The sequence below is a fragment of the Streptomyces sp. NPDC033845 genome (assembly GCF_055576225.1).
Window position 1 is genome coordinate 1 of record NZ_JBVIRI010000007.1, and the last position, 55514, is coordinate 55514.

Sequence of the window (55514 nt, forward strand, 5' to 3'; positions counted from 1 at the left end):
ACGACCTGTTCTCGGTGCTGATGGGCGAGGACGTCGAGGCCCGGCGCTCCTTCATCCAGCGCAACGCCAAGGACGTCCGCTTCCTCGACATCTGAGTCGGTCCGTCGCTGACCGCCTGAAAGGATCTGAAGACCAGCAATGGCCGACGAAAACACTCCCACCACCGAAGTCACCGGGGAAGAGCCGCAGCACCGCATCGAGCCGGTCGGGCTCGAAACGGAGATGCAGCGCTCCTACCTGGACTACGCGATGTCCGTCATCGTGTCCCGCGCGCTGCCCGATGTCCGCGACGGCCTCAAGCCGGTGCACCGCCGTGTGCTGTACGCGATGTACGACGGCGGGTACCGGCCCGAGAAGGGCTTCTACAAGTGCGCCCGCGTCGTCGGCGACGTCATGGGCACCTACCACCCGCACGGCGACTCCTCGATCTACGACGCGCTGGTGCGACTGGCCCAGCACTGGTCGATGCGGCTGCCGCTGGTGGACTCCAACGGCAACTTCGGCTCCCCCGGCAACGACCCGGCGGCCGCCATGCGGTACACCGAGTGCAAGCTGATGCCGCTGGCCATGGAGATGGTCCGGGACATCGACGAGGAGACCGTCGACTTCCAGGACAACTACGACGGCCGCAACCAGGAGCCGACGGTCCTGCCGGCCCGGTTCCCGAACCTGCTGGTCAACGGCAGCGCCGGCATCGCCGTCGGCATGGCCACCAACATCCCGCCGCACAACCTCCGCGAGGTCGCCGAGGGCGCGCAGTGGTACCTGGCCAACCCGGAGGCCTCGCACGAGGAGCTGCTGGACGCGCTCATCGAGCGGATCAAGGGCCCGGACTTCCCGACCGGCGCGCTGGTGGTGGGCCGCAAGGGCATCGAGGAGGCGTACCGGACCGGCCGCGGCTCGATCACCATGCGGGCCGTGGTGGCGGTCGAGGAGATCCAGAACCGCCAGTGCCTGGTGGTCACGGAGCTTCCGTACCAGACCAACCCGGACAACCTCGCGCAGAAGATCGCCGACCTGGTGAAGGACGGCAAGATCGGCGGGATCGCCGACGTCCGCGACGAGACCTCCTCGCGGACCGGCCAGCGCCTGGTGATCGTGCTCAAGCGCGACGCGGTCGCCAAGGTCGTGCTGAACAACCTGTACAAGCACACCGACCTCCAGACCAACTTCGGCGCCAACATGCTGGCGCTGGTGGACGGGGTGCCGCGGACCCTGTCGATCGACGCGTTCATCCGGCACTGGGTGCAGCACCAGATCGAGGTCATCGTCCGGCGGACGAAGTTCCGGCTGCGCAAGGCCGAGGAGCGGGCGCACATCCTGCGCGGTCTGCTCAAGGCCCTGGACGCCATCGACGAGGTCATCGCGCTGATCCGGCGCAGCAACACCGTGGAGATCGCGCGCGAGGGCCTGATGGGCCTGCTGGAGATCGACGAGATCCAGGCGAACGCGATCCTGGAGATGCAGCTGCGCCGGCTGGCGGCGCTGGAGCGGCAGAAGATCGTCGCCGAGCACGACGAGCTCCAGGCGAAGATCGACGAGTACAACGCGATCCTGGCCTCGCCGGAGAAGCAGCGCTCCATCGTCAGCGAGGAACTGGCTGCGATCGTCGACAAGTTCGGCGACGACCGGCGTTCCAAGCTGGTGCCCTTCGACGGGGACATGTCCATCGAGGACCTGATCGCCGAAGAGGACATCGTCGTCACCATCACCCACGGCGGGTACGTCAAGCGGACCAAGACCGAGGACTACCGGTCGCAGAAGCGCGGCGGCAAGGGCGTCCGGGGCACCAAGCTGAAGCAGGACGACCTGGTCGACCACTTCTTCGTGTCCACCACCCACCACTGGCTGCTGTTCTTCACGAACAAGGGCCGGGTCTACCGGTCCAAGGCGTACGAGCTGCCGGACGCCGGCCGGGACGCCCGCGGCCAGCACGTGGCGAACCTGCTGGCCTTCCAGCCGGACGAGAAGATCGCCCAGATCCTGGCGATCCGCGACTACGACGCCGCGCCCTACCTGATCCTGGCCACCAAGGGCGGCCTGGTGAAGAAGACGGCGCTGAAGGACTACGACTCGCCCCGCTCGGGCGGGGTCATCGCCATCAACCTCCGGGAGACCGAGGACGGCGGCGACGACGAGCTGATCGGCGCCGAGCTGGTGTCCGCCGAGGACGACCTGCTGCTGATCAGCAAGAAGGCGCAGTCGATCCGCTTCACCGCCACCGACGACGCGCTGCGCCCGATGGGCCGTGCGACCTCGGGCGTGAAGGGCATGAGTTTCCGCGAGGGCGACGAACTGCTCTCCATGAGCGTGGTCCGGCCGGGTACCTTCGTCTTCACGGCGACCGACGGCGGTTACGCCAAGCGGACCCCGGTGGACGAGTACCGGGTCCAGGGTCGTGGTGGTCTGGGCATCAAGGCCGCCAAGATCGTGGAGGACCGCGGGTCGCTCGTGGGAGCACTCGTGGTGGACGAATCAGACGAAATCCTGGCAATTACCCTCGGCGGCGGTGTGATTCGCACGCGCGTCAATGAAGTCAGGGAGACCGGCCGTGACACCATGGGCGTCCAGCTGATCAACCTGGGCAAGCGGGACGCCGTCGTCGGCATCGCGCGCAACGCCGAGGCCGGTCAGGAGGTCGACGAGGGCGACGAGTCCGAGCCGGCCGAGGGTCAGGCCACCGAGGCCGCCGGGGACGAGCAGTCCCCGGCCGGGGAGCAGTAGGAGTAAGCGTGAGTGGAGCCACGGGCACCGGACCGGCCACTACTGGAGCGAACGGTGGCCGTGGCCCTGCCGCGGACTCCCAGGGGGGAACCGTGACGGACACCCGAGGGCCGCAGGCCCAGCCCCAGCAGCAGCCGTACCAGCCGCAGCAGCAGCCGTACGGGGGGCCGGGAGCGCAGCGCGGCGAGCAGCCCGGCCAGGGCGGCCCGGCGGGGCTGCGCAAGCCCCGCACGGGGGCCCGTACGACGCCCCGCACCCGCAAGGCGCGGCTGCGGGTCGCCAAGGCGGACCCCTGGTCCGTGATGAAGGTCAGCTTCCTGCTGTCGATCGCGCTGGGCATCTGCACCATCGTGGCCGCGGTGGTGCTGTGGATGGTCATGGACGCCATGGGCGTCTTCTCGACCGTCGGCGGCACCATCAGCGAGGCGACCGGGTCCAACGAGAGCAACGGCTTCGACCTGCAGTCGTTCCTGTCGCTGCCCCGGGTGCTGGTGTTCACCTCGGTGATCGCGGTGATCGACGTGGTCCTGATGACCGCGCTGGCCACCCTGGGCGCCTTCATCTACAACCTGTCCGCGGGCTTCGTGGGCGGTGTGGAGCTCACCCTCGCCGAGGACGAGTAGGGCCCTGACCAGCGATTTGGGAACTCCCGGGTCTGTGCGCTAACCTTCAGAAGTCAGCGCGCAGCGCGGAGGGGCTATAGCTCAGTTGGTTAGAGCGCATCCCTGATAAGGATGAGGCCACAGGTTCAAATCCTGTTAGCCCCACAGTGTGGAAGACCCCGACCGGGAACGGTCGGGGTCTTCCGCGTTCAGGGGGTTCGCGGGGCGGATCCAGGTCACCGATCGGTATCGGTCGGTGTGTATTGTTGGGCGCCAGAAGTCCCCTACGTCAACGAAAGACGAGGTCGCGCGGTGAAGAAGCTGCTCCTGGTCGCACTGGCCGCCATCGGCGGGCTCCTCGTGTACCGCCAGATCCAGGCGGACCGCGCCGAGCAGGACCTGTGGACGGAGGCGACCGACTCCGTGCCGTCCGGTTCCGGTGTGTGAGACCCACGGTTGTGACGCGAAGCCCCGGACGCCGCTGCGCCCGGGGCTTCGTGCTGTTCCGGGGCGCCGGGACCGGGTAGTTCCGCTTCGCTAACAATCGCATTGCGTCGGCAAATTCGGCAGGGGTGGGGTGTGGTGGCTCGGTTTCGTACGGGGCTGGCGGCGGCCGGGGCGGCGGTCCTCTGCGTGATGTGCGCGACCGGCCCGGCCGGGGCCTCGCCCGCGGCCGCCGGGCCACCGGCGGCGGACGCCCCCTACCGCACCGGGGCCGGCAGCGAGCCCGTCGAGGGCGGCGCCAGCCAGGTGCTGGGCCCCGAGCTGGAGTTCGGCCGCTTCTACCAGGACACCCTCCCGGCCGGCCGCGACCTCTTCTACCAGGTGCGGCTCGACGCCTCCTCCAGCGTGTACGTCACCGCCGTCGCCCGGCCCGACCCGCAGGGCGCGGCCGACTACGGGGACGGCATCGAGATCTCCCTGTTCGACCGGGCCGGGAAGGCCTGCACCAGCCCGGAACCCGCCCGCTTCGGCTCCGGACAGGCCCGGCCGCTCGCCGACGCCGCGGTGCGCCGGATGGAGGAGGACGGCGACTGCCAGGAGGCCGGCCCCTACTACGTCAAGCTCACCCGCACCAGCGACAAGGACTCCGACCGGGCGGACTGGCCGGTGGAGCTGCTGGTGCTGCGGGAACCGGAACTGGCCGGCAGCGACGCCCCGCAGGAAGCCCCCAGCGCCTGGCCCTCGGCCCCGGTGGTGCCGCCCTCCGGCACCCGGGCGGAGCGGGCCGGCGGCACCGGCTTCAACGACGCCCGGGCGCTGGACGGCGGAGTGTGGGGCGACAGCGTGCGGCCCGGGCAGACGCGGTTCTACCGGGTGCCGGTGGACTGGGGGCAGCAGCTCAGCATCAGCACCGAACTGACCGGCGGCCGGCTCACCCAGGACTCCGGGTACGCGGGCGACGGACTGGTCACCCAGCTGTACAACCCGGCGCGGATGGCGGTGGCCGAGGAACGGGCCTCCTACGACGGGAAGCAGACCAAGGCGGACCTCGGGCCGACGGTCCCGGTGGGGTACGCCAACCGGTTCGCCCCGTCCTCCGAGGTGCGGCCGGTACGGCTGGCCGGCTGGTACTACCTGGCGGTGACCGTGGACCGGAAGGTGGGCGATTTCACCGCCGAGGACGTGCCGCTGGACCTGACCATGCGGGTCAGGATCACCGGGACGGCCACCGCCGGACCCGGCTACGCGAAGGACCCGGCGGCCCCCTGGTACGGGGTGGGCGAAGCGGACCGGGCCGCCGCCCGGGACGGACTGACGGCGCCGGAGGCCGCCGGGGCGGCGGACAGCCGCTCGCGGATGGCGGCGGTGGCCGCGGCCGGGTTCGGCACCGGCACCCTGCTGCTGCTCGTCCTGGGCGGCTGGACCCTGCTGGGCCGCCGGGGCGGCGCGGGCGCGGGTTCCTAGCGCCGGACGAGGGCCCAGACGCCCACCGCGTAGCAGGCCAGCGCGGAGCCGAGCAGCAGCAGCCGGGCCCGCCCAGAGGGCCCCCGGCGGCCGGGGCGCGGGGCCGTCGGGGCGGCCAGCGGCGGGGCCAGCCGGAAGCTTCCGGTCTCCGAGGACGCGTACGGCGCCGGGGACGCGTACGGCGCCGGGGCCGCGGGCGCGGCAGGGGACGTGTACGGCGCCGGGGCCGCTCCGAACCCCGGACCCGGGCCCGGCGGGGGCGGGCCGGCCGAGGTCCGGGTGGGCTCGGCGGCCAGCGAACCGGCCGTGCCGGCCGACCCCCTGGATTGCCCGGGACCCTGCGGCGGCACCGGGGGCGCGGCCGGGTACGCGGCCGTCGGCGGGGCGGTCGTATGCCGCGGGGCCGCGGGGCGGGGACGGGTGGGGCCCTGCGGGGTGAATCCGTCGGGCAGCGGGCCGAGCTGGTCGAGGACCACCACCGGCTCGGTGTCCTCGGCACCGCCCGGCGGCCGCTCGGGCAGCAGCTCCACGGCCTCCGCGAGGGCCTTGCGGGCCCCGGTGGCGGTCCGGAACCGTGCCTCCGGGTCGGGTTGCAGCAGGGTGGCCACCACCTGCCACAGCGGCCCCGGGAGCCCCTGGGGTGCGTCGGGGGTGCCCCGGGCGGTGAACTCGGCCACCAGGGACCGGGAATCGGGTTTGCGGCCCTGTAGGAGGTACAGGGCGACCAGGCCGACCGCGAACAGATCGGCCGGGAAGTCGGGCTCGGCGCCGATGAGTTGCTCGGGGGCGAAGTAACCCGGTGTGCCCACCACGTAGTCGGTCTCGGTCAGCCGGGGCTCGCCCTTGCGCATCGAGATGCCGAAGTCGGACAGCCGCAGCCGCGGCCGCCCCGAACCGGTGCTGTCCAGAAGGATGTTGGCGGGTTTGATGTCGCGGTGGACCACGCCCTCCGCGTGCACCGCCGCCAGCCCCGACAGGAGCTGGTCGAGCAGTACGCAGACGAACCGGGGCGGCAGCGGGCCGTAGTCGCCGATCAGGTGGGCCAGCGAGCCGCCGCCCACCAGATCCATGGTGAACAGGACCTTGTCGTCGTCCGCCGCCCAGCTGGCCGGTGCCAGCACGTGCGGATGGTCGATGCGCAGGGCCTGTTCCCGTACGAAGCGCAGCAGGGTGTGGGCGTCGCTCTGGCGGAGCACCTTCGCCGCCACGTATCGGGCGCGCCGGTGGTCCCAGGCGCGCCAGACGGATCCGGCCCCGCCCTGTCCGATCGGATCGATCAGTTCGTACCGACCGGCGAAGATCTCACCCATCCGCTGCGCCCGTCCCCCGTGTCCCGGCGTCGTCAGTTCTGGTGGGCCTCGTAGTGGGCGACCGCGTCGGCGGTCCGACCCGCTCCGTACACCCGGAGGAACTCTGCCAGTTCCGGATGGCTGGGGGCGAGGGTGTCCGCCGCGTCGATGATGTCGCCGGCCGCGGAGACCGAGCGCAGCAGCGACTGGATCTCCCGGACCACCCGCTTGACGGTGGGCGCGCCCGAACCGGCCGGAGTCTGACCGCTGTTGCTCAGGACCGAACCCCCCTGGGTCTTCTTGATCTCGTCCATCCGGTCGGTGGCCTCCGCGGCGCTGACGCTGCCCGCGGCGACCTGGCCGGCCAGGTCCTGGAGCGCCTGCACCCGCTGGACCACGGCCGGGTTGCCGATCTTGGCGCGCTGGCCGCTCATCAGCTGGGAGAGCATGGGCGCGGACAGGCCCAGGACGGCGGCGAGGCGTGCCTGGTTCAGGCCGAGATCATCTATGAGCCGGCGGAAGAGCGCCCCGAGGGGCTCCCCGTACCAACTGCGCTGAAGCTCTCTGGCTCTGGCAGTGGCCTCTTGCTGTACTGCGTCCACTCTTACTACTCCCCTTCGCTGGTGCGAACCTCGCGAGCATCTTACGGAGCGTGGTCGCGGGACGGGAGTCCCTATCATTTTGCGGGATCAGGGGGTAAACCCGGTACTCTGGTCAGCGGACGGGGCGGCACCCTTGTGAGTGCCGGTACCATCCGTTTTGTACGGGGCCTTAGCTCAGTTGGTAGAGCGCTGTCTTTGCATGGCAGATGTCAGGGGTTCGACTCCCCTAGGCTCCACTTCCGACCAGCCCCTCCGACCCGCGTCCGCGCAGGTCGGAGGGGCTTTTCGCATTCCCCGGGACGGTTCGGGCGGGCCGGTGGCGGCGGGTGCCGGTGATGACCGGGGACGCATCGCCCGGCCCCAGGTGTGTGGCGGGCGCACCTGGGCAACACCTCGGGCCGGGGCGCACCGTGGGGGTCCTGCCGGAAGCGGCGGGTCGCTGTCGGATGGGGGAGAGAGATGGGGATGCGTCTCGTTCAGGAGGACCGGATCGGTTGCCCGGTGCCGGAGGCCGCGGTGGCGGTGCTCTGCGAGGAGCTGTTCGCCGGGCTGCCGCGCAGCGACCAGCGCCGCAAGGGCGAGCTGTACGTCCGGGGGCTGCTGTCGGCCGGCGGCCGCAAGTCGATCCGCAACATCGCCGCCTGTGTCGGGGACCGGGCGGCCGAGCAGAGCCTGCACCACTTCATCTCCTCCTCCACCTGGGACTGGAACCTGGTCCGCGGGGCGCTCGCGCGGCGGCTGGACCGGTCGCTGCGGCCCCGGGCCTGGGTGGCCCATCCGGTGGTGATCCCCAAGGCGGGCCAGCACACGGTGGGGGTCCGGCGGCGGTTCGTGCCGAGCCTGGGGCAGGTGGTCAACAGCCAGCAGGTGTTCGGGATCTGGGCGGCGGCCGACGGGTTGAGCGCGCCGGTGAACTGGCGGCTGATGCTCTCCGGAGAGGAGCGGGAGGAGGCCTCGGCGGCCGGTGCCGCGGCCACCCCGCCGGAGTGCGTGGTGGGGGCCGCCCTGGAGGCGCAGGGCTGGGTCGGCGGAGCGCCGCGGCCGGTGGTGCTGGACCTGCCGGAGGACGATCCGGCGGTGCTGGTGGGCCGGTTCCAGGCGGCCGGACTGCCGTTCCTGGCCTCGGTGCGGGGCTCCGCGCGGGTGCTGCCGGCGGCTTCGGCGCTGCTCGGGCCGGGCCGCTCGGCCCCCGGCGGGGCGGTGCTGCCCGGCCATGACAGCCGGGAGGTCACCGCGGACCAGCTGCTGCGCATGCTGAGCACCCTGCGCCGGCCGGTGACCTGGACGGATCCGGTGGGCATGGGGGTGCGGACCAGTCTGGTGGCGGCGGTGCCGGTACGGCTGCCCGGGGTGCGCCGGCAGCAGCTGCTGCTGGGCGAGTGGAGCGGGCCCGGAGTGCGGCCGGACCGCTGCTGGATCACCGACATGGCCACCGTGCCGTGGGGGGCGCTGCTGCGTCTGACCAAGCTGACCCAGCGGGTGGCCCTGGACTTCGCCGAGGTCTCCACCCGGGTGGGGATGGTCGACTTCGAGGGCCGGTCCTACGAGGGCTGGCACCGGCACACCACGCTGGCCTCGGTGGCTCACACGGTGTACGCGCTGGCCGGGGACGCGGTGGCGGGGCCGGTTCAGCCGGAGGCGCGTCCGGCCTGATCGCGTCGGCCGCGGACCAGTGCGCGCCGGGTGCGCTGCATCTGGAGGGCCAGCTGGACCTCCAGGGACTGGGCGGGCTCCAGCCATTCGGGGCCGAGGAGTTCGGTGATGCGCTCCAGCCGCCGGGAGACCGTGTTGGGGTGCACATGGAGGCTTTCGGCGGCCCGGGTGGGGCTGCAGGCCGAGGCGAAGTACGCCTCCAGGGTGCGGGCCAGGTCGGTGCGCTGCTGGGTGTCGTAGTCCAGGACCGGGCCGATGGTGTTGGCGATGAACTCGCCGGTGTTCGGGGTGTCCGACAGCAGCAGTCCCAGGAAGCCCAGTTCGCGGGGGGAGGCGGTGCCGCCGCGGCCGCCGAGGGCGGTCAGTGCGTCCAGGCAGCAGCGGGCCTCCTGGTAGGTGCGGCTGATCGCGGACAGTTCGGTGACCGGGCCCGCGGTGCCCACGGTGACGGGGTGGTTCAGGGCCGTCGAGAGCTCCTGGGCCACGGCCTTGCCGGCGGCGGAGGGGTCGGTCCCGGGCATCATCAGGATGATGGAGCCGCCGTCCACGCTCTTGAGCCCGGAGTGCTGGTGGGCGTATGAGGAGGCCCATATGACGGCCCGGCCCAGGGAGCCGCCCTCGGGGCGGGCCACCACGACCACGTGCGGGCGGTCGAGGTTGACGCCCAGGCGGCGGGCGCGTTCGGCGAGCTTGGCCGCCGGCAGCTGGTCCTCCTTGAGGAGGTCGTTGAAGAGCTCGTCGCGGACCTGGCCCTCGGCGGCGGCGGCGCTGCGCTGCATCAGCAGCACCAGGGCGGCGGACTGGGCGACCAGGCCGAACAGCTGGAGCTGCTGGTCCTGTTCGCCCTCGGAGGGCTCCTCGGCCGGTGCCGCGGCCGGCGGGCGGGCCAGCAGCAGGGTTCCGAGGATTTCCTGCCCGGCCAGCGCGGGGGCCACCCAGAGGCCGCCGGAGGCCTGGACCGGGCGGCGTTCGGTGTGGGCGTCCAGGACGGCGGCGCGGATCGCGTCCTCGTCCAGGGCGGGCAGGTCGCCGGTGGTGTCCAGGGTGCGGCCGGCGTGGTCGCGGATGATCAGGGTGCCGTCGAGCAGCGGGGCGGCCTCGGCGGCCAGGGTGTGCAGTCCGCCGCCCTCCAGGACCAGTTCGATCAGCCGGCTGTGGGTGGTGCGGAGCCGGTGGGCGGCGGCCGAGGAGTTCCTGGCCCGGGAGGTGTCGAGTTCCAGACCGGCGACCTCGTCGCGGACCCGGTCCAGCAGCCGGGCCTTCTCGATGGCCACGGCGGCGAGGTCGGCCAGCGAGCTCATCAGGGAGAGCTCGTCGGGGTCGAAGTGCCGGATCCGGCGGCCGGCCACGTACAGGTTGCCGAGGTCGGTCTGCTCGGCCCGCAGCGGCACCGCCATGATGGAGTGCAGGCCCTCGGCCCGGACCACGTTGTCGATGACGTCGGAGTGGACGAAGCTGTCGTCGCGCAGGTAGTCCGCCGACCAGAACGGCGCGGACCGCTGGCGGGCCTGCCGGCCGACGCCGCCGGTCATGGGGACGGCGAAGCCCACGGTGATGGCGGAGGTGTGGCCGTCGGCGGCCCGCACGATGGACTGGTGGGCCGGGAAGTCGTGGAAGGTCACCCAGGACATGTCCAGACCGAGCAGCAGCCGGGCCCGACGGGTGATCACCTTCAGCAGGGTGTCGAGGTTGTACGGGTGGGTCAGGTCCCGTGCGGTGTCGACGAGTGCGCTGAGTCCGGCCTCGCGCTGCTGGCGGCGGGCGAACAGGCCGCGGATGCCGAGGGAGAGGTCCTTGGCCCGGGTCAGGCGGGCCAGGTCCGCCTCGTCCGCCCCGGCGGCGCGGGCGGTGTACACCAGATGCTCGAAGTCCTCGGCCGGTGCCTCGCGTGCCAGCAGCTCCAGCATCGCCGACACGTCTGTATGTGACCTTTGGCTCTCCGACATCACAATCGTCCCCCCTAGACGCCCCGCTGTGCTGCCTGCCCCGGTGGAACGTAGTGCGGTCAACAGGGCCCGGTCAACAATTACTTGAGTCCAGAGTGCCAGGTCAGAGCGACGCAGTGTGGCTGGGGCACCACTTGCAGGAGTCGATCCGGTTGTCTGGCCACCTTCATGTGGCACCCCGCGGCGATCACTCTGGGCGTGGCACCGGCACCGGTCGCCGCATCACATTCAGCCACGGGGGTCGGATGACGCAGGTCCGCAGTTTCGAAAGCTCGCTGCGCCGCAGCCGGATGTCCCGCGAAAGAGCGGACCGGCCGGCCGTATTCTCCCTGTGTGGGCTGGAATGGGACCTGCTGGACGACGTGTTCGCGCCGGTGTTCTCACCTTCAACGGTGATGGCGGCCGAATTCCTCGGACTGGGCCCGACCGCCGGGCCGGGGCCGGGAAGGGTGGCGCCGGGCGGCTCCTTCCTCGAAGTGGGCTGTGGGACCGGGGTGATCGCGGTCCTCGCGGCATTGGCTGGATCTGGTCAGGTGGTGGCCTCCGATATCAGTCCTCGGGCGGTGGAGAACGCCGCGGTGAACGCCGAACGGCACGGAGTACAGGACCGGATGCGGACGGTGCACAGCGATCTGTTCTCCGGTCTGACCGAGGGGGACCGCTTCGACACCGTCTTCTGGAGCTCCAACTACGTCCGGGCGCCCGACGACTACACCTACCAGTCGGTGCACGAGCGGGCCTACGTGGACTCCGGCTACCGCTGCCACCGGCGCTATCTGGACCAGGCGCCGCGCTGGCTGGCCCCGGGCGGCTCGGCGCTGCTGCACTTCAGCGACCGGGGGGACGTGCCGGCCCTGAACGCGCTGGCCGCCGACTGCGGGCGGGAACTGCGGGTGGTGCACAGCCGGCGGGTCCGGGAGCGGGACTACGGGGAGGAGGAGGTCGAGCACCTGCTCGTGGAGATCCTCCCGGCGGGGCCGGCGGGCTCCGGTGGGCCGGTGGGCCCCGGCGGCGGGGTCTCGCTCAGGGGCTGAGGAACCAGGAGTGCTGGAGGCGGTGGAGTTCCGCCGTCTCCAGCGAGTCGGCGACCTCGGAGATCCGGACGCCCAGCCCTTCGAGGTGCTCCAGGGCCAGCCGGCCCTCCGGGTGGGCGTTGAGCAGGGTGTCCCCGGACAGGTCCCCGCGGTCCGCGGCGCTCTCCAGTACCTCCAGCGAGGCGGCCTGACCGGTGTTGGTGCCGACCAGGGCGCTCACATGGCGGGGGGACAGGGCGGTCCACAGCAGACCCGGGGGCAGCGCACCGGCCGCCCGGAGCACCCGCCACCACTCCCCGCCCAGGCGTTCCTCGCGGAGCCGGTAGATCTGCCGGGCCACGGCCACGGCGGCGGTGTTCCGGGCCAGCGCGGCGGGTCCTTCGGCGGGCAGGGCCGCGAGCCGGTCGTTGACCGCGGTGTCCAGGGTCCCGACCGGTACCGAGGCGGTGCCGGTGATGGTCGCCAGATTGCGGCCCGCGGTCATGGCCCGCTCCAGACCGGTGAGGTAGGAGCTGAGCACCCGTTCGTAGCGGGCGGGGGAGAAGACCAGGTCGGCGTCGACCCCGATGCCCAGGGCCACGCAGTCCTCCAGGGCCGCCAGCCCGGCCCGGGTGGCCGGAATCCGCACCAGCAGATTGGGGCGGCCCACCGCGCTGTGGACGGCGCGGGCCGCGTCCACCAGGGCCTGGGTGTCATGGGCGACCCGCGGGTCCACCGGTACGGAGATCCGGCCGTGCCGACCCTCGCTGGAGACATAGGTCTCCCAGAGGGCGTCGCAGACGCGCCGGGCGGTGCCCGGATCGCCGTCGGAGGCCACCGCGCCGTGCAGCAGCGCGGTGTGGGCGGGTTGCTGCGGGGTGCGGGGCAGGAGGTCCGCCTCGCCCGCTGCCAGCCAGGGCGAAACTCCCTCTGCCGCCAGCTGCTTCAGCAGCGCCATGGCGGGTCGGCTCATCATGGGGCGAGCGTAGGGCTGTTCGCCCGGATGGCGCGCTTTTCTCCGGCCCTCCTTGTCAGGTTGGCGGTGATCGCTTCTGCAATGTGAAGGGTGGGGCGGAAGGGGTTGGGGCCCTGCTGGAGCGGGGTATTTGGGATTGCATTCCGAAAAAAGAACCCGGCAGGTGGGGGCCAGGAGTGGCTGGATTCCTCGGTTCAAACGGAATGGCGGCGACCGCCGGGGCTTCACGTTCGCTCTCGCGTTTCACGTGAAACATCGGCGGTCGCTCCGGCCGACCGGGGCCACCGGTCCGGTGACTCAGCCCCGCCGCGGGGCCCGCAGGGTGACGGCTGCCACCGCCATGGCCACCAGCAGCAGGGCCGCGCCCACCCCGAAGGCCAGGTGGTAGCCCTCGGTCAGTGCCCGGGCCGAGGAGCGGCCGGCCTCGGCCAGTGACTCCGAGCGGGCGGCCGCCAGGGTGGAGAGCACCGCCACTCCCAGGGCCATACCGATCTGCTGGGTGGTGTTGAACAGACCCGAGGCCAGTCCCGCGTCCTCGGCGCCGGCCCCGGACATGCCCAGGGAGGTCAGGGCCGGCAGGGCCAGTCCGAAGCCGGAGGCCAGCAGCATCACCGGCAGCAGGTCCCGCAGGTACTGGGCCTCCACGGGCAGCCGGGTCAGCCATCCCAGCCCCAGTACCAGCAGGCCCAGCCCCGTCAGCAGCACCGCGCGCTCGCCGAACCGGGCGGCCAGCCGGGTCGAGGCGCCCAGCGAGACCGCGCCGATCACCAGGGCCGCGGGCAGCATCGCCAGACCGGTGGCGGCCGCGCTGTAGCCGAGCACCTTCTGGAGGTAGAGGGCCACCAGCACCTGGAAGGCGAAGAGGGCGGCCACCATCAGCATCTGGACCAGGTTGGCACCGGCCACCGCGGCCGAACGGAAGATCCGCAGCGGCATCAGCGGAGTGGCCGCCCGGGCCTGGCGGACCGTGAACCCGGTCAGCAGGGCCACCGAGAGGATGCCCAGGCCCAGGGTGTGGGCGGAGGACCAGCCGTACTGCTCCACCTTCACCACGGTGTAGATGCCCACCATCAGCCCGGCCGTGACCAGCACGGCGCCGAGCACATCGGCACCGGCGCGCAGTCCCAGCCCGCGGTCCCCGGGCAGTGCGGGCACGGCCAGGGCCAGCGCGGCCAGCCCGATGGGCAGATTGATGAAGAAGATCCAGTGCCAGTCCAGCACATCGGTCAGCACCCCGCCCAGCACCTGGCCCAGCGAGGCGCCGGCCGCCCCGGTGAAGGAGAACACCGCGATGGCCCGGGACCGCTCACGGCCCTCGCCGAACAGGGTGACCAGGATCCCCAGGCTCACCGCCGCGGCCATCGCCGAACCCAGGCCCTGGAGGAACCGGGCGGCGATCAGCAGGCCCGGGGAGGCGGCGAATCCGGCCAGCAGCGAGGCACCCGTGAACACCGCGGTCCCGGCCAGGAACATCCGCTTGCGGCCGATCAGGTCCCCGAGCCGTCCGGCGAGCAGCAGCAGGCTGCCCACCGCGAGGCCCTGCTGCGCGGGCTGAACCTGCTGGTGCGGGGCGATCTGGAGACCCCCTCGGAGAGCCCCCGGGGCGCCCGCCGGGCCCGCCAGTAGGCCCTGCCCGCCGCACCGCCCCCACCTGCCCGCCGCACCGCCCGCGCCCTTCCGCCGCACCGCCCGCGCCCGTCCGCCGTACCGCCCGCGCCCCCGCGTCCGTCCCCCGGACGGTCCAGTCACCCGGCCGTCCGGCGGACCGTGGCGGACAGTGGGAAGAGGCACAAGGCCGGGGGGACGAGCACGCCGGAGGCGTACCAGCATGGGAATCTTCGACTTCCTCAAGCACGACAAGGACAAGGCACGGGAGCCCGCCGCCGAACCGGGCACCCCCGCCAAACCGGCCGGACAGGCCGAACAGCAGGCCCAGGACGCGGCCTCGGCGACCAGGATGGCCGCCGAGCGGATGGCCGCCCGGGCCCGAGCCGCCGCCCCGGCACCCGCACCGCCCAGGCCCGCGCCGGTCCAGCCCGCCACCCACACGCCCCCGGAGGCGGCGAAGCGCTCCGCCCCGCCCCGGCACACCCCGGTGCCCGACGCCGCCCGGCCGCCGGCCGCGGCGCCGCACACGGCCCCCGGCGCCGCCAAGCGGTCCGCGCCCAAGCCGGCCCCCGCCGCGAAGAAGCGCACCTACACCGTCCGCTCCGGGGACTCGCTCTCCGCCATCGCCCGGCGCGAGCTCGGCAACGAGGGGCGCTGGCGCGAGCTCTACGCCATGAACCGCGGGGTCATCGGCTCCAACCCGGACCTGATCCGCCCCGGACAGGTGCTCACCCTCCCGCACTGACCGCACCGAACGCACCCGTCCGCACGGACGCGGCGAGGGCCCGGAACCCGATCGGGTTCCGGGCCCTCGCGGGTCCGCCTGCCTCTTCAGTACCGGTTCGTACCGGTCAGCGCTTGTCGTCCGCGTCGGCGTCCGCCGCCCCGGCGGCCTCCTCGGCCTCCTTGGCCAGCAGTTCGTCCTCCAGGTTGGCCGGCTCGCCGTCCCGCGCCGAGAGCTCGGTCGCGGCCGGCGGCTCCACCAGCCAGTCCGGGTCGGACTGCTGGTCCCACCAGCGCCAGGCCGCGTAACCGACCCCGGCCACCAGCCCGACCAGCGCCACCGCGCGCAGCGCCCGGCCGCACTTCTCGCGCCGCTCCTGGCGGCGCAGCAGCCGGTGCACGTCCTGTGCGGTGACCTTGCCGCTCAGCGCCGCGTACGCCGCCGTGGAACGGGACGCGGCCTCCTCGGCCACCGGCTGCGCCGCGGCGATCGCCGACTCGATCTTCGGGGTCGTGTAGTCGGCCGCGTGCCGGGCCGCGAGACGGGTCTGGCGCACCGCCTTCACGGCCGCCCGGTCGACGTTCGGCGGCACATGGGTGCGGGCCTGGCGCAGCCTCGGGTGCAGATGGCAGTCGTAGGCGCTGCGGGCCTGCCGCGCCGCCTCGTGGGCCGCGCCCGAGACCGCGGGCGCCAGCCGCACGTTCGCCTCGTGCGCGTAGTGAGCGGCCGCTTCCTTCGCGTTCTCGGCGTACGGCGCCACCACGTCGGCTGCGTGACGCACGGTGTCCTTCGCACTCTCGGCCGCTGCGCGCACGCTGTCCTTGCGGGTCACAGGATCCTCCTCCTCGGTGGCGGACACAGGTCACCTTTCCACCCTTTGTCGGATCATGCCTGTCAAACCTCCGTCCGGCATGCGCGACAGGGCATACGAGTGGCCGAATCGGGCGATTTCTTGACCCTGCGGCACGCCGTGCGAGGATCGGGAACCGACAGTGATGACGAGGGAAGGCAGACCCGTGGCCGCGAAGCTCCACGCCACCTTGAAGACCAACCACGGCGACATCGAGATCGAGCTGCTGCCGAACCACGCCCCCAAGACGGTCCGCAACTTCACCGAGCTGGCCACCGGCAAGCGGGAGTGGACCCGCCCCAGCGACGGCCAGAAGACCACCGACCCGCTCTACGACGGCACCGTCTTCCACCGGGTCATCAGCGGGTTCATGATCCAGGGCGGCGACCCGCTGGGCAACGGGATGGGCGGTCCGGGCTACCAGTTCGCCGACGAGTTCCACCCCGACCTCGCCTTCACCGAGCCCTACCTGCTGGCCATGGCGAACGCCGGGCCGGGCACCAACGGCTCCCAGTTCTTCATCACCGTCGCCCCGACCGCCTGGCTGACCCGCAAGCACACGATCTTCGGCAGGGTCGCCGACAAGGCCGGGCAGGCCGTGGTCGACGCGATCGCCAAGCTGCCCACCAACCCGCGGACCGAGCGCCCGGTGGAGGACGTGGTCCTGGAGAGCGTGATCATCCGAGAGGTCTGAGCACTCCCGGCCCCGCGCCGCCGACCGAGGGAACCGATGGACACCTGCTACCGGCACCAAGAACGCGAGACCGGGATCCGCTGCACCCGCTGCGAGCGGCCGATCTGCCCCGACTGCATGATCAGCGCCTCGGTGGGCTACCAGTGCCCGGAGTGCGTGCGCGGGGCGCCGGCCGCGGTGCCGCGCACGGTCGCGGGAGCCCCGCTGACCGCCGGGGACCCCCATCTGGTCACCAAGGTCCTGATGGGGATCAACGCGGCGGTGTTCCTGCTGGTGCTGGCCAACCCGGCGCTGCTGCTGGACCTGGAGCTGCTGGGCCGGTTCCGCGCCTACGAGGGCGGCCCGGTCGAGGGGGTGTCCACCGGCGAGTACTACCGGCTGCTGACCTCGGTGTTCCTGCACCAGGAGTGGTGGCACATCGGCAGCAACATGCTGGGCCTGTGGGTGGTGGGCGGTCCGCTGGAGGCCGCCCTGGGCCGGGCCCGGTACCTGACCGTCTACCTGCTGTCCGGGCTGGCCGGCAGCGCCCTGGTGTACTGGCTGAGCGCACCGAACGTGGCCACCCTGGGCGCCTCGGGCGCGGTGTTCGGACTGTTCGGCGCCACCGCGGTGCTGATGCGGCGGATGCGGTACGACATGCGGCCGGTGGCCGGGATGCTCGCCCTGATGCTGGCGATGACCTTCATCCCGGCCGGGGTGTCCTGGCAGGCCCACATCGGCGGCCTGGTCGCGGGAGCGGTGGTCGGCGCCGGGATGGTGTGGCCCACCTCCGGGCACCGGAGCCGGGTGCTGGTGCAGTGGGCGGCGGGGGTGCTGGTGTTCCTGGCCTCGGCCGCGGTGATCGTCCTCAGGACGGCCGAGCTGACCCCCTGAGCGGCTCCCGGAGCAGGCGCCCGGGCCGCCCCGCCGGGCGGCCCCCGGGGTACCGCCGGCCCACGGTCCCGCCGAAGATCAGACCGGCGTCAACCGTGGGCCACCGATTACTTATCCACAGACCTTCGTATCTTTTCCTCAGGTGTGGATAGCGCTGTGGATAACTAAGGGGAGAACTTGCGCAGCGGTCCGCGCGGAGCTACTTCCACTGCGTGGAGACGCCGAACCCCGCCGCGATGAACCCGAAGCCGACCACGATGTTCCAGTTGCCCAGGGCCTCGACCGGCAGCTGGGTGTCGGTCACATAGAAGACGACGATCCAGGCCAGACCGATCAGGAACAGGGCCAGCATCACCGGGGCCACCCAGCTGCGGTTCGTCAGCTTGATCGCCTGCGCCTGCCTGGCGGGCGGCGGGGTGTAGTCGTCCTTCTTGCGGATACGTGACTTCGGCACGAGGGGCTCTCCTGTCGATGCGCTGGGGATCTGCCTCCCCCGGGCGTCAGTTAGCGTAGTGGGTCTTCGGCGTGTTGAAGGAGAAGGGTACGTTGAGCAATTCCGACGACTCCTCCGCGGGTCCCCGTCGCCGGGCCAGGCCGGTCCGGCTGCTGACCGCCGCCGTGTTCGCCCTGGCCGGGCTGATCTTCGTGACCAGCTTCAACACCTCCAAGGGTACGAACATCCGCACGGACGATTCGCTGCTGAAGCTCTCCGACCTGATCCACCAGCGGTCCCAGGACAACAAGGCCCTGGAGGAGGGCACCGCGGCCGTCCGCCGGGAGGTCGACGCCCTCGCCGACCGCGACGACGGCAGCACCCGCGCCGAGGACGCCCGGCTCGCCGCCCTGCGCACCGAGGCCGGCACCGAGGAGCTCTCCGGCAAGGGCCTCACCGTGACCCTCAACGATGCCCCGCCTGGCGCCACCGCCCGCATCCCCAACGTGCCCGAACCCCAGCCCAACGACCTGGTCATCCACCAGCAGGACCTGCAGGCCGTGGTCAACGCCCTCTGGCAGGGCGGCGCCGAGGGCATCCAGGTGATGGACCAGCGGCTGATCTCCACCAGCGCGGTCCGCTGCGTCGGGAACACCCTGATCCTCCAGGGCCGCGTCTACTCCCCGCCGTACAAGGTGACCGCGGTCGGCGACCCGGGCGCGCTGGAGAAGGCCCTGGCCGCCTCCCCGGCCCTGCAGAACTACCAGCTCTACGTGAACGCGTACGGCCTGGGCTGGAAAGTCGACCGGCACAGGGCGGTGACTCTGCCCGGCTACTCGGGCACAGTGGACCTCCACTATGCGAAGCCGGTGGGCACGGCCGATCCGACGGGATCCGGCACCACGGACACGGGGGACGCGGGGGACGCCGGAGGGACCCGGAGCCCGTCGTGAGGCCGCCGTCCGCCTGGTGGTGCGGACCCTCAGCGAGCTGTGCCTGACGGCCGGCACGCTGATCGTGCTGTTCGTGGCGTACGTCCTGTTGTGGACCGGGGTCAAGGCCGACCGGGCGATGGACGGGGAGATGGAGCGGCTGCGCGAGCGCTGGGCGGCCGCCGCCGCACCGGCCCCCGCACCGACCGGGCCCGCTGCGTCCGGCCGGCCCGACCCCGGCCGGCCCGACCCCGGCCGGCCCGACCCCGGCCGGCCCGACCCCGGCCGGCCCGCCGCGGGCCCCCCGCGCGGACTGGCCTTCGCCGAGATGTCCATCCCCCGCTTCGGCCCGGACTGGGTCAAGCCGGTGCTGGAGGGCACCGGAACCGACCTCCTGAAGAAGGGCCTCGGACACTACGAGGGCAGCGCCCTGCCCGGCCGCACCGGCAACTTCGCGGTGGCCGGCCACCGGCGCACCTACGGCGACCCCTTCAAGGACTTCCCCGCCCTGCGGCCCGGGGACGCCGTGGTCGTGAAGGACGGCACCGCCCGCTACACGTACACCGTCCGCAACCGGCCGCTGCGCACCCTGCCCACCGACACCGGGGTGGTGGCACCGGTCCCGCGCCGCTCGCCGTTCACCGCCCCCGGCCGCTACCTGACACTCACCACCTGCGATCCGGAGTGGGGACACAGCCACCGCCTTATCGTGTGGGCGGAACTGACCGAGACAAGGCCGGTGCGCGGCACCAGCCTCTAGTCTGTTCCGGTAACGCACGGGGGGTACGGGAAGGACGACGGGCGTCATGTACGGCTGGATCTGGCGGCATCTGCCGGGGAACGCGTGGATTCGCGCGCTGATCTCCCTGGCCCTCGTGCTGGCCGTGGTGTTTGTGCTGTTCCAGTACGTCTTCCCGTGGGCCGAGCCGCTTCTCCCGTTCAACGATGTGACAGTCGACGAGGGATCGGGAGCCAATCCGTGAGCGCGCGCATTCTGGTTGTGGACAACTACGACAGCTTCGTCTTCAACCTGGTCCAGTACCTCTACCAGCTCGGTGCCGAGTGCGAGGTGCTGCGCAACGACGAGGTGGAGCTGGCCCACGCCCAGGACGGCTTCGACGGCGTGCTGCTGTCCCCCGGCCCGGGCACCCCGGAGGAGGCCGGCGTCTGTGTGGACATGGTCCGGCACTGCGCGGGCACCGGGGTCCCGGTCTTCGGCGTCTGCCTGGGCATGCAGTCCATGGCGGTCGCCTACGGGGGCGTGGTGGGCCGCGCGCCCGAGCTCCTGCACGGGAAGACCTCCCCGGTCTCCCACGAGGGCCTGGGGGTCTTCCAGGGCCTTCCGTCGCCCTTCACGGCCACCCGCTACCACTCGCTGGCGGCGGAGCCCCTGACGGTCCCCGAGGAGCTCCAGGTGACCGCCTGGACCGAGGACGGCATCATCATGGGCCTGCGCCACCGGGAGCACGACGTGGAGGGCGTGCAGTTCCACCCCGAGTCGGTGCTCACCGAGTGGGGCCACCGGATGCTCGCGAACTGGCTGGTCCGCTGCGGTGACGCCGGAGCCGTGGAGCGCTCGGTGGGGCTGGCCCCGGTGGTGGGCAAGGCCCTCGCGTGACCGCGTACGCGCCGCCCGTGCCCTCCGGGGGCCGGGCCGCGCGGCGCAGGGCTGCCCAGGAGGCGGCCAGACGGGCCCGCCGGCGGCGCCGGGGCGGCCCGCTGGTGATCGCCGGCCGGGCGGTCGGGGAGCTCTTCATCACCCTCGGCCTGCTGATGCTCCTCTTCGTCACCTACCAGCTCTGGTACACCAACGTGCTCGCGCACCGGCAGGCCGACGGGGCCGCGGGCTCGCTCCGGCAGGACTGGGACCGGGCGGCGGCCGCCCCGGCCCCGGCGCCCACCGCGTTCTCCCCCGGCGAGGGCTTCGCCATCCTGTACCTGCCCACCCTGGACGTGAAGGTCCCGGTGGCGGAGGGCACCAGCAAGCCCGAGGTGCTCGACCGGGGCATGGTCGGGCACTACGCGGAGGGCGCCCTGAAGACGGCGATGCCCTCCGACCGGCAGGGGAACTTCGCGCTCGCCGGGCACCGCAACACCCACGGCGAACCCTTCCGGTACATCAACCGGCTGCGGCCCGGGGACCCCGTCGTGGTGGAGACCCGGGACGCCTACTACACCTACGAGACGGCCGCCACGCTGCCGCAGACCTCCCCCGCCAACGTGGCGGTGATCGCCCCGGTGCCGGCCGGCTCCGGGTTCACCGGCCCCGGCCGGTACATCACCCTGACCACCTGCACCCCGGAGTTCACCAGCACCTACCGGATGGTCGTATGGGGCAGGATGGTCGACGAACGCCCCCGGAGCCAGGGCCCCCCGCCCGCGCTCACCAGCCCGTAGAGGACCGCCCCCGTGCCACGTGCCGACGCAGCCACCGCAGCCGACCAGGAGCGCGGACGTGCCGGACGGCGCCGGCACCGGCTCGCGGCGGTGCTGGGCCTGCTGGGCGAGCTGCTGATCACCGCGGGGCTGGTGCTCGGCCTGTTCGTGGCCTACTCGCTGTGGTGGACCAATGTCCTGGCCGACCGGACCGCGGCGGCGCGCGGCGACGCCGTCCGCGAGCAGTGGCTGGCCGGCGACACCGCTCCGCCGCCCGCCGCGGGCCCGGCCGCCCCGGGGGAGCTGGACACGGCCGACGGGATCGGCTTCCTGCACGTGCCCGCGATGGACGACGACGAGGTGCTGGTGAAACCGGGCACCTCCCCCGGTGTGCTGAACGACGGGGTGGCCGGCTATTACACGGAACCGGTGAAATCCGCATTGCCGTGGGACGCCTCCGGCAATTTCTCCCTGGCCGCCCACCGGGACGGGCACGGGGCGAAATTCCACAACATCCACAAACTGCGGACCGGCGATCCGATCGTCTTCGAGACGAAGGACACCTGGTACGTCTACAAGGTGTTCGCGGAATTGCGGCAGACCTCGAAGTACAACGTGGACGTGCTGTCCCCGGTGCCGAGGGAATCCGGCCGGACCAAGGCCGGCCGCTACATCACCCTGACCACCTGCACCCCGGTCTACACCTCGAAGTACCGGTACATCGTGTGGGGCGAACTGACCCGCACCGAGCGGGTGGACGCGGCCCGCACCCCGCCCGCCGAACTCCGCTGACCCGCCGCCGCCCCCGCCCGGTCCGCTAGCGCAGCACCTGCAGCGGGGCCCCGCCGGACCAGGCCGCCAGCAGCTCGCGGTGCACGGCGGTGACCCCGCCCTCGGCGGCCATGGCCAGCGCCTCCTGGGTGAAGGAACAGGGCGCCGCGTAGAGGGCCACCTCGGCCCGGTGCAGCACCTTGGCGGCCCCCAGGAACCGCTCCATCTCGGCGCTCAGCACATGCCTCAGCGGGGCGTACGCGGCGCACTGGACGGCCACCCGGCGGCCGTCCGCGGTACGGGCCCCGATGGCGACCCCGCGGTCGCCCTGACCGCCGTACACGAGCACCTCGGTGCAGCCGTCCCGGCGCAGCAGCCCGGCCACGTGGTGGGTGAACCGCTGCGCGTCCATCGCCTCGACGGCGGCCAGCGCCCCGGAGGGCGCGGGGACGCCCCGGGCGCGCTCGTGGCGGTCGATGTGCTCCTGGATCAGGTCCACGTCCCCGCGGAGCGAGAGCAGCTCCCTGCGGTGCTCCCCGGAGGTCTCGACGAGGGCGTTCAGCATCGGGGTCACCGCGGTCCGGAACACCCGCCCGGTCCGCCCGTCGAGCTGCGCCTCGATCCGCTCGCCGATCTCCTCCCAGGGGGAGCGGGCGGGGCTGTGGACAGAGCTCGCGGAGTTATCCACAGGCTGTGCGTGTGTGGAGAACTCGGCGTCGAGGAGGTAGGTACGCACCTGACGTGCGGTTTCGCTGTCGCGGAGGAGCATTCCCACGTTGAGGACGGCCCGTCGGGGGAACAGCGCGAGCGAGCGGGCGCGGGTCTGAACCCCACTGAGCGCCTTGAAGGCGCTCAGTGGGGCGCCGGTCAGCGTGTGGTACCCGCTGGCCTCCAGTTCCTCGCGGTGGTCGATCACCAGGGAACGGACTGCCTTCACCGGAACCTCGTAGTACGCCGCCACCATCTCCGTGGTCACGTGCAGGTCGTCCGGCAGCATCGTCAGGGCCTTCACCCGGTCCAGCACCTCCGTGCGCTCCGCGATGCCGCTGCGCAGGGTCCTGGACTCCAGGAGTACCGATTCGTCGATCATGGTCGTTTCCCACCCTTCCGGGGCGGAACCTGATATCCCACCCCATTTGGCCCAACGAGCCGGTGGCATATGCGGTAACGCCGGAAGCCCGGCCCCCGAAAAGTGGGGACCGGGCTTCCGGTAAAGGTGAGGAAGGGTCAGGATCAGCCGAAGTCGAACCAGCCGGAGTTGTCCCCGTTGTTTCCGTTGTCCCCGCCGTTGCCGCCGTTTCCATTGCCGCCGTTGTTCGGGTCGCCGCCGAAGGTGGCCACGTTCACGGTGGAATTCGGCGGGACCTTCTGGCCGACGTTGGGCGAGGTGCCGGTGATCCGGGCGTTGTCGTCCGAGGGGCCGCCGTTGATGACCTGGCCGAGCGACAGGCCCTTCTCCTGAAGCAGCACCCGGGCCTCGGCGAGGGTCCGGCCGAGCAGCTGCGGGACCTCGACCTCGGCCGCGGCCTTGGCGATCTCCACGTTGACCACGGTGTCCGGGGAGACCTCGGAGCCGGCCGGCTCGCTCTGGCCGATGACGGACTTCTCCTTCTCCGTGGACTCGACCTCGGTGGTGCTGCCCAGTTTGAGGTCGTTCTCCTGGAGCTTCTTGCGCGCCTCGGCGACCGACAGGCCCTTCAGGTCCGGGACGATCACCTTGGAGGGCTTCCGGGAGACCGTCAGGACGACCGTGGACCCCTTGGCGACCTGGCTGCCGGCCTGCGGGCTCTGCTTGAGGACGATGCCCGGGGTGCGGCTGGACTCCTCGGTCTTGCGCTCGACGACGAAGCCGAGCTCCTTCAGCCGGGCCTCCGCCGTGTCCGCGTCGGAGTCGACCATGTCGATCAGCTGGACCTTGGGCGCACCGGTGGAGACCTTGACCTTGATCTCCTCGCCCTTGTCCAGGCGGGTGCCCGGTTCCGGGTTCTGCGAGCAGATCAGGTTCTTGTCCTGGTCCGGGCAGGGCTCCTCGGCCTCCTTGACCACCTTGAGCCCGATGTTGCCCGCGTTCCGGGAGGCGTCCTCGAAGCTGAGGCCGGCCAGCTTGGGCACGGTGGGCCGGTTGTCCGCGCCGTTGCCGGACAGCGAGCGGCCGATCAGGATGGCGCCGACCAGGACCAGGATGCCCGCCGCGACGAGCAGCACCGTGGAGGCCCTGCTCTTCTTCTGGCGGCGGCGCGGGCCGCCCTGGTCGTAGCCCTGGTCGGGGTAGTAGCCGCCGTCGCCGGGGGGCATCGGGGGCATCATCGAGGTCTGGCCGGGCTCGGCGGTGCGCAGGGCGGTGGTGGGCTGGTCGTAGCCCTGGTGCCCGTGGCCGTGGCCGTGCCCGTAGGTGCCGTTGGGGTCGGGGTAGCCGTAGCCGGCGGCGCCCATCGCGGCGGTGGCGGCGACCGGCTGGCCGTCGAGGCAGGCCTCGATGTCGGCGCGCATCTCGTCGGCCGACTGGTACCGGTAGTCGGGGTCCTTGACCAGTGCCTTCAGGACGATGGCGTCCATCTCGGGCGTGATCTCGGCATCGAAGTTCGAGGGGGGCTGGGGCTCTTCCCGGACGTGCTGGTAGGCCACCGCCACCGGGGAGTCGCCGACGAACGGGGGCCGGACCGTCAGCAGCTCGTAGAGCAGGCAGCCGCTGGAGTAGAGGTCGGACCGGGCGTCGACCTGCTCGCCCTTGGCCTGCTCCGGGGAGAGGTACTGGGCGGTGCCGATGACCGCGGCGGTCTGCGTCATGGTCATGCCGGAGTCGCCCATGGCGCGGGCGATGCCGAAGTCCATCACCTTGACCTGGCCGGTGCGGGTCAGCATCACGTTGGCCGGCTTGATGTCGCGGTGGACGATGCCGGCCCGGTGGGAGTATTCGAGGGCCTGGAGGATGCCGATGGTCATTTCCAGGGTGCGCTCGGGCAGCAGTTTGCGGCCCGAGTGCAGGAGCTCGCGCAGGGTCGACCCGTCGACGTACTCCATCACGATGTACGGGATGGAGATGTTGTCGACGTAGTCCTCGCCGGTGTCGTAGACCGCGACGATCGCCGGGTGGTTCAGCGAGGCGGCCGACTGGGCCTCGCGGCGGAACCGGGCCTGGAAGGACGGGTCGCGTGCGAGGTCGGCGCGCAGGGTCTTGACTGCGACGGTACGGCCGAGCCGGGTGTCGTGGGCGAGGTAGACCTCGGCCATGCCACCGCGGCCGAGCACGTGGCTCAGCTCGTACCGGCCGCCGAGGCGACGCGGCTCTTCCATAACTTCCAGCCCTCTCCGTCAGTCCCGACCGCACCCGTGTGTGGTCCGGCGGTGTGCTGTTCGCGCAAAGGCTACCGGCCGATCGGGGGAGATCGGTTCGCGACCACAGGCCGATACCGGACCGGTACAGTCTGCGCTCGCCGGTCCGGTCCCGGCCGTGGCCGGTATCCGCCTCAGCCGCGGTTCTTGAGCACCGCTTCCATCACGGCCTTGGCCACCGGTGCGGCCAGTCCGCCACCGCTGATGTCGTCGCGCTCGGCGGCGCTGTCCTCGATGACCACGGCGACGGCCACCGGGGACTCCTCGCCGGTGTCGGCGTAGGAGATGAACCAGGCGTACGGGCGCTTCTTGTTGTTCTCGCCGTGCTGGGCGGTACCGGTCTTTCCGCCGACCTTGACGCCCTTGATCTTCGCGTTGCCGCCGGTGCCCTTCTCGACGACGTTGATCATCATCTCCTGGACCTTCTGGGCGGTCTCGGCGCTCATCGGGCGGCTCATCTCGTCCGGCTCGTGCCGGTCGATGACGTCCAGGTTGGGGGCGGTGCGCTCCTGCACCATGTACGGCTTCATCAGCTTGCCGTCGTTGGCGACGGCCGCGGCGACCATGGCCATCTGGAGCGGGGTGGCGGCGGTGTTGAACTGGCCGATGGAGCTCTGGGCGTTGCCGTCGCGGCTCATGTTCTTGTCGTAGACGCTGGCGAAGGCGCGGACCGGGGTGTCGATCTTCTCGTTGTTGAAGCCGAACTTCTCCGCCGTCTCGACCATGTTGTCCCGCTTCACCTTGTCGCCGAGGTTGGCGAACACGGAGTTGCAGGACACTTCGAGGGCGAAGTTCAGGCTCGCCTTCTCGCAGCCCTTGGCGTGGTTGACCATCGGGGTGCGGGTGCCGGGCAGGATGTACGGCTCGGGGGTGTCGGTGGGGGCGTTGATGTCGGTGACCACCCCGTGTTCCAGGGCCGCGGCCGCGGTGACCACCTTGAAGGTGGAGCCGGGCGGGTAGGTCTCCCGCAGGGCCCGGTTGACCAGGTTCTTGTCCTTGCTGTCCTTCAGCTCCGACCAGGCCTTGCCGTCCTTGTTGGAGTTTCCGGCGAAGGACGAGGGGTCGTAGGAGGGGGTGGAGACCAGGGCGAGGATGGCGCCGGTCCGCGGGTCGATCGCGGCGACGGCCCCCTTGCGGTTGCCCAGCTTGTCGAAGGCGGCCTTCTGGGCGGCGGCGTTCAGGGTGGTGACGACGTTGCCGCCCTGCTTCTTGTCCCCGGTGAACATCCCGATGGTGCGGTCGAAGAACAGCCGGTCGTCGTTGCCGGTGAGGATGCCGTCCTCCAGGGACTCCAGCTGGGTGGAGCCGAAGGCCTGCGAGGCGTAGCCGGTGACGGGGGCCCACATGGGGCCGTCGAGGTAGGTCCGCTTGTACTTGTAGTCGCTGCCGTCGGTGACCGCGGACCCGGTGATCGCCTTGCCCTGGACGATGATGTTGCCGCGTTCCTGGGCGTACTGGGCGATCTGGACCCGGCGGTTCTCCTTGCGGGTGGAGAGGTCCTCGGCCTGGACGTACTGGAGCCAGTTGGTGCGGATCAGCAGCGCGAGGATGAGCAGCCCGCAGAAGATCGAGATGCGGCGCAGGGGCTTGTTCATGACGGGCGGACCACCTGGGTCATCTCGGAGTCGGGGGACGGTGCGGGGGCCGGGGCGGGGCGGCGTGCGGTGTCGCTGATCCGGATGAGGATGCCGATGAGGGCCCAGTTCGCTAGGACGGAGGAGCCGCCGGAGGCGAGGAAGGGCATGGTCATGCCGGTGAGCGGGATGAGGCCCATCACACCGCCGGCGACCACGAAGATCTGCAGGGCGAAGGCGCCGGAGAGGCCGATCGCGAAGAGCTTGCCGAAGGGGTCGCGGGCGGCCAGGGCGGTGCGTACGCCGCGCTCGATGATCAGGCCGTAGAGCAGGAGGAAGGCCATCACACCGGCCAGGCCGAGCTCTTCGCCGACGGTGGAGAAGATGAAGTCGGAGTTGGCGGCGAAGCCGATCAGGTCGGACTTGCCCTGGCCCCAGCCGGAGCCGAGGACCCCGCCCGAGCCGTAGCTCATGATCGACTGTGCGACCTGCTCGCAGGCGCCGGCGTCGAGGCCGCCGCGGCCCCAGCAGCCGAAGGGGTCGAGCCAGGCGTTCACCCGGGCCTCGACGTGTCCGGAGAAGGAGGCGACGACCACGGCGCCGCCCACGGACATCAGCAGGCCGATGACGATCCAGCTGGTCCGCTCGGTGGCCACGTACAGCATGATCACGAACATGCCGAAGAACAGCAGGGAGGTGCCGAGGTCGTTCTCGAAGATCAGGATGAGCAGGCTCATCGCCCAGATCATCAGGATCGGGCCGAGGTCGCGGCCGCGCGGCAGGTAGAGGCCCATGAAGCGGCGGGAGGCCAGGGCCAGGGCGTCGCGCTTGACCATCAGGTAGCCGGCGAAGAACACCGCCAGGACGATCTTCGCGAACTCGCCGGGCTGGATGGAGAACCCGCCGACCCTGATCCAGATCTTGGCGCCGAACACGTCGGCGCCCAGCCCCGGGATGATCGGCAGGATCAGCAGCACCAGGGCGGCGGCCATCGAGATGTAGGTGAACCGCTGGAGCACCCGGTGGTCCTTCAGGACCAGCAGCACGCCCGCGAACAGGGCGATGCCCAGGGCCGTGTAGATCATCTGGTTGGGCGCGGACGGGGTGAACGCCCCGTAGGACCGCTTGGCGAGGTTCTGCAGCCGCTCGGACTGGTCCAGCCGCCAGATCAGCACCAGGCCGAGGCCGTTGAGGAGCACGCCGAGCGGCAGCAGCAGCGGGTCGGCGTACTTGGCGTAGCGGCGGACCACGAGGTGGGCGACGCCGGCCACGGCGGCGAGCGCCAGCCCGTAGACGAACATGCCGGGCGGCAGTTTGCCGTCGATGGCCAGGCCCACATTGGCGTAGGCGAAGATCGTGATGACCACCGCGAACCCGAGCAGCATCAGCTCGGTGTTGCGCCGGCTCGGCAGCTCGATGGCGCCGATGGTGGTCGTGTTGGTGACTACGCTCATGATGTGACGGGCCCCCTGTGCCCGCGTGTGACGTCCTCTGCCGCCTCTGCCGCTGCTGCTGTTACTTCCCGCACACGCCGACGCGCTGCTGTTCCTCCGGAGTCAGCGCGCTGTCCGCGGGCGGCGGCTGCTTGTTCGTTTCGGCGGTCCGCCGGATCTCGTCCTTCTTGCAGGCGGAGGCCTGGACGGCGAGTTCGTCGATCTTCTGGCGGGCGCCTTCCAGCGTGCTCTCGCTGATGGTGGCCTCGACCAGCTTCTTCTTGAACGGCGGCAGGTGCTTCAGCTCGATGTCCGGCCGGTCGGTCTCGACCTTGGACAGGTTCAGCGGACCGAGGTCCTGGCTGATGCCCCGGAAGAGGGCCACGTGCCCGTCCTTGACCCCGACGAAGTACTGGGTCTGGGTCCAGCGCCAGCCCGCGTACAGACCGCCGCCGACGACCCCGAGGGCCAGCAGCGTGATCAGTGAGCGGCCCACCCAGCGGGAGCCCTTGCCGCGCCGCCGCCTCGGGTGGTCGTAGGTGTCGTCGTAGTCGGGGTCGGCGGCGTAGGCCTCCGGTTCCCCGAAGGTGCCGTAGCCGCCGCCGGCGCCCGCGTCCCCGTAGCCCTCGGGGCCGGTGTCGCCGTAGCCGTTGTGGCCCTCGCCGCTGCCGGGCGGCCCGAAGGCGCCCTGGGCGGGCGGCCGGCCCTGCCGGCCGAGGCCGGAGGCGCGGCCCGCGGGGGTCTGCATGGCGTTGCCGCCGTCGAACAGCTGGTGCTGGTTCTCGGCCACCGCCCCGACCACCACGGGGGTGTCGTTGAGCTGGGCGGCGAGGGTGTCCCCGCTGTCGGTGTCGAGGACGTCGGCGACGATGCAGGTGATGTTGTCGGGGCCGCCGCCGCGCAGGGCCAGCTGGATCAGCGACTGCACGGTCTCGTGCGGGCCGTGGTAGTCGGCGAGGGTCTCCTCCAGGGTCTGGTGGGAGACCACCCCGGAGAGCCCGTCGGAGCAGATCAGATAGCGGTCGCCGGCCCGGACCTCGCGGATGGAGAGGTCCGGTTCCACGTGCTCGCCGCTGCCCAGGGCGCGCATCAGCAGCGAGCGCTGCGGATGGGTGGTGGCCTCTTCCTCGGTGATCCGGCCCTCGTCGACCAGCCGCTGCACCCAGGTGTGGTCCTGGGTGATCTGGGTGAGGACGCCGTCGCGCAGCAGATAGGCGCGGGAGTCCCCGACGTGCACCAGGCCCAGCCGCTGCCCGGTCCACAGCAGGGCGGTCAGGGTGGTGCCCATCCCCTCCAGCTGCGGGTCCTCCTCGACCATGACGCGCAGCACGTCGTTGGCGCGCTGCACGGCCACGCCGAGGGCGGTGATGATGTCGGATCCGGGCACGTCGTCGTCGAGCTGCACCAGGGTGGAGATCACCTCGGAGGAGGCGACCTCGCCCGCGGCCTGGCCGCCCATGCCGTCGGCGATGGCGAGGAGGCGGGGCCCGGCGTAGCCGGAGTCCTCGTTCCCCTCGCGGATCATGCCCTTGTGCGAACCGGCCGCGAATCGCAGGGACAGACTCATGCGCACCTGCCCACTCGACGCCGACTCCGGGTACAACCGGTCTCGACGAGCCACACTGCCCACCCTCCGGTCGGGAGCGCGCCGGCTGCTGCGGCTCGCTCGCTCCGCTCGCTCATTCTCGTACTACTTCCGCAGCTCGATGACGGTCTTGCCGATGCGGATCGGGGCGCCCGGTGGGATGGGCGTCGGGGTGGTCAGCCGGGTCCGGTCGAGATACGTGCCGTTGGTGGACCCGAGATCCTCGACGATCCACTGGCCGTCACGGTCGGGGTAGATCCTGGCATGGCGGCTGGAGGCGTAGTCGTCGTCCAGCACGATCGTCGAGTCGTGGGCCCGGCCGAGGGTGATGGTCTGCCCCTGCAGGGTGACCGTGGTGCCCGTGAGGGTGCCTTCGGAGACGACGAGCTTGGTGGGTGCGCCGCGCCGCTGGCGCTGCTGCGGGGGCGCGCCCGCGGCGGGCCGCCCGGCCGGCTGGTTCTGGGCGCGGGTGTCCGCGCCGCCGCCGCGCCGGGATCCGCGCTGGGTCACGCGGGTCCCGAAGAGGTCGCTGCGGATGACCTGGACGGCCACGATGACGAACAGCCACAGAACGGCCAGGAAACCCAACCGCATGACCGTCAGGGTCAGCTCTGACATTGCCCCCGCTTCACCCTTCGGCTTGCCGGTAAATGATGGTGGTGGAACCCACGACGATCCGCGAGCCGTCGCGGAGCGTAGCGCGGGTGGTGTGCTGCCCGTCCACCACGATGCCGTTGGTGGACCCGAGATCCTGGATCGTCGAGGGCGTTCCGGTCCGGATCTCACAGTGCCGGCGGGAGACGCCGGGGTCGTCGATCCGCACGTCGGCTTCGGTGCTTCGGCCGAGTACGAGCGTCGGGCGCGAGATCTGGTGGCGGGTGCCGTTGATCTCGATCCAGCGGCGCGTGCCCGCGCCACCGGAGGGTACGGGGGCGGGGCCGCCGGTGCGGTGCTGGGCGCCGCCGGGCGGCGGCGCGCTGGGCATCGGCGGGGCCGCGGCCGGCGGGTAGCCGTAGCCTCCCGGCCGTCCCTGGCCCTGTCCCTGCGGCGGCTGGCCCTGGCCCTGCGGGTGCTGGGGGGCCTGCGGCTGGGAGGTGGAGGACGCCAGGGTGCGGCTGCGGACCCGGTAGAGGCCGGTGTCGAGGTCCTCGGCCTTCTCCAGGTGCACCTTGATGGTGCCCATGAAGGTGTACCGCTGCTGCTTGGCGTAGTCGCGGACGAGGCCCGCGAGCTCGTCGCCGAGCTGCCCCGAGTACGGGCTGAGCCGCTCGTAGTCGCCGGCCGAGAGCTCCACGATGAAGTCGTTGGGGACGACGGTCCGCTCGCGGTTCCAGATCGTGGCGTTGTTGTCGCACTCGCGCTGGAGCGCGCCGGCGATCTCCACGGGCTGGACCTCGGACTTGAACACCTTGGCGAAGGTGCCGTTCACCAGACCTTCGAGTCGCTGCTCGAACCGCTTCAGGACTCCCATGGGGCACCTCCTCCGTTGCTGTTCCGTCGCTGTCGCCCTGTACTGCTTACTGATCGTATCCACGCGTGGGGGATTCGGCTGGTTCCCCTCCTGCCCCGCGGCGAGGAGTGTTGCTCCTCACTAGGGATCGTAGGGGTGGCCCCCGGACAGTGTCCCGCACCGGACGGCAGGTGCGGGAGGGGCCGTCCCCGACGGCTGCCGGTGCCCCCGGGAAAGCGATTTCAATCCTCCCTCGTCATCGTGTTAGTGTTCCGATGTCGCCAGGGGAACGGCCCGCAAGGGAAGAACCACTGGGACGCTGCTCGGGCGAGTGGCGGAACGGCAGACGCGCTGGCTTCAGGTGCCAGTGTCCTTCGGGACGTGGGGGTTCAAATCCCCCCTCGCCCACAGATTGAACCCCCGATTCGGAGAGATCCGGATCGGGGGTTCTTCGTTGTGCGCCGTACGACTTTCGTCTCCGGGGGCGCGACGAAAGAGGACGGCGGCCGGCGGCCGGAGTTGCCTAGGGTCGGCCGGGTGGATGTGACGGTGAGGGCGAGGGCGCAGGCCGGCTGGGACTGGCTGCGGGGTCCGGAGCGGTGGACCCGGCGGGCGCTGGCCGGGGACCTGGTCGCGGTGGCCGTGATGGTACTCATCGGATTCGGGGTGGAGGAACTCGACGGCGGGGGCTGGCTGCGGAAGACGGCGAGCGCGCTCGCCGTGCTGGCGCTGGTGCTGCTGCGCCGCCGGCTGCCCGCGTCCACCCTGCTGGCCGCCAGCCTGCTCAGCGCGGTGCTGCCGGGAACCCTGCTGGTCAGCCTGGTGGCGGGCTGGTCGGCGGGCCGCCGGATCGTCGGCACCGGCCGGGCGGTGGGCGTGTTCGCGCTGTCCTTCCTGCTGTACGTGGGCGGCTCGCTGGCGGTGGACTGGTCCTGGTCCCGGCCGCTGCTGCTGGTCGTCTTCGTCACGCTGATGTACCTGGCGATGGTGCTGACCCCGGGCCTGGCCAGCCGTTACTGGTCCCAGCGGCGGACCCTGCTGCACGCCCTCCAGGAGCGCAACGCCCAGCTGATGCGGGAGCGGGCGATGGTGGCGGGGCAGGCGCGGCTGCGGGAGCGGCAGCGGATCGCCCAGGACATGCACGACAGCCTGGGGCACCAGCTGGCGCTGATCTCGGTGCACACCGGCGCCCTGGAGGTGGACCGGGAGCTGACGGACCGGCAGCGGGGGGCGGTCGGGGTGCTGCGGCAGGCCTCGGTGTCGGCCATGCACGAGCTCCGCGAGGTGGTCGGCATCCTGCGGGACGGGGTGGAGGCCCCGGCCGGGGAGGACGAGCAGGTCGCCCGCGGGGTCGCCGGGATCGACGGGGTGGTGGCCGCGGCCCGGGCGGCGGGCACCGAGGTGGCGCTGAACCGGGTGGGCGGGCCGCGGCCGCTGGCCCCGGCCTGCGACCACGCCGCGTACCGGATCGTGCAGGAGGCGCTGACCAACGCCTACAAGCACGCGCCGGGGGCGCCGATCTCGGTGGAACTGCGGTACGAGGACGACTCGCTGGTGGTGGAGATCGCCAACGGGCCGGCCGCCGGCCCGGCCGCCGGCGAGGTGGTGTCCGGCGGGCAGGGCCTGACCGGGCTGCGCGAACGGGCCCGGCTGGTCGGCGGGATGGTGCACGCCGGGCCGGTGGACGGGGGCGGCTTCCGGGTGGCCGGGGTGCTTCCGTACGGGGCCGAGACCGCCGGGCCCGGGCTGCGGCCGGGGGTCGCCGACGACTTCCGGCAGCAGGCGCCGGTGCCGCTCGGGGCGCCGGCGGCGGACTGGCCGGCGGTCGACCGCGAGCTGGTGTTCGGCCGCCGCAGCAGGGCCGGCGGGTTCGCGCTGGGCTGCGGGATCGCCTTCGCGGCGGTGGTGCTGCTGGTGATCGTGCTCGGTGCCGGAGTGGTGCTGGTGCTGTCCTCGGTGACCGAGGGGATGATCGACCGCTCCGAGTACGACGGGGTCCGGGTGGGGATGGCCGAGCAGGAGGTCCGGGACCGGCTGCCGAGTGGGGACAGCGTCTTCACCCCGGGGCTGCACGACGGCGGCCCGCCGAGGCCGGAGGGCACCTCCTGCCTGGTGCTGATGTCCACCGAGTCGGGCTCCAGCCTGGCGGACGAGCCGGTGTTCCGCTTCTGCTTCAAGGACGGCAAGCTCGTCGAGAAGCAGGCGTACGAGATCAGGCGGTAGCGGGAGTGGAAACAGGCGGAGCGGGGCGCACGGGCGCCGGGGCGCGGTCCGGTCGGGCCGCGGGGCGTGCGGTGCGGGTGGTGATCGCCGACGACGAGCCGCTGATCCGGGCCGGGATCCGGATGATCCTGACCTCGGACCCGGAGATCGAGGTGGTCGCGGAGGCCGGCAACGGCCGCGAGGCGGTGGACCTGGCGCTGGCCCACCAGCCGGACGTGGTGCTGCTGGACATCCAGATGCCGGTGCTGGACGGGCTGACGGCGCTGGGCGAGCTGCGCCGGGCGGTGCCCTCGGCGCGGGCGCTGATCCTCACCACCTTCGGGGAGAAGGAGAACGTGCTGCGGGCGCTGGGCCAGGGCGGGGCCGGGTTCCTGCTGAAGGACTCGGCGCCGGCCGAGCTGATCGGGGCGGTGCGGGCGGCGGCGGCCGGTGACGCCTATCTGTCGCCCGCGGCGACCCGGCACGTGGTGGACCAGCTGGCCTCGGGGAAGGCGGCGGCGCGCGGCGAGGAGGCGCGGCGCCGGGTGGCGGAGCTGAGCGAGCGGGAGCGCGGGGTGCTGGCGCTGCTGGGCGAGGGCCTGTCGAACGCGGACGCGGGGCGCCGGCTGCATATGAGCGAGGCCACGGTGAAGACCTATGTGAGCCGGATCCTGGCGAAGCTGGAGTGCGAGAACCGGGTGCAGGCCGCCCTGTTGGCGCGGGACGCCGGGCTGTAGCCGGCGTCCCGCGCGTCGGGGTCAGGGGGTCATGAGGTGGGGAAGGAGTCGGCGGTCCGGATCCGGTCGCGGATCCAGACGCCGGCCGGCTTCAGCCGGGAGGTCCCGGTCCAGGGGCCGCCCGCGTCGCAGGTGCCCTGCTTGAAGACGGCGCCGGAGCGTTCGTCGTCGGAGAAGTTCCAGTTGACCCAGCTGATCTTCTTGGCGGCCAGCAGGTCCAGGTACTTCTGGGTCATGGTGAAGTCGTTGGCGCCCTCGCCGGCGTAGTCCTGGGTGCCGAACTCGGTGACGAACAGCGGGATCCGGTCGGCGGCCCGGGTCAGTGCGTTCAGGTACTCGGTGCGGTGCGAGGCCGCGTAGAAGTGGAAGGTGTACATGATGTTGGCCGCGTTCACCGGGTTGTTGACCACCTCGCTCTCGTTCGCGCCGTCCGAGACGCCGAGCGAGGACCAGGCGCGGGTGCCGACCAGGACCGGGGCCTCCGGGTCGACCGCCCGGATCGTCGGGATCAGCTGCTCCGCGTAGGACTTGACGCGGGACCAGGAGACCCCGCTGGGCTCGTTGGCTATCTCGTAGAGCAGGTTGGTCTTCGCCTTGTGGCGCGTCGCGATCTCCTTGAAGAAGGTCTTGGCGCGGGCCAGGTTGTAGTGCGGGTCGCCCGGGTCGAGCATGTGCCAGTCCACGATCACGTACATGCCGCGGGCGGTGGCCTGTTCGATGAGGGAGTGGGCGAGGTCGGTGAACTTCCGGGGGTCGGTCTCGTAGCCGTCCTCCTGGACGTAGGTGGAGACCCGCAGGACATCGGCCTTCCAGTCGTTCGCCAGGGCGTCCAGCGAGGGGCCGGTGAGGCACTGCGCGTACCACTGGGTGCCGTGGCTGCTCATTCCGCGCAGCTGGATCGGCTTGCCGTACTTGTTGCACAGCTTCGTCCCGCAGACGGTCAGCTGCCCGTTGATCCCGGCCGGGGTGGTGGCCTTGGGGGCGGCGGTCGCGGGGGTGCCGCCGAGGGAGAGAGCGGCGAGCAGTGCGGTGGCGGTCAGCCCGGTGGCGGCTGCCTTTAAGCGACGACTCATGGGGGGCCTCCGGAAGGGGAGTCGGGTTAGGAAACTTTCCTAACTGTCATGGGATATCAGTCTCTTCCGTGGCCCTGCAAGGGTCTGTACGGTCATCCACGCACACGGACGTGATCGGAGCGGGGGCGGCAGCGGTGGAGACGGCACAGGTGACAGCGGCGGAGCAGCGGATTCCGGCCGTCACGGGATTCGCACCGCGCGGGACGGCGGCCGGATCGCCGAAGGACGCGGGCCAGGCCCTGCGGACCCGGGTGCCCCGGGCCGCGCACGCCCGGTTCGAGCCCGCCGCGGACCGGCCGGACGCGGTCCGGGCGGTGGAGGAGTCCAACCACGGCCGGGTGCCGGAACTGGCCCCGATACGGGTGGGCCGGATGGCGGCGAACCCCTTCGCCTTCCTGCGCGGGGCGGCCGGACTGATGGCCCACGACCTGGCGGGCACCCCGGTGACCGGGGTCGGCGCGCAGCTGTGCGGGGACGCGCACGCCGCGAACTTCGGCCTCTACGGGGACGCCCGCGGCCGGCTGGTCATCGACCTCAACGACTTCGACGAGACCGTGTTCGGGCCCTGGGAATGGGACCTGAAGCGGCTGGCCACCTCCCTGGTGCTGGCCGGCCGGGTGGTGGGCGCCGACGAGGACACCTGCCGGTCGGCGGCCCGGGACACGGTGGGCGCCTACCGGCGCACCATGCGGCTGCTGGCCCGGCTGCCCGCCCTGGACGCCTGGAACGCCATCGCGGACGAGGAACTCGTCTCGCACACCGACGCCCGGGACCTGCTGGGCACCCTGGCCCGGGTCTCGGAGAAGGCCCGCAACAACACCAGCGCGCGGTTCGCGGCCAAGTCCACCGAGGCCGACGGGGACGGCGGCCGCCGGTTCGTCGACGCGCTGCCGGTGCTCCGCCGGGTCGGCGACAGCGAGGCGGCGGCGGTCGCCGCCTCCCTGGACGAGTACCTGGGCACCGTGCAGGCCGACCGGCTGCCGCTGCTGGCCCGGTACACGATCCACGACGTGGCCTTCCGGGTGGTCGGCACCGGCAGCGTGGGCACCCGCAGCTATGTGGTGCTGCTGCTCGACCACCGGGGCGAGCCGCTGGTCCTCCAGGTGAAGGAGGCACGGCCCTCGGTGCTGCTGCCGCACCTGCCGGAGGGCTTCGACCGCGGCCCGGCGGTCCACGAGGGCCGGCGGGTGGTGGCCGGGCAGAAGCGGATGCAGGTGGTCTCCGACATCCTGCTGGGCTGGACCACGGTCGAGGGCCGGCCCTTCCAGGTGCGGCAGTTCCGCAACCGCAAGGGCAGCGTGGACCCGGCGGCGCTGGCCCCGGACGAGATGGACGACTACGGCCGGATGACCGGGGCGCTGCTGGCGCGGGCGCACGCGCACAGCGCGGACCCGCGGCTGCTGGCCGGGTACTGCGGCAAGAACGACGAGCTGGACGAGGCGGTGGCCGCCTTCGCGGTGGCCTACGCGGACCGCACCGAGGCCGACCACGCGGACCTGGTGGCGGCGATCCGGTCGGGGCGGATCGCGGCGGAGGAGGGCGTCTGAGCCGGTCCGGGGGCGGTCGGGGACGGTCTGGCGGGTTCCAGGGGGCGGGCCGGGCGCCGGCGGGCCCGGGTGGGGGCGCCGTGACCGGTGCCGGCACCCCCTAGGCTGGGCGGGTGAGCGAGCAGACTGTCCCCGAGGGCGAGGCGGGCGCGGAGCGCCCCGAGGCGCGGCTGGAACGGGCCGTGCGCGCGGCCGAGCAGGCGCTGATCGAGTTCGAGATCGCGGTGGAGACCTTCCGGGTGGAGGTCGAGAACTTCTCCCGGCTCCACCACCGCAAACTCGGCCCGATGTACACCCGGCTCGACGAGCTGGACGCGTTGATCGCCGAGGCCAGGGCGGCCGGCTCCGGGGACGAGGAGGACCTGCGGCGGGCCCGTGAGGCGCGCGCCCTGGTGATGCCGATGCCCGGGGTGGACGAGCTGTTCCACGGCTGGATGGACTCCGACGGGGTCGCCGACGACGCGGCGGCCATGCTCACCGACCGGCCGGTCGCGCCCCCGGAGCGGGTCCGGCCCTCCGAGGAGGCCCGCCGGCTGTACCGGGAGCTGGTCCGGCAGGCGCACCCCGACCTGGCCCAGGACGAGGAGGAGCGCACCCGCCGGGACGCCTTCCTGGTGAAGCTGAACGCGGCCTACGCGCGGGGCGACGAGGACCTGCTGGCCGAACTGGCCGAGGAGTGGGCGGCCGGCCCGCAGCCGACGGAGGCCGGACCGAGCGAGGCCGAGGAGCTCTACGCCCGGCTGGAGTGGCTGGACCAGCGGCGGGAGCTGCTGGCGCTGGTGGCCCGGGAGCTGGAGGACAGCGCGATCGGGGCGATGCTCAGGATGGCCCCCGACGACCCGGACCGGCTGCTGGAGGAGATCGCCGAGCAGCTGCTGGCGCAGGTGTCCGAGCGCGAGGCCGAGCTGGCGGAGCTGACCGCCGCGGAGTGAGCCGAGCGGGTACCGTGGCGGCGCGGCCGGGAACACCCCGCCCCCGCGACGAGCGCAACGCGACGAGCGCAACGCGACGAGTAGAAGGCGACACAGCATGAACTTCGGCACGCTTCCCACGGTCGGTGTCGACGAGCTGACCCCGGAGAGCTTCATCCTCGACGTCCGCGAGGACGAGGAGTGGGCCGCCGGTCACGCCGAGGGCGCGCTGCACATCCCGATGAGCGAGTTCGTGGCCCGGTTCGGCGAGCTCACCGAGGCGGTCGCGGACGGCCGCCGGGTGCACGTGATGTGCCGGGTCGGCGGCCGGTCCGCGCAGGTCACCCAGTACCTGGTGCAGCAGGGCGTGGACGCGGCGAACGTGGACGGCGGTATGCAGGTGTGGGAGGCCGCGGGCCGCCCGGTCGTCGACACCGCGGGCGCCCCCGGCACCGTGATCTGAACCTGCCGCACCGCTCAGGTGAGGGGGTGGGCGGCCAGCAGGTCGCCCAGGGCCTCCTCGTGGGCGGCGGCCGGGCCCAGCGCCAGCTCCAGCTGCTTGGCCCAGGCGTGGTAGCGGTGCAGCGGGTAGTCGGTGTCGGCGCCGAAGCCGCCGTGCAGGTGCTGGGCGGTCTGCACGACCCGCCGCACCCCGTCCGAGGCCCAGATCTTGGCCACCGCCACATCACCGGCGGGCGGCAGCGGCCCGCCGGCCCCGCCCGCGCCGCCTTCGGCGTCCAGCCGCCAGGCGGCCTGCCAGAGGGTGACCTCCATGGCGCGCAGGTCGATGTACCGGTCGGCGGCCTGGACCGCGACCGCCTGGAAGGTGGCCACCGGGAACCCGAACTGCTCCCGCTTGCCGGTGTACTCGGCGGTCATGCCGAGGACCGCCTCGCCCAGCCCCAGGGCCAGGGCGCAGGTGCCGGTGGCCAGCAGCAGCCGGAGCTGCTCCCAGGCCCCGGGGGTGGTGATCAGCCGGTCGGCCGGGACCCGCACCGAGTCCAGGGTGAGCTCGGCCAGCCGTTCCCCGCTGGTGGAGTACTGGTCGGCCAGCGTGAGCCCGGCACCGGAGCGCTCCACCAGCGCCAGGACCGCGTCCCCCTCGCCGGTGTGCGCGGGGACGGCGATCCAGTCGGCGCCGTGCGCCCAGGGGACGGCGGTCTGGACGCCGTCGAGTAGCCAGTCGGAGCCGTCCCGGACGGCGGTGACCGCCAGTTCGGCCGGGTCGTGGCCGGTCCGGCCGTTCGAGGCGACGGTCAGGACCAGTCGGCCGCCGGCGGCGCCGGGCAGCAGTGCGGCGGCCAGCTCGGGGGAGCCGTGGGCCTGCACCGCCATGGCGGTGGCGCAGTGTTCCAGCAGCGGCACCCGGGCCAGCACCTTCGCGGACTCGCGGAGCACCAGGCACAGGGCGATGGCGTCCAGCCCGGCACCGCCGTGCTCCTCGGAGAGCACCAGCCCGATCAGGTCCGAGCCGGCCAGCCGGGCCCACAGCGGGCGGTCGAACTCCTCGGCGACCGCGCCCGGGGTGAGCGCGGGGCTGGGCACACCGTCGGGGGCGACGTCCGCGAAGACCGCTTTCGCCGCTTCGACGGCCGCCTGCTGTTCCTCGGTGAAGGTGAAGTCCACTGCCTGTCCTCCCTGCCGGGCCCTGCCGCCATCACGCTCTGACGGGCCGTCAAGATAGAACAGGTTCTGGAAATTTGACAGACCGGGTCAGCGGTCGAAGTCGATTTCCACCTCTTCGGTCACCGGATGGGACTGGCAGGCCAGGACGAAACCGGCCTCGGTCTCATCGGACTCCAGCGCGAAGTTCCGGTCCATCCGGACCTCGCCCCGGACCAGGAAGGCCCGGCAGGTGCCGCACACCCCGCCCTTGCAGGCGTAGGGCGCGTCCGCCCGGTTGCGCAGCACGGCCTCCAGCAGGGACTCCCCGTCCCGGACCGCCCAGCTCCCGGAGCGGCCGTCGAGGCGGGCGGTGACGGTGCTCTGCGGGGAGGCGCCGTCGGGGCGGGCGGGCGCCGGGGCCGGTGCCGGGGCCTCGTCCACATGGAAGATCTCCTCGTGGATCCTGCTCCGCTCCACCCCCAGGGCCCGCAGGGCCAGTTCGGCGCCCTGGACCAGCCCGTAGGGCCCGCAGAGGAACCAGCCGGATATCTCCGTCACCGGCAGCAGCGCCGGCAGCAGGGCGGTCAGCCGTGCCTCGTCCAGCCGGCCGGAGGGCAGCCCGGCCTCCTGCTCCTCCCGGGAGAGGACGGTCACCAGCTGGAACCGGTCCGGATAGCGGTCCTTCAGATCGGCGACCTCCTCCAGGAACATCGTGGAGGAGGCGGTGCGGTCGCTGCGGACCAGGCAGAACCGGGCCCGCGGCCGGGCCGCGAGCAGGGTCGCGACGATGGACAGCAGCGGGGTGATGCCGCTGCCGCCGACCACCGCCGCGTAGTGGGCGTCCTCGGGGGCGGTGGCCGGGTCCAGCACGAACCGGCCGGCCGGGACCATCACGTCCAGCAGGTCCCCGACGGCGATCTCCTTGTGGGCGAAGGTGGAGAACTCCCCGCCCTCCACCAGCCGCACCCCGACCCGGAGCAGTGCCGGGGCGGGCCCGTCGGGGGACGGGGCCGGGGAGCAGATCGAGTACGTCCGCCGGACCTCCCCGCCCTCGGCCGGGCGGCGGCGCAGGGCCAGGTGCTGCCCGGCGGCGTGCCGGTACCGCTCCCGGACCTCGGCCGGCACGCTCAGGGTGAGCGCCACCGAGTCCTCGGTGAGCCGGTCGACCGCCGCCACCGTCAGCGGATGGAAGGCGCCATGGCGTGGTGCGGCCATCTACAGCTCCTTGAAGTGGTCGAAGGGCTCGCGGCAGGAGACACAGCGCCGCAGGGCCTTGCAGGCGGTGGAGGAGAACCGGCTGAGCAGCTCGGTGTCGGTGGACCCGCAGTGCGGGCAGCGCACCGAGAGGGTGAGGGGCACCGGTCCGCCGGCGGAGTGCGAGCGGGGCGGGGCGATCCCGAACTCGGCGAGCTTGCGGCGGCCTTCGGCGCTGATGTCATCGGTGGACCAGGCGGGGGCCAGCACCGTGCGCACCGATACCTCGGCCATGCCGTGGTCGTGCAGCACCCGCTCGATGTCGGCGGACATGGCCTCCACGGCCGGGCATCCGGTGTAGGTGGGGGTCAGCAGGACCTCCACCGAGCCGTCCTGTCCGACCTTCACCCCGCGCAGCACGCCCAGCTCGGCCAGGGTGAGCACGGGCAGCTCGGGGTCGGGTACCGAGCCGGCCAGGGCGGCCAGTTCGCTCTCCAGCCGGGTGGTGGTCACCATGACGCCCCCGGGTGGCTGCGGTGCAGGTGCTGCATCTCGGCGAGCATCCGCCCGAAGCACTCGGTGTGCAGGCCCTGCCGGCCGGCACCGGCCGCCCAGGCCCCGCTGCGCGGACCCGCCGGAACGGTCAGGGTGGCCCGCTCCAGCACCTCGGTCACGATCGCCAGCCAGGCGCTCTCCAGGGCGGCGGAGTCCACGTCGAGGCCCTCCACCGGCTGGAACATCTCGCCGGTGAACCGCCACAGCGCGTCCACCGCCCGCTGCGCCCGCTCCCGGCTCTCGGCGGTTCCGTCGCCCAGCCGCAGGATCCACTGCTCGGCGTGGTCGCGGTGGTAGGCCGTCTCCTTGACCGCCTTGGCGGCCAGCGAGGCGAACTCGCTGTCGCCGGAGGCCAGTTCCCCGTAGAGCAGGTGCTGGTGCACCGAGAAGAACAGCTGCCGGGCGATGGTGTGGGCGAAGTCGCCGCGCGGCTGTTCCACCAGCTGGAGGTTGGTGAAGGCCCGCTCCTCCCGGAGATAGGCCAGCTCGTCCTCGTCCCCCGCCATCGACAGCAGGACCCGGGCCTGGCCGAGCAGGTCGAGGGCGATGTTGGCCAGGGCCACCTCCTCCTCCAGCTCCGGGGCGTGGCCGGCCCATTCGGCGAGCCGGTGGGAGAGGACCAGGGCGTCGTCGCCGAGGGCCAGGGCGGCCCGGGTGGTGTCGGTGCCGGTGGGCACGGTGCCGGTCACAGGTGCCGCACCCCTTCGGGGATCTCGTAGAACGTGGGGTGACGGTAGGGCTTGTCGGCGGCGGGGGCGAAGAACGGGTCCCGCTCGTCCGGGGAGGAGGCGGTGATCGCGGTGGAGGGCACCACCCAGAGGGACACGCCCTCGCTGCGCCGGGTGTAGAGGTCGCGGGCGTTGCGCAGGGCCATCTCCGCGTCGGGGGCGTGCAGGCTTCCCGCGTGGGTGTGCGAGAGGCCGCGCCGCGACCGCACGAACACCTCCCACAGCGGCCAGTTCTGCGTCATACCCGTGCCTCCTCGTGCTTGCCGGTGTGCTTCGCCGCATACGCCGCGGCCGCGTCCCGCACCCAGGCGCCGTCCTCGTGGGCCTGGCGGCGCTGGTTGATCCGCTGCTCGTTGCAGGGGCCGTTGCCCTTGAGGACGTCCCAGAACTCGGTCCAGTCGATGGCTCCGAAGTCGTGGTGGCCGCGCTCCTCGTTCCACTTGAGGTCCGGGTCGGGCAGGGTCAGGCCCAGGCTCTCGGCCTGCGGGACCGCGATGTCCACGAACCGCTGGCGCAGCTCGTCGTTGGAGTGCCGCTTGATCCGCCAGGCCATGGACTGGGCGGAGTGCGCCGATTCGTCGTCCGGCGGGCCGAACATCATCAGGGAGGGCCACCACCAGCGGTCCACCGCGTCCTGCGCCATGGCGTGCTGGGCCTCGGTGCCGCGCGAGAGGGCGAGGAGCAGTTCGTAACCCTGGCGCTGGTGGAAGGACTCCTCCTTGCAGATCCGGACCATGGCGCGGGCGTACGGGCCGTACGAGCAGCGGCACAGCGGGACCTGGTTGGTGATCGCGGCGCCGTCCACCAGCCAGCCGATGGCGCCCACGTCGGCCCAGGTCAGGGTCGGGTAGTTGAAGATCGACGAATACTTCTGGCGACCGGAGTGGAGCTTGTCCAGCAGCTCCTCGCGGCCGGTGCCCAGGGTCTCGGCGGCGCTGTAGAGATACAGGCCGTGGCCGGCCTCGTCCTGCACCTTGGCCATCAGGATGGCCTTGCGGCGCAGCGAGGGCGCGCGGGTGATCCAGTTGGCCTCGGGCTGCATCCCGATGATCTCGGAGTGCGCGTGCTGGGCCATCTGGCGGACGAGTGAGGCGCGGTACTCCTCGGGCATCCAGTCCCGGGGCTCCACGCGCTCGTCGGCCGCGACCGCGGCCTCGAAAGCCGCCGCGAGGTCCCTGTCCTGCCCCGTTTCCGGGGTCACTGCCACCATGCCGGCCCCCTTGCCGATGGACGGTGCCGATCGGGCCGCCGGATCTCCAGCCGACCGACCGATCGTTCGGTTCATGCTCTTCAATGGTGAGACGGCGGCCCGTAGGGTGTCAACCTCTGTGGACCACTCGCTGTGGACAGCGGCGCGGCCGGGGCGGACGGGATCGGGCGGGATCGGCATGGACGGAAGCGGGAACGGGCGCGCCCCGGGCATCGCCGGGCTGCCCGCGCGCTACCGGGTCGTGGCCGCCCTGGCCCTCGGCGCGGTCGCCGTGGCCGGCTGCCTGCACCTCGCCCTGGTCTTCCTGCACGTGGCCCCCGCCAACACGGTCGGCAAACGCCACTCCGAGGCGATCGACGAGTGGATCTACCCCGAGTTCGAGCAGAACTGGAAGCTGTTCGCCCCCAACCCGCTCCAGCAGAACATCGCCGTCCAGGTCCGCGCCCAGGTGCGGACGGCGGCCGGGAAGCGGATCACCACCGGCTGGCAGGACCTGTCGGCGGAGGACGGCGCGGCCATAAGGGGCAACCCCTTCCCCAGCCACGTCCAGCAGAACGAGCTCCGCCGGGCCTGGGACTTCTTCACCGGCTCGCACGACGAGGAGAACCGGCCCAACGGCGAGCGCGGACAGCTCTCCGAGGCCTATCTGGAGCGGATCGCGCTGCGACGGCTGGAGCCCGACTTCCCCGGCGGCCGGGTGCTGCGGATCCAGCTGCGGTCCGCGACCACCGCCGTCGCCGCCCCGGAGTGGAGCGGTGAGACCACCGACGAGCAGACCTACTACCGGGAGCTCCCGTGGTGGACCCCCTGACCCCGCCCCCCGGCGCCCCCGCCCGGGCCCGGGCCGCCGCCCGGCACGCGCTGGCCGGGGTCACCGGGCAGGCCCTGGGCCCGTACCAGAGCGCCGTCGTCCGGATCGGCTTCGCCGCCACCTGGCTGCTCTTCCTGCTGCGCGAGTTCCCGCACCGGCACGAGCTGTACGGCCCCGGAAGCCCCTGGGGATTCGACCTGGCGAGCCGTCTGGTCGCCGACAACGGCGCCTTCACCGTGCTGCTCTGGTCCGACTCGGACCTCTGGTTCGAGCTGGTCTACGGCCTGGCCGTGCTCTCCGCCGTCCTGATGCTGCTCGGCTGGCACACGCGGGCCGCCTCCGTGCTGTTCATGGCCGGGGTGCTCTCCCTGCAGAACCGCAGCGTGTTCATGGGCGACGGCGGCGACAACGTGGTCCATCTGATGGCCATCTACCTGGTGCTCACCCGCTGCGCCCGGGTGTGGTCGCTGGACGCCCGCCGGACCGCCCGGACCGGACCGGCCCGGGGGGCCGCCGGGCCGCTGCTGTGGGCCGGGCTCGGCCTCGTCCTGGCGTACGCGGCGGTCACCGGCCGGTTCGGCCTCTACTGGACGGCGTTCTTCCTCTGGCTGTGGATCGTCCAGGCCCTCTGGTGGGCGGTGGAACGCCACGATCCGGGCGGCGACGGACGGGCCCTGCTGGACGTGCTGGGCAACCTGGTGCACAACACCGCCCTGCTGGTGATCATGGCGGAGGTCTGTCTGATCTACGCCACGGCCGGCTGGTACAAGATCCAGGGATCGCGCTGGCAGGACGGCACCGCCCTTTACTACCCGCTGGGCCTGGACTACTTCACCCCCTGGCCCGGACTGTCCGGACTGCTGGCCGGCAGCGGGACCCTGGTGATGCTGCTGACCTACGGCACGGTGGTCGTCCAGGTGGCCTTCCCGTTCACCGTGTTCAACCGGCGGATCAAGAACGTGCTGCTGGCCCTGATGATGCTGGAGCACCTCGGCATCGCGGTCCTGCTGGGCCTTCCGGTGTTCTCACTGGCGATGATCGCGGCGGACGCGGTGTTCCTGCCCACGGTCTTCCTGCTCTGGCTGGGGGCGCGGGCGGCGGTCCTGCGCGACCGGCTGCTGCCGTCCCGCTCCCGGGCCGGTACCGGGGCGAAGCCCGGAGCCGGGCCCGGCCCCGCGGACGGGGACCGGGAGCTCCCGCCGCCACGGGTACCCGAGGACGCGGCGGACGGCACGGTCCGGGAGACCGCCTAGGCTCCTGGGCATGAGCGGCGAAGGACAGCGGGCGGCGGAGACGGCACGGGTGTGGCGGGAGACCGCGGCGGAGGACGGAACGATCCTCCTCGACGGGTTCCACGCGCTGAAGCACGCCCTGCGCTTCGGCGCCCAGGTGCACCTGGCGGTGGCCGAGGACCCGGAGGCCGTCCTGGCCCTCGCCGAACAGCTCGCCCCCGACGTGCGCGGACCCCTGGCCGCATTGCTCCGGCCGGGCCCGCTGGCCGGGCTGGTGGCCCGCGTGCACCCCACCCGGGTGGCCGCCCTGGCGGTACGGCCGGACCGGCTGGCGGGCCGCGCGGCCCTGGAGCGGATGCCGCGCAGCGCCCCCGTGGTGCTCCTGGACGACCCCCGCAACCTCGGCAACGTGGGCGCGGTGGTCCGGCTGGCGGCCGGGTTCGGGGCCACCGGGGTGGTCACCCGCGGCGACCTCGACCCCTGGCACCCGAACGTGGTGCGGGCCGGCGCCGGACTCCACTACGCCACCACCGTCGACCGGGTCACCCTCGACACCCTGCCGCCCGGGCCGCTCTACGCCCTGGACCCCGAGGGCGCGGACATCCGCGCCCTCACCCTCCCGGACAGCGCCGTCCTCGCCTTCGGCTCGGAGCGGCAGGGGCTGTCAGCGGAGCTCCGGGCCCGGGCCGACCAGCTGGTCTCCCTGCCCATGCGCCCCCAGGTCTCCAGCTACAACCTGGCCACCAGCGTGGCCATGACCCTCTTCCACTGGGGCGGCCCCGCGCCCCTGCCGGAGCGCGAATAGCACTCCGGCCAGCACCGCGGCCGCGATCGCCCCGGCCACCGCGAGGGTCTGCCCGCCCGGATGCACCAGCGGTTCGCCGGCCAGCGCCTGCCGGGTCAGCAGGGCCAGTGCGGCCGCGTAGCCGGCGGCCGCGACCAGCATCAGCCGCAGCCGGACCCGCTCCTGCCGCAGCCGGGCGTACCGGGTGCCGAGCGCCGCCAGCAGCAGCACCAGCAGCGGCAGCAGCTGGAGGGCGTGCATCCCGACGAAGTGCGGGACCCGCAGATCGCCGCCGGTGGTGGACCAGCCGATCAGCGGCAGCCCCGGCCCGCCGTCGGGCACGTCCACGCTGTGCGCGCCGATCTCGGTGGCGGCCTCGCCCAGCGCCTCCTGCTCGGGGGTGGGGCCCACCATCAGGAAGCCGAGGCCGGCACCGGTCAGGGCCAGGACCGAGCCCAGCCGGATCGCCCAGCGGCCCGCCCGGTCGGCGAGCGTGGCGCGGAACAGCAGCAGCGCGATGACCAGGGTGGCCAGCCACAGCACCACCACGGTGTTTCCCATGATCGAGAAGACGGTCTCGTCGAAGGAGGTCTTCTCGTTGAAGTGGCTCCGCTCCCCGCGCACCACCTGGAGGGTGATCAGCACCATCTCCACCACCCCGGCCAGGACCACCACCAGGCCGGCGCCGCGGGCGTAGCGGGCGGCGCGCGGGCGGACCTCGCCGAGCAGGGTGGTCAGCCAGGCCAGGCTGAGGGCGTAGGCGACGAAGGACAGCGAGAACTTGAAGGGCTTGGCCCAGATCGGCGCGCCGGTCAGGATCCGGTCGTCGACGAGCAGTCCGACCGCGGAGGCGAGCGCCCAGGCGGTCATCAGGGCGGCGAACAGCACCAGGGGGCGGTACCAGCCGCGTAACGGTGCCAGGAGCTCTCTCATGGTTCCCATGGTTCCCCCGCGACAGCAGTTATGGATAGCGGCACTTTCCGCTATCTGATAGCGCCACTATCTATGCTGGGGGCGCACACGACAAGAGGTTCTTAGGTGAACGGACGCGGCCATGCGCATCGGAGAGCTGAGCTCCCGGACCGGGGTACCGGTGCCCACGATCAAGTACTACGTCCGCGAGGGCCTGCTTCCGGCCGGTGAGCTCAGCAGTCCCAACCAGGCCAGCTACGGTCCGGCGCACGAGCGGAGACTGCGGCTGGTGCGCGGTCTGCTGGAGGTCGGCGGGATGTCGGTGGCCACCATCCGGGAGGTGCTGACGGCGGTCGACGACCAGGAGCAGCCGGTGCACCGGCTGCTCGGCACGGTGGCCCACCGGCTGGTGCCCGAGCACGCCTCGGCCCAGGACGCGGAGCTGGACCTGGCCCGGGCGACGGTGGCCGGCCTGGTGGCGGAGCGGGGCTGGCTGGTGCCCCTGGAGCACCCGGCCTGCGAGGCCCTGGCCGCTGCGCTGGCCGCCGTGCGGCGGGCCGGGCACGGGGCCTTCGCCGAGGTCCTCGGCGCCTATGCCGGCGCCGCCCAGCAGGTGGCGGAGGCCGACCTCGGCTATGTGGCGAGCGGGGTGGCCCGGGAGGACCTGGCGGAGTCCGTGGCGGTGGGCACGGTGCTGGGCGACGCGATGTTCGCCGCCCTGCGCCGGATGGCCCAGACCGACACCTCGGCCCGGATGTACGGGCTGCCCGGCGACTGAGCCGACGGGCAGCCGGCGGTGGCGGGCCCGGCCGGACCGGGCCCCGCGGCAAGGCTCGGTGGTCAGGCCTGGCGGCGGACCTCTACCACCCGGAAACGGTTGGCGACGAAGGCGCCGTCGCACAGGGCCGCGTTGGCCGCCGGGTTGCCGCCGGAGCCGTGGAAGTCGGAGAAGGCCGCGGTCTGGTTGACGAACACCCCGCCGGTGAGGTTCAGCGACAGCTGCGCGGACTCCTCCAGGCAGACCTCCTCGATGGCCCGCTCGGTGTCCGCCGAGGTGGTGTAGGCCCCCACGGTCATCGCGCCCTTCTCCCGCACCGTACGGCGCAGCAGGTCGAGGGCGCCCGCCGTGGAGTCCACCGCCACCGCGAAGGAGACCGGGCCGAAACACTCCGAGAGGTACGGGGCGGAGCCCTCGGCCTCCGCCGAGTCCCCGGGCTTGGAGGCGTCGAGCTTGACGATCACCGGGGTGCGGACCACCGCGGCCGGGAACTCGGGGTTGGCGACCTCGCGGGAGGCCAGGGCCACCTCGCCCAGTCCGGCGGCGGCCTCCAGCCGCGCCTTCACGTCCGGGTTGACCAGGGCGCCGAGCAGGGCGTTGGCCCGGGCGTCGTCGCCGAGCAGCCCCTGCACCGAGCGGGCCAGATCGGCCACGACCTCGTCGTAGGACTTGTGGCCGGCGTCGGTCTCGATGCCCTCGCGCGGGATCAGCAGGTTCTGCGGGGTGGTGCACATCTGGCCGCTGTAGAGGGACAGCGAGAAGGCCAGGTTGCCGAGCATCCCCTTGTAGTCGCCGGTGGAGTCGATGACCACGGTGTTGACGCCGGCCTTCTCCGTGTGGACCTGCGCCTGCCGGGCGTGGGTCTCCAGCCAGTCGCCGAACTCGGTGGAGCCGGTGTAGTCGATCAGCTTGATCTCGGGGCGCAGGGCCAGGGTCTTGGCGATGCCCTCGCCCGGCCGCTCCGTGGCCAGGGCCACCAGGTCGGGGGAGAACCCGGCCTCGGACAGCACCTCGCGGGCCACCGCCACGGTCAGCGCCAGCGGCAGCACGGCCCGCGGGTGCGGCTTGACCAGCACCGCGTTGCCGGTGGCCAGGGAGGCGAACAGGCCGGGATAGCCGTTCCAGGTGGGGAAGGTGTTGCAGCCGATGACCAGGGCGATGCCGCGGGGGACGGCGGTGAAGGTCTTGCCCAGGTTCAGCGGGTCCTTCTTGCCCTGGGGCTTGGACCAGTCGGCGCTGCCCGGCACCCGGGTCTGCTCCTCGTACGCGTACGCCACCGCCTCCAGGCCGCGGTCCTGCGCGTGCGGGCCGCCGGCCTGGAAGGCCATCATGAACGCCTGCCCGCTGGTGTGCATCACCGCGTGCGCGAACTCGTGGGTGCGGGCGCTGATGCGGGCCAGCACCTCGATGCAGACCAGGGCGCGGACCTCCGGTCCGGCGTCCCGCCAGGCCGCGATGCCGGCCTTCATGGCGGGCAGCAGGACATCGGGGTCGGCGTGCGGGTACTCCACGCCCAGCTCCGGTCCGAACGGCGAGACCTCGCCGCCGGTCCAGCCGTCCGTCCCCGGCTGGCCCAGGTCGAGCCGGGTGCCGCGCAGCTCCTCGAAGGCGCGCAGGCCGTCGGCGGGGGCGGTCTCGCCGTACGCCTTGGGGTGTTCGGGGTGCGGGGACCAGTAGGCGCGGCTGCGGATGGCGTCCAGGGCCGCGTCGAGCGTCGGGCGGTGCTTCTCGGAGAGCTGAGCGGCGGACAGGTCGGCGGCGGCCATCAAGACCAACTCCTCGTTGAGCCGGGCGTAGCGGAGCAGACTGGAGTTAGAGTAACCGAACGATCGGTCGGGACAAGAGGGCCTGTGTCCCCCTGTGGACAACCCATGCGAGAGGATCGGGGACATGACAGCTATCCAGCGCTCCCGCACCGTGGCGGTCGTCGGGGCCGGAACCATGGGCCAGGGCATCGCACAGGTCGCCCTTCTCGCAGGTCACCGCGTGCTGCTCCACGACGTGGACGCGGCCCGCGCGGAGGCCGGCCGGGCCGCCGTCACGGACCGCCTGGCACGGCTGGTCGCCAAGGGTCGTCTGGACGGGGCCGAGGCGGACGCCGCCGCCGGCCGGATCGAGGCGGTCTCCGAGACGGCCGCGCTGGCCGGCTCCGCCCTGGTGGTCGAGGCCGTCCTGGAGGACCCCGAGGTCAAGCGCGAGCTGTTCCGGGCCCTGGAGCCGGTGGTCGGGCCGGAGGCCCTGCTGGCCACCAACACCTCCTCCCTCTCCGTCACCGAGATCGCCGCCGGCCTCGACCACCCCGGCCGCTTCCTCGGTCTGCACTTCTTCAACCCGGCCCCGCTGCTGCCGCTGGTCGAGGTGGTCAGCGGCTCCGCGACCGACCCCGCCGCCGCGGACCGGGCCTTCGAGACGATGATCGGCTGGGGAAAGGTCCCGGTCCGCTGCGCCGACACCCCCGGGTTCATCGTCAACCGGATCGCCCGCCCCTTCTACGCCGAGGCCCTCGCGGTCCACGAGGAGCGGGGCGCCGACCCGGCCACCATCGACGCCGTGCTCCGCGAGAGCGGCGGATTCCGGATGGGTCCCTTCGAACTCACCGACCTGATCGGCCAGGACGTCAACGAGACGGTCACCCGCTCGGTGTGGGAGTCCTTCTTCCGCAGCCCCAAGTTCCAGCCCTCGCTCGCCCAGCGCCGCCTGGTCCAGTCGGGCCGGCTGGGCCGCAAGTCGGGCCATGGCTGGTACCCGTACGGACCGGACGCCAAGGCCCCGGCCCCGCACACGGCCGGCCCCGAGGAGGCCCCGGCCGCCGTCACCGTGGTCGGTGACCTCGGACCCGCCGCCGAGCTGGCCGCACTGATCGCCGAAGCCGGGATCGAGGTCACCGAGGTCGCCGCCGGCGGCCCCTACATCCAGCTGCCCGGCGAAGGACAGCTGGTCCTCGCCGACGGCAGGACCGCCGTCGAGTTCACCGACGTCGTCTACTTCGACCTCGCCCTGGACTACCGGGGCGCCACCCGGATCGCCCTGTCCGCCTGCGAGGACACCTCCGAGCGGACCCTCGCCGAGGCCGTCGGCCTCTTCCAGCGGCTCGGCAAGAAGGTCAGCGTCATCGGCGACGTACCCGGCATGATCGTCGCCCGGACGGTGGCCATGCTGATCGACCTGACCGCCGACGCCGTCGCCCGCGGCACGGCCACCGCCGAGGACATCGACACCGCCATGCGGCTGGGCGTCAACTACCCCCTCGGCCCGGGCGAATGGCACGACCGGCTGGGCCGCGACTGGGCCTACGACCTGCTGCACCACCTGGACGAACGCTGCCCCGGGGGCCGGTACGCGCCCTCGCTGGCCCTGTTCCGGCTGGGGTACGCGGCGGACGACGAGGAGGGCGCGGAATGACCACGGCCAGGCGCGACACCTACACCCCCGAGACCCTGCTCTCGGTGGCCGTCCGGGTGTTCAACGAACGCGGCTACGACGGCACCTCGATGGAGCACCTCTCGCAGGCCGCCGGAATCTCCAAGTCCTCCATCTACCACCACGTCGCCGGCAAGGAGGAACTGCTGCGCCGGGCCGTCAGCCGGGCCCTCGACGAGCTCTTCGGCATCCTCGACGAGACCGGGGCCACCCGCGGCCGCGCCGTGGAGCGGGTCGAGTACGTCACCCGCCGCACGGTGGAGGTGCTGCTCGCCGAACTCCCCTACGTCACCCTGCTGCTCCGGGTCCGCGGCAACACCCGCACCGAGCGCTGGGCGCTGGACCGCCGCCGCGAGTTCGACCACCGGGTCGCCGACCTGCTGAAGGCCGCCGCGGCCGACGGCGACCTGCGGGCCGACGTGGACAGCCGGCTCGCCACCCGGCTGCTGTTCGGCATGGTCAACTCGCTGGTCGAGTGGTACCGGCCGCACCCCGACGCGGACGCCCGGGAGACGGACGCGCTGGCGGACGCGGTGGTCCGGATGGCCTTCGGCGGCCTGCGGACCCCGGGCGCCTGACGGGCGCGCCGGGCGGACCCGGCGCGCCCGCACGGCCCCGCCCCGAAGATCACCTGGCGTCCGGGGGAGCGTACGGACTGCCCTGATCCTCGGTGACCTGCGGGACCGTCGGGGCCGAGCGGTCGGCGGCCAGATCCGTCTCCTCGAAGACCAGCAGGGTCCGGGTGGACAGCACCTCGGGAATGGCCTGGAGCCGGGTCAGCACCAGCTCCCGCAGGGTCCGGTTGTCCGGGGTGTGCACCAGCAGCAGTACGTCGAAGTCCCCGCTGACCAGGGCGATGTGCGCGGCCCCCGGCAGCTCGCGGAGCTGTTCCCGGACCGTCCGCCAGGAGTTCTGGACGATCTTCAGGGTGATGTAGGCGGAGGCGCCCTGCCCGGCCCGCTCGTGGTTGACCCGCGCGCTGAACCCGCGGATCACCCCGTCGTCGATCAGCCGGTTGATCCGGGCGTAGGCGTTGGCGCGGGAGACGTGCACCTGCTCGGCGACCGAGCGCACCGAGGCGCGGCCGTCGCTCTGCAGCAGCTGGATGATCGAACGGTCTATCGGGTCCAGGGGACGGGGCGGTGCCGCCGGCCCCTCACCCGACCGGACCATTTGTTCATCGGTCATTGCCCCCGGCCTCCCTGTCATGGACGTCCTGTACCCATCCCAGGCTGTGGACATCCGTTTGTCCACAGCCTGGAGCCGCCTGTAGCCAAACTGCGCCCACGACCGAACAATCGGTAGGTGAGGCGCCTCACACCGCAGTGCGCCGCCTGCCCGCTTCCCACGAGGAGGTGTACGCCGCCATGACGGTCCAAGAGCTGCCCGGTGCCGGTGCGTCGTCGTCCCACCGGCCCACCCCGCCGCCCGCCTGGAGCCCCCGCACGGACGCCGCCCCGCTGCTCCCGGACCCCGAGCCGTACCGGGTGCTGGGCACCCCGGCGGCCGAGCGGCTCGACCCCGCGCTGATGCGCCGCTGCTACACGGAGCTGGTGCGCGGCCGCCGGTACAACGCGCAGGCCACCGCGCTGACCCGGCAGGGCCGACTGGCGGTGTACCCCTCCACGGTCGGGCAGGAGGCCTGCGAGATCGCCGCGGCCCTGGTGCTGGAGGAGCAGGACTGGCTCTTCCCCAGCTACCGGGACACCCTGGCGGCGGTCGCCCGCGGTCTGGACCCGGTGCAGGCGCTCACCCTGCTGCGCGGCGACTGGCACACCGGCTACGACCCGCGGGAGCACCGGATCGCCCCGCTGTGCACCCCGCTGGCCACCCAGCTGCCGCACGCGGTGGGCCTGGCCCACGCGGCCCGGCTGCGGGGCGACGAGGTGGTGGCCCTGGCCATGGTCGGCGACGGCGGGACCAGCGAGGGCGACTTCCACGAGGCGCTCAACTTCGCGGCCGTCTGGAAGGCCCCGGTGGTCTTCCTGGTCCAGAACAACGGCTTCGCGATCTCCGTCCCGCTGGCCAAGCAGACCGCGGCCCCGACCCTGGCCCACAAGGCCGTGGGGTACGGCATGCCCGGCCGGCTGGTCGACGGCAACGACATCGCCGCGGTGCACGAGGTGCTCTCCGAGGCGATGGACCGGGCCCGGTCCGGCGGCGGACCCACCCTGATCGAGGCCGTCACCTACCGGATCGAGGCCCACACCAACGCGGACGACGCCACCCGCTACCGCGGCGACGCCGAGGTCGAGGCCTGGCTCGCCCACGACCCGGTGCTGCTGCTGGAGCGGGAACTGACCGCGCGCGGCATCCTCGGAGAGACGGATGTCCGGGCGGCCAAGGAGGCGGCGGAGAAGATGGCGGCCGAGCTGCGCGAGCAGATGAACGCGGACCCGGTGCTGGACCCGATGGAGCTGTTCGAACACGTCTACGCGGAGCAGACGGGCCGGCTGCGCGAGCAGGCGGAAATGCTGCGCGCCGAGCTGGAAGCGGAGAACGAGTGATGGCCGTGTCGCAGCTGGCGGCGAAGCCCGCCACCATGGCGCAGGCCCTGAACCGGGCCATGCGGGACGCCATGGCGGAAGACCCCACGGTCCACGTCATGGGCGAGGACGTGGGCACCCTGGGCGGGGTCTTCCGGGTCACCGACGGGCTGACCAAGGAGTTCGGCGAGGACCGCTGCACGGACACCCCGCTGGCCGAGGCCGGCATCCTCGGCACCGCCGTGGGCATGGCCATGTACGGGCTGCGCCCGGTGGTCGAGATGCAGTTCGACGCGTTCGCCTACCCCGCCTTCGAGCAGCTCATCTCGCATGTCGCCCGGATGCGCAACCGCACCCGGGGCGCGATGCCGATGCCGATCACGATCCGGGTGCCGTACGGCGGCGGCATCGGCGGAGTCGAGCACCACAGCGACTCCTCCGAGGCGTACTACGTGGCGACCCCGGGGCTGACCGTGGTCACCCCGGCCACGGTCGAGGACGCGTACGGCCTGCTGCGGGCCTCGATCGCCTCCGACGACCCGGTGGTGTTCCTGGAGCCGAAGCGGCTGTACTGGTCCAAGGCCGACTGGTCGCCGGAGGACCCGGCGCGGGTGCCCGGGATCGGCCGGGCACTGGTCCGGCGGGCCGGCACCGGCGCCACCCTGATCACCTACGGTCCCTCGCTGCCGGTCTGTCTGGAGGCGGCCGAGGCGGCCCGCGAGGAGGGCTGGGACCTGGAGGTGATCGACCTCCGCTCGCTGGTCCCCTTCGACGAGGAGACGGTGTTCGCCTCGGTCCGCCGGACCGGGCGCGCGGTGGTGGTGCACGAGGCGGGCGGCTTCGGCGGACCCGGCGCGGAGATCGCCGCGCGCGTCTCGGAGCGCTGCTTCCACCATCTGGAGGCGCCGGTGCTCCGGGTGACCGGACTGGACATCCCGTATCCGCCGCCGATGCTGGAGAAGCACCATCTGCCCGGTGTGGACCGGATCCTGGACACCGTCGCCCGTCTGCAGTGGGGGAACTGATGCCTCAGGTGATGGAGTTCAAGCTCCCCGACCTCGGCGAGGGGCTGACGGAGGCCGAGATCGTCCGCTGGCTGGTCGCGGTCGGCGATGTGGTGGCCGTGGACCAGCCGGTGGTCGAGGTGGAGACGGCCAAGGCCATGGTGGAGGTGCCCTGCCCGTACGGCGGGGTGGTGACCGCCCGGTTCGGCGAGGAGGGCACCGAGCTCCCGGTGGGCGCCCCGCTGATCACGGTAGCCGTCGGGGCGGGGGCGGCTGACCTGGCCGACTCCGACCCCGGGGCCGTGCCCGCCGCGGGCCAGGACGGGGCTGCGGGTGCGGGTGCGGATCAGGGCTCCGGCTCCGGATCCGGCTCGGGCAATGTGCTGGTCGGCTACGGCACGGACCATTCCCGGCCGGCCCGCCGACGCCGCATCCGTCCGGCCGGGACGGGTGCGACCGGTGTGGCCGCCGTGACGGTCGCGGCTCCCGCCGTGGTCCCGGTGGCGGTGCCCGTGGCGGCTCCGGCGGGCCCGGTCGCGGTGGCGGCGGGACCGGTGGCGGTGATCTCGCCGCTGGTGCGGAAGCTCGCCCGGGACAACGGGCTGGACCTGCGGGCCCTGACCGGTTCCGGTCCGGACGGGCTGATCCTGCGGGCCGATGTGGAGGCCGAGCTCAGAGCCGCCGCAGCTCCGGCCGCACCGGTGGCCGCAGCCGGCGCCGCCCCGGTGGACGGGGCCGTGCGCATCCCGCTCAAGGGGCTCCGGGGAGCGGTCGCCGAGAAGCTCTCCCGCAGTCGGCGGGAGATACCGGACGCCACCTGCTGGGTGGACGCCGACGCCACCGAGCTGATGGCGGCCCGCGCCGCGATGAACGCGGTGGGCGGACCCAAGATCTCGGTGCTGGCCCTGCTGGCCAGGATCTGCACCGCCGCGCTCGCCCGCCATCCGGAGCTGAACTCGACGGTGGACCTGGCGGC

General features: G+C 72.5%; 50 protein-coding genes, 3 tRNA genes and 3 pseudogenes (1 of these 56 running past the window's edge). 32 read left to right on the plus strand and 24 right to left on the minus strand.

Annotated elements, in window-relative coordinates; genetic code table 11:
* Positions 1-138 precede the first annotated feature (138 nt).
* The 5 genes from gyrA (at position 139) to ACZ50K_RS16650 (ending at position 5234) form a co-directional block, all read left to right on the plus strand.
* Positions 139-2724, plus strand: coding sequence for a DNA gyrase subunit A (gene gyrA, locus ACZ50K_RS16630; protein ID WP_468903256.1), 2586 nt, complete (start codon positions 139-141; stop codon positions 2722-2724).
* Positions 2725-2732: 8 nt separating this feature from the next.
* A complete protein-coding gene (locus ACZ50K_RS16635; RefSeq protein WP_468903259.1) occupies positions 2733-3347 on the plus strand; it encodes a DUF3566 domain-containing protein in 615 nt (204 codons plus the stop codon).
* 70 nt (positions 3348-3417) lie between these two features.
* A tRNA-Ile gene (locus tag ACZ50K_RS16640) sits at positions 3418-3491 on the plus strand.
* Positions 3492-3638: 147 nt separating this feature from the next.
* Entirely contained in the window at positions 3639-3773 is a 135-nt protein-coding gene (locus tag ACZ50K_RS16645; protein ID WP_208809277.1) for a DLW-39 family protein, read from the plus strand.
* A 132-nt stretch (positions 3774-3905) separates the two neighbouring features.
* Positions 3906-5234 carry a hypothetical protein gene (locus tag ACZ50K_RS16650; protein ID WP_468903261.1) on the plus strand — a complete coding sequence of 443 codons (1329 nt, stop codon included), beginning with the start codon at positions 3906-3908 and terminating at the stop codon, positions 5232-5234.
* Here the strand turns inward: ACZ50K_RS16650 and ACZ50K_RS16655 are convergent.
* Together ACZ50K_RS16655 and ACZ50K_RS16660 are read right to left on the minus strand one after the other, a co-directional pair.
* Complete coding sequence (locus ACZ50K_RS16655) at positions 5231-6544, minus strand: serine/threonine-protein kinase (protein WP_468903263.1); 1314 nt, start codon at positions 6542-6544, stop codon at positions 5231-5233. The two genes, ACZ50K_RS16650 and ACZ50K_RS16655, sit on opposite strands and share 4 nt — an antisense overlap.
* A 32-nt stretch (positions 6545-6576) precedes the next feature.
* Complete coding sequence (locus tag ACZ50K_RS16660) at positions 6577-7125, minus strand: helix-turn-helix domain-containing protein (RefSeq protein ID WP_468903265.1); 549 nt, start codon at positions 7123-7125, stop codon at positions 6577-6579.
* A gap of 163 nt (positions 7126-7288) precedes the next feature.
* Between ACZ50K_RS16660 and ACZ50K_RS16665 the strand changes: the two genes are divergently transcribed.
* Positions 7289-7361: transfer RNA gene (locus ACZ50K_RS16665), tRNA-Ala, on the plus strand.
* 223 nt (positions 7362-7584) lie between these two features.
* Positions 7585-8778, plus strand: a complete 1194-nt coding sequence (locus tag ACZ50K_RS16670; protein ID WP_468903267.1) for an IS701 family transposase — start codon at positions 7585-7587, stop codon at positions 8776-8778.
* On the opposite strand, the gene ACZ50K_RS16675 is transcribed toward ACZ50K_RS16670, so the two are convergent.
* Complete coding sequence (locus ACZ50K_RS16675) at positions 8754-10685, minus strand: helix-turn-helix domain-containing protein (RefSeq protein WP_468903978.1); 1932 nt, start codon at positions 10683-10685, stop codon at positions 8754-8756. The two genes, ACZ50K_RS16670 and ACZ50K_RS16675, sit on opposite strands and share 25 nt — an antisense overlap.
* Before the next feature lie 284 nt (positions 10686-10969).
* Between ACZ50K_RS16675 and ACZ50K_RS16680 the strand changes: the two genes are divergently transcribed.
* Positions 10970-11758, plus strand: a complete 789-nt coding sequence (locus ACZ50K_RS16680) for a methyltransferase domain-containing protein (protein ID WP_468903271.1) — start codon at positions 10970-10972, stop codon at positions 11756-11758.
* On the opposite strand, the gene ACZ50K_RS16685 is transcribed toward ACZ50K_RS16680, so the two are convergent.
* Positions 11748-12713 carry a transaldolase family protein gene (locus ACZ50K_RS16685; protein WP_468903274.1) on the minus strand — a complete coding sequence of 322 codons (966 nt, stop codon included), beginning with the start codon at positions 12711-12713 and terminating at the stop codon, positions 11748-11750. The two genes, ACZ50K_RS16680 and ACZ50K_RS16685, sit on opposite strands and share 11 nt — an antisense overlap.
* Before the next feature lie 297 nt (positions 12714-13010).
* Positions 13011-14249 (minus strand): annotated as a pseudogene (locus tag ACZ50K_RS16690) (MFS transporter); the annotation flags it as partial.
* A gap of 292 nt (positions 14250-14541) precedes the next feature.
* Here ACZ50K_RS16690 and ACZ50K_RS16695 point away from each other — a divergent pair.
* Positions 14542-15066: a LysM peptidoglycan-binding domain-containing protein gene (locus ACZ50K_RS16695; RefSeq protein ID WP_468903276.1), complete on the plus strand. Its 525-nt coding sequence runs from the start codon at positions 14542-14544 to the stop codon at positions 15064-15066.
* 106 nt (positions 15067-15172) lie between these two features.
* On the opposite strand, the gene ACZ50K_RS16700 is transcribed toward ACZ50K_RS16695, so the two are convergent.
* Complete coding sequence (locus ACZ50K_RS16700; RefSeq protein ID WP_468903278.1) at positions 15173-15877, minus strand: DUF5324 family protein; 705 nt, start codon at positions 15875-15877, stop codon at positions 15173-15175.
* A gap of 184 nt (positions 15878-16061) precedes the next feature.
* Between ACZ50K_RS16700 and ACZ50K_RS16705 the strand changes: the two genes are divergently transcribed.
* Positions 16062-16589, plus strand: coding sequence for a peptidylprolyl isomerase (locus tag ACZ50K_RS16705; RefSeq protein WP_468903280.1), 528 nt, complete (start codon positions 16062-16064; stop codon positions 16587-16589).
* Between the two features lie 36 nt (positions 16590-16625).
* On the plus strand, positions 16626-17462 hold the full coding sequence (locus ACZ50K_RS16710; RefSeq protein ID WP_468903282.1) for a rhomboid family intramembrane serine protease: 837 nt from the start codon (positions 16626-16628) through the stop codon (positions 17460-17462).
* Positions 17463-17661: 199 nt separating this feature from the next.
* Here the strand turns inward: ACZ50K_RS16710 and crgA are convergent, their stop codons facing one another.
* Positions 17662-17916, minus strand: coding sequence for a cell division protein CrgA (crgA, locus tag ACZ50K_RS16715; RefSeq protein WP_468903284.1), 255 nt, complete (start codon positions 17914-17916; stop codon positions 17662-17664).
* A 92-nt stretch (positions 17917-18008) separates the two neighbouring features.
* Between crgA and ACZ50K_RS16720 the strand changes: the two genes are divergently transcribed.
* The 6 genes and pseudogenes from ACZ50K_RS16720 to ACZ50K_RS16745 all read left to right on the plus strand — a co-directional run bounded on the left by ACZ50K_RS16720 (position 18009) and on the right by ACZ50K_RS16745 (position 21995).
* Positions 18009-18848: a DUF881 domain-containing protein gene (locus tag ACZ50K_RS16720; protein WP_468903286.1), complete on the plus strand. Its 840-nt coding sequence runs from the start codon at positions 18009-18011 to the stop codon at positions 18846-18848.
* A gap of 16 nt (positions 18849-18864) precedes the next feature.
* Positions 18865-19587 carry a class E sortase gene (locus ACZ50K_RS16725; protein ID WP_468903288.1) on the plus strand — a complete coding sequence of 241 codons (723 nt, stop codon included), beginning with the start codon at positions 18865-18867 and terminating at the stop codon, positions 19585-19587.
* A gap of 46 nt (positions 19588-19633) precedes the next feature.
* The gene (locus ACZ50K_RS16730; protein ID WP_468903290.1) at positions 19634-19810 is read left to right on the plus strand and encodes a hypothetical protein; all 177 of its coding nucleotides are present in this window, start codon (positions 19634-19636) and stop codon (positions 19808-19810) included.
* Positions 19807-20445, plus strand: coding sequence for an aminodeoxychorismate/anthranilate synthase component II (locus ACZ50K_RS16735; RefSeq protein WP_468903292.1), 639 nt, complete (start codon positions 19807-19809; stop codon positions 20443-20445). The genes ACZ50K_RS16730 and ACZ50K_RS16735 overlap by 4 nt, the downstream gene beginning before the upstream one ends.
* Positions 20394-21224 (plus strand): annotated as a pseudogene (locus ACZ50K_RS16740) (class E sortase); the annotation flags it as partial. The gene ACZ50K_RS16735 and the pseudogene ACZ50K_RS16740, both read left to right, overlap by 52 nt.
* Positions 21225-21236: 12 nt before the next feature.
* Positions 21237-21995, plus strand: coding sequence for a class E sortase (locus ACZ50K_RS16745; protein WP_468903294.1), 759 nt, complete (start codon positions 21237-21239; stop codon positions 21993-21995).
* A 25-nt stretch (positions 21996-22020) separates the two neighbouring features.
* On the opposite strand, the gene ACZ50K_RS16750 is transcribed toward ACZ50K_RS16745, so the two are convergent.
* The 7 genes from ACZ50K_RS16750 to ACZ50K_RS16780 all read right to left on the minus strand — a co-directional run bounded on the left by ACZ50K_RS16750 (position 22021) and on the right by ACZ50K_RS16780 (position 31370).
* Positions 22021-23064: a restriction endonuclease gene (locus ACZ50K_RS16750; RefSeq protein WP_468903296.1), complete on the minus strand. Its 1044-nt coding sequence runs from the start codon at positions 23062-23064 to the stop codon at positions 22021-22023.
* A gap of 143 nt (positions 23065-23207) precedes the next feature.
* Entirely contained in the window at positions 23208-25268 is a 2061-nt protein-coding gene (gene pknB, locus ACZ50K_RS16755; protein WP_468903298.1) for a Stk1 family PASTA domain-containing Ser/Thr kinase, read from the minus strand.
* A gap of 173 nt (positions 25269-25441) precedes the next feature.
* The gene (locus ACZ50K_RS16760; protein WP_468903301.1) at positions 25442-26902 is read right to left on the minus strand and encodes a peptidoglycan D,D-transpeptidase FtsI family protein; all 1461 of its coding nucleotides are present in this window, start codon (positions 26900-26902) and stop codon (positions 25442-25444) included.
* On the minus strand, positions 26899-28335 hold the full coding sequence (locus ACZ50K_RS16765; protein WP_468903303.1) for an FtsW/RodA/SpoVE family cell cycle protein: 1437 nt from the start codon (positions 28333-28335) through the stop codon (positions 26899-26901). Before ACZ50K_RS16765 ends, ACZ50K_RS16760 begins: the two co-directional genes overlap by 4 nt.
* A gap of 61 nt (positions 28336-28396) precedes the next feature.
* Positions 28397-29881, minus strand: coding sequence for a PP2C family protein-serine/threonine phosphatase (locus ACZ50K_RS16770; protein WP_468903306.1), 1485 nt, complete (start codon positions 29879-29881; stop codon positions 28397-28399).
* 123 nt (positions 29882-30004) lie between these two features.
* Positions 30005-30517, minus strand: a complete 513-nt coding sequence (locus ACZ50K_RS16775; RefSeq protein WP_468903308.1) for an FHA domain-containing protein FhaB/FipA — start codon at positions 30515-30517, stop codon at positions 30005-30007.
* A 10-nt stretch (positions 30518-30527) separates the two neighbouring features.
* Positions 30528-31370, minus strand: a complete 843-nt coding sequence (locus tag ACZ50K_RS16780) for an FhaA domain-containing protein (RefSeq protein ID WP_468903310.1) — start codon at positions 31368-31370, stop codon at positions 30528-30530.
* A 304-nt stretch (positions 31371-31674) separates the two neighbouring features.
* On the opposite strand from ACZ50K_RS16780, the gene ACZ50K_RS16785 reads away from it, so the two are divergent.
* The 3 genes from ACZ50K_RS16785 (at position 31675) to ACZ50K_RS16795 (ending at position 34288) form a co-directional block, all read left to right on the plus strand.
* Positions 31675-31757 (plus strand) — tRNA-Leu (locus ACZ50K_RS16785).
* A 135-nt stretch (positions 31758-31892) separates the two neighbouring features.
* A complete protein-coding gene (locus tag ACZ50K_RS16790; RefSeq protein ID WP_468903980.1) occupies positions 31893-33572 on the plus strand; it encodes a sensor histidine kinase in 1680 nt (559 codons plus the stop codon).
* A gap of 80 nt (positions 33573-33652) precedes the next feature.
* Complete coding sequence (locus ACZ50K_RS16795) at positions 33653-34288, plus strand: response regulator (protein WP_468903313.1); 636 nt, start codon at positions 33653-33655, stop codon at positions 34286-34288.
* A 29-nt stretch (positions 34289-34317) separates the two neighbouring features.
* Here ACZ50K_RS16795 and ACZ50K_RS16800 read toward each other — a convergent pair whose 3' ends face one another.
* Positions 34318-35361: a glycoside hydrolase family 5 protein gene (locus tag ACZ50K_RS16800; RefSeq protein ID WP_468903315.1), complete on the minus strand. Its 1044-nt coding sequence runs from the start codon at positions 35359-35361 to the stop codon at positions 34318-34320.
* Positions 35362-35510: 149 nt separating this feature from the next.
* Here ACZ50K_RS16800 and ACZ50K_RS16805 point away from each other — a divergent pair, with 149 nt between their 5' ends.
* The 3 genes from ACZ50K_RS16805 (at position 35511) to ACZ50K_RS16815 (ending at position 38282) form a co-directional block, all read left to right on the plus strand.
* Complete coding sequence (locus tag ACZ50K_RS16805) at positions 35511-36908, plus strand: DUF2252 domain-containing protein (RefSeq protein WP_468903318.1); 1398 nt, start codon at positions 35511-35513, stop codon at positions 36906-36908.
* A gap of 113 nt (positions 36909-37021) precedes the next feature.
* The gene (locus tag ACZ50K_RS16810; RefSeq protein WP_468903320.1) at positions 37022-37840 is read left to right on the plus strand and encodes a J domain-containing protein; all 819 of its coding nucleotides are present in this window, start codon (positions 37022-37024) and stop codon (positions 37838-37840) included.
* Between the two features lie 97 nt (positions 37841-37937).
* Positions 37938-38282: a rhodanese-like domain-containing protein gene (locus ACZ50K_RS16815; RefSeq protein ID WP_468903322.1), complete on the plus strand. Its 345-nt coding sequence runs from the start codon at positions 37938-37940 to the stop codon at positions 38280-38282.
* A gap of 14 nt (positions 38283-38296) precedes the next feature.
* On the opposite strand, the gene ACZ50K_RS16820 is transcribed toward ACZ50K_RS16815, so the two are convergent.
* From ACZ50K_RS16820 to paaA, 6 genes are all read right to left on the minus strand, one after another.
* Positions 38297-39445, minus strand: coding sequence for an acyl-CoA dehydrogenase family protein (locus ACZ50K_RS16820; protein ID WP_468903324.1), 1149 nt, complete (start codon positions 39443-39445; stop codon positions 38297-38299).
* Positions 39446-39532: 87 nt separating this feature from the next.
* Entirely contained in the window at positions 39533-40639 is a 1107-nt protein-coding gene (locus tag ACZ50K_RS16825) for a 2Fe-2S iron-sulfur cluster-binding protein (protein WP_468903326.1), read from the minus strand.
* On the minus strand, positions 40640-41134 hold the full coding sequence (gene paaD, locus ACZ50K_RS16830; protein ID WP_468903329.1) for a 1,2-phenylacetyl-CoA epoxidase subunit PaaD: 495 nt from the start codon (positions 41132-41134) through the stop codon (positions 40640-40642).
* The gene (paaC, locus tag ACZ50K_RS16835; RefSeq protein WP_468903331.1) at positions 41128-41862 is read right to left on the minus strand and encodes a 1,2-phenylacetyl-CoA epoxidase subunit PaaC; all 735 of its coding nucleotides are present in this window, start codon (positions 41860-41862) and stop codon (positions 41128-41130) included. Before paaC ends, paaD begins: the two co-directional genes overlap by 7 nt.
* Positions 41859-42143 (minus strand): 1,2-phenylacetyl-CoA epoxidase subunit PaaB, encoded by a 285-nt coding sequence (paaB, locus tag ACZ50K_RS16840; RefSeq protein WP_468903333.1) that lies wholly within the window; start codon positions 42141-42143, stop codon positions 41859-41861. Before paaB ends, paaC begins: the two co-directional genes overlap by 4 nt.
* Complete coding sequence (gene paaA, locus ACZ50K_RS16845; protein WP_468903336.1) at positions 42140-43111, minus strand: 1,2-phenylacetyl-CoA epoxidase subunit PaaA; 972 nt, start codon at positions 43109-43111, stop codon at positions 42140-42142. Before paaA ends, paaB begins: the two co-directional genes overlap by 4 nt.
* A 178-nt stretch (positions 43112-43289) precedes the next feature.
* On the opposite strand from paaA, the gene ACZ50K_RS16850 reads away from it, so the two are divergent.
* From ACZ50K_RS16850 to ACZ50K_RS16860, 3 genes are read left to right on the plus strand one after another with little or no spacing between them, the layout of a single operon-like run.
* Positions 43290-43922 (plus strand): DUF5819 family protein, encoded by a 633-nt coding sequence (locus tag ACZ50K_RS16850; protein WP_468903338.1) that lies wholly within the window; start codon positions 43290-43292, stop codon positions 43920-43922.
* Positions 43907-45175 carry an HTTM domain-containing protein gene (locus ACZ50K_RS16855; protein ID WP_468903340.1) on the plus strand — a complete coding sequence of 423 codons (1269 nt, stop codon included), beginning with the start codon at positions 43907-43909 and terminating at the stop codon, positions 45173-45175. Before ACZ50K_RS16850 ends, ACZ50K_RS16855 begins: the two co-directional genes overlap by 16 nt.
* 10 nt (positions 45176-45185) lie before the next feature.
* Positions 45186-45959 (plus strand): TrmH family RNA methyltransferase, encoded by a 774-nt coding sequence (locus ACZ50K_RS16860; protein ID WP_468903342.1) that lies wholly within the window; start codon positions 45186-45188, stop codon positions 45957-45959.
* Here the strand turns inward: ACZ50K_RS16860 and ACZ50K_RS16865 are convergent.
* Positions 45924-46808 (minus strand): annotated as a pseudogene (locus ACZ50K_RS16865) (hypothetical protein); the annotation flags it as partial. The gene ACZ50K_RS16860 and the pseudogene ACZ50K_RS16865 sit on opposite strands and share 36 nt — an antisense overlap.
* 184 nt (positions 46809-46992) lie before the next feature.
* On the opposite strand from ACZ50K_RS16865, the gene ACZ50K_RS16870 reads away from it, so the two are divergent.
* Entirely contained in the window at positions 46993-47628 is a 636-nt protein-coding gene (locus tag ACZ50K_RS16870; protein WP_468903344.1) for a MerR family transcriptional regulator, read from the plus strand.
* Between the two features lie 62 nt (positions 47629-47690).
* Here ACZ50K_RS16870 and paaN read toward each other — a convergent pair whose 3' ends face one another.
* A complete protein-coding gene (gene paaN, locus ACZ50K_RS16875) occupies positions 47691-49394 on the minus strand; it encodes a phenylacetic acid degradation protein PaaN (RefSeq protein WP_468903346.1) in 1704 nt (567 codons plus the stop codon).
* Positions 49395-49518: 124 nt separating this feature from the next.
* On the opposite strand from paaN, the gene ACZ50K_RS16880 reads away from it, so the two are divergent.
* On the plus strand, positions 49519-51030 hold the full coding sequence (locus ACZ50K_RS16880) for a 3-hydroxyacyl-CoA dehydrogenase (protein ID WP_468903348.1): 1512 nt from the start codon (positions 49519-49521) through the stop codon (positions 51028-51030).
* Complete coding sequence (locus ACZ50K_RS16885) at positions 51027-51626, plus strand: TetR/AcrR family transcriptional regulator (protein ID WP_468903350.1); 600 nt, start codon at positions 51027-51029, stop codon at positions 51624-51626. Before ACZ50K_RS16880 ends, ACZ50K_RS16885 begins: the two co-directional genes overlap by 4 nt.
* 49 nt (positions 51627-51675) lie before the next feature.
* On the opposite strand, the gene ACZ50K_RS16890 is transcribed toward ACZ50K_RS16885, so the two are convergent.
* Positions 51676-52236, minus strand: coding sequence for an Lrp/AsnC family transcriptional regulator (locus ACZ50K_RS16890; RefSeq protein ID WP_468903352.1), 561 nt, complete (start codon positions 52234-52236; stop codon positions 51676-51678).
* A 179-nt stretch (positions 52237-52415) separates the two neighbouring features.
* Here ACZ50K_RS16890 and pdhA point away from each other — a divergent pair, with 179 nt between their 5' ends.
* The 3 genes in view from pdhA to ACZ50K_RS16905 are tightly spaced (each overlapping or abutting the next) and all read left to right on the plus strand, a layout consistent with a single transcriptional unit that may run on beyond the window.
* On the plus strand, positions 52416-53555 hold the full coding sequence (gene pdhA / locus ACZ50K_RS16895; RefSeq protein WP_468903354.1) for a pyruvate dehydrogenase (acetyl-transferring) E1 component subunit alpha: 1140 nt from the start codon (positions 52416-52418) through the stop codon (positions 53553-53555).
* A complete protein-coding gene (locus tag ACZ50K_RS16900; protein WP_468903356.1) occupies positions 53555-54559 on the plus strand; it encodes an alpha-ketoacid dehydrogenase subunit beta in 1005 nt (334 codons plus the stop codon). The genes pdhA and ACZ50K_RS16900 overlap by 1 nt, the downstream gene beginning before the upstream one ends.
* Positions 54559-55514 carry the 5' portion of a dihydrolipoamide acetyltransferase family protein gene (locus ACZ50K_RS16905; protein WP_468903358.1) on the plus strand. It continues 445 nt past the right edge of the window, so 956 of the gene's 1401 nt are visible here — the first part of the coding sequence; its start codon is at positions 54559-54561; its stop codon lies off the right edge, out of view. Before ACZ50K_RS16900 ends, ACZ50K_RS16905 begins: the two co-directional genes overlap by 1 nt.

What these genes read in the sequence shown, in the direction of transcription:
- ACZ50K_RS16765 (WP_468903303.1), bottom strand. Translation starts at nt 28,335, where the DNA reads ATGAGCGTAGTCACCAACACGACCACCATCGGCGCCATCGAGCTGCCG.
- ACZ50K_RS16860 (WP_468903342.1), top strand. Translation starts at nt 45,186, where the DNA reads ATGAGCGGCGAAGGACAGCGGGCGGCGGAGACGGCACGGGTGTGGCGG.
- ACZ50K_RS16750 (WP_468903296.1), bottom strand. Translation starts at nt 23,064, where the DNA reads ATGATCGACGAATCGGTACTCCTGGAGTCCAGGACCCTGCGCAGCGGC.
- ACZ50K_RS16815 (WP_468903322.1), top strand. Translation starts at nt 37,938, where the DNA reads ATGAACTTCGGCACGCTTCCCACGGTCGGTGTCGACGAGCTGACCCCG.
- ACZ50K_RS16685 (WP_468903274.1), bottom strand. Translation starts at nt 12,713, where the DNA reads ATGATGAGCCGACCCGCCATGGCGCTGCTGAAGCAGCTGGCGGCAGAG.
- ACZ50K_RS16730 (WP_468903290.1), top strand. Translation starts at nt 19,634, where the DNA reads ATGTACGGCTGGATCTGGCGGCATCTGCCGGGGAACGCGTGGATTCGC.
- paaN (WP_468903346.1), bottom strand. Translation starts at nt 49,394, where the DNA reads ATGGCCGCCGCCGACCTGTCCGCCGCTCAGCTCTCCGAGAAGCACCGC.
- ACZ50K_RS16880 (WP_468903348.1), top strand. Translation starts at nt 49,519, where the DNA reads ATGACAGCTATCCAGCGCTCCCGCACCGTGGCGGTCGTCGGGGCCGGA.
- ACZ50K_RS16670 (WP_468903267.1), top strand. Translation starts at nt 7,585, where the DNA reads ATGGGGATGCGTCTCGTTCAGGAGGACCGGATCGGTTGCCCGGTGCCG.
- paaD (WP_468903329.1), bottom strand. Translation starts at nt 41,134, where the DNA reads ATGGTGACCACCACCCGGCTGGAGAGCGAACTGGCCGCCCTGGCCGGC.
- ACZ50K_RS16850 (WP_468903338.1), top strand. Translation starts at nt 43,290, where the DNA reads ATGGACGGAAGCGGGAACGGGCGCGCCCCGGGCATCGCCGGGCTGCCC.
- ACZ50K_RS16890 (WP_468903352.1), bottom strand. Translation starts at nt 52,236, where the DNA reads ATGACCGATGAACAAATGGTCCGGTCGGGTGAGGGGCCGGCGGCACCG.
- ACZ50K_RS16900 (WP_468903356.1), top strand. Translation starts at nt 53,555, where the DNA reads ATGGCCGTGTCGCAGCTGGCGGCGAAGCCCGCCACCATGGCGCAGGCC.
- ACZ50K_RS16695 (WP_468903276.1), top strand. Translation starts at nt 14,542, where the DNA reads ATGGGAATCTTCGACTTCCTCAAGCACGACAAGGACAAGGCACGGGAG.
- ACZ50K_RS16710 (WP_468903282.1), top strand. Translation starts at nt 16,626, where the DNA reads ATGGACACCTGCTACCGGCACCAAGAACGCGAGACCGGGATCCGCTGC.
- ACZ50K_RS16825 (WP_468903326.1), bottom strand. Translation starts at nt 40,639, where the DNA reads ATGGCCGCACCACGCCATGGCGCCTTCCATCCGCTGACGGTGGCGGCG.
- pknB (WP_468903298.1), bottom strand. Translation starts at nt 25,268, where the DNA reads ATGGAAGAGCCGCGTCGCCTCGGCGGCCGGTACGAGCTGAGCCACGTG.
- ACZ50K_RS16680 (WP_468903271.1), top strand. Translation starts at nt 10,970, where the DNA reads ATGACGCAGGTCCGCAGTTTCGAAAGCTCGCTGCGCCGCAGCCGGATG.
- ACZ50K_RS16675 (WP_468903978.1), bottom strand. Translation starts at nt 10,685, where the DNA reads ATGCTGGAGCTGCTGGCACGCGAGGCACCGGCCGAGGACTTCGAGCAT.
- gyrA (WP_468903256.1), top strand. Translation starts at nt 139, where the DNA reads ATGGCCGACGAAAACACTCCCACCACCGAAGTCACCGGGGAAGAGCCG.
- ACZ50K_RS16885 (WP_468903350.1), top strand. Translation starts at nt 51,027, where the DNA reads ATGACCACGGCCAGGCGCGACACCTACACCCCCGAGACCCTGCTCTCG.
- paaB (WP_468903333.1), bottom strand. Translation starts at nt 42,143, where the DNA reads ATGACGCAGAACTGGCCGCTGTGGGAGGTGTTCGTGCGGTCGCGGCGC.
- ACZ50K_RS16780 (WP_468903310.1), bottom strand. Translation starts at nt 31,370, where the DNA reads ATGGGAGTCCTGAAGCGGTTCGAGCAGCGACTCGAAGGTCTGGTGAAC.
- ACZ50K_RS16870 (WP_468903344.1), top strand. Translation starts at nt 46,993, where the DNA reads ATGCGCATCGGAGAGCTGAGCTCCCGGACCGGGGTACCGGTGCCCACG.
- pdhA (WP_468903354.1), top strand. Translation starts at nt 52,416, where the DNA reads ATGACGGTCCAAGAGCTGCCCGGTGCCGGTGCGTCGTCGTCCCACCGG.
- ACZ50K_RS16800 (WP_468903315.1), bottom strand. Translation starts at nt 35,361, where the DNA reads ATGAGTCGTCGCTTAAAGGCAGCCGCCACCGGGCTGACCGCCACCGCA.
- ACZ50K_RS16775 (WP_468903308.1), bottom strand. Translation starts at nt 30,517, where the DNA reads ATGTCAGAGCTGACCCTGACGGTCATGCGGTTGGGTTTCCTGGCCGTT.
- ACZ50K_RS16655 (WP_468903263.1), bottom strand. Translation starts at nt 6,544, where the DNA reads ATGGGTGAGATCTTCGCCGGTCGGTACGAACTGATCGATCCGATCGGA.
- ACZ50K_RS16770 (WP_468903306.1), bottom strand. Translation starts at nt 29,881, where the DNA reads ATGAGTCTGTCCCTGCGATTCGCGGCCGGTTCGCACAAGGGCATGATC.
- ACZ50K_RS16760 (WP_468903301.1), bottom strand. Translation starts at nt 26,902, where the DNA reads ATGAACAAGCCCCTGCGCCGCATCTCGATCTTCTGCGGGCTGCTCATC.
- paaA (WP_468903336.1), bottom strand. Translation starts at nt 43,111, where the DNA reads ATGGTGGCAGTGACCCCGGAAACGGGGCAGGACAGGGACCTCGCGGCG.